The organism is Apibacter mensalis (genome assembly GCF_001418685.1).
GTDB lineage: Bacteria > Bacteroidota > Bacteroidia > Flavobacteriales > Weeksellaceae > Apibacter > Apibacter mensalis.
Window position 1 is genome coordinate 1 of sequence record NZ_LIVM01000009.1, and the last position, 57,671, is coordinate 57,671.

Annotated in this window: 53 protein-coding genes and 1 tRNA gene (1 of these 54 running past the window's edge); 26 read left to right on the forward strand and 28 right to left on the reverse strand. The window is 30.1% G+C overall.

The annotated features are described in order from the left end of the window. The 10 genes from ASC36_RS07095 to ASC36_RS07140 form a co-directional block, all read right to left on the reverse strand. The coding region (locus ASC36_RS07095; protein ID WP_141656225.1) for a hypothetical protein at positions 1–2,667 on the reverse strand (2,667 nt) is incomplete at its 3' end. A gap of 1 nt (position 2,668) precedes the next feature. Beyond that, complete coding sequence (locus tag ASC36_RS07100; RefSeq protein ID WP_055425802.1) at positions 2,669–3,133, reverse strand: PAAR-like protein; 465 nt, start codon at positions 3,131–3,133, stop codon at positions 2,669–2,671. A 36-nt stretch (positions 3,134–3,169) separates the two neighbouring features. Next, positions 3,170–4,183, reverse strand: a complete 1,014-nt coding sequence (locus tag ASC36_RS07105; RefSeq protein ID WP_055425803.1) for a hypothetical protein — start codon at positions 4,181–4,183, stop codon at positions 3,170–3,172. A 5-nt stretch (positions 4,184–4,188) separates the two neighbouring features. Then, the gene (locus ASC36_RS07110; protein WP_055425804.1) at positions 4,189–4,563 is read right to left on the reverse strand and encodes a hypothetical protein; all 375 of its coding nucleotides are present in this window, start codon (positions 4,561–4,563) and stop codon (positions 4,189–4,191) included. A gap of 2 nt (positions 4,564–4,565) precedes the next feature. Beyond that, complete coding sequence (locus ASC36_RS07115; RefSeq protein WP_055425805.1) at positions 4,566–5,471, reverse strand: hypothetical protein; 906 nt, start codon at positions 5,469–5,471, stop codon at positions 4,566–4,568. Positions 5,472–5,481: 10 nt separating this feature from the next. Next, positions 5,482–7,008: a zinc metalloprotease gene (locus ASC36_RS07120; protein WP_055425806.1), complete on the reverse strand. Its 1,527-nt coding sequence runs from the start codon at positions 7,006–7,008 to the stop codon at positions 5,482–5,484. 25 nt (positions 7,009–7,033) lie between these two features. Beyond that, positions 7,034–8,908 (reverse strand): phage baseplate assembly protein V, encoded by a 1,875-nt coding sequence (locus ASC36_RS07125; RefSeq protein ID WP_055425807.1) that lies wholly within the window; start codon positions 8,906–8,908, stop codon positions 7,034–7,036. Positions 8,909–8,942: 34 nt separating this feature from the next. Further along, positions 8,943–9,341 (reverse strand): type VI secretion system tube protein TssD, encoded by a 399-nt coding sequence (gene tssD, locus ASC36_RS07130; protein ID WP_055425904.1) that lies wholly within the window; start codon positions 9,339–9,341, stop codon positions 8,943–8,945. A gap of 934 nt (positions 9,342–10,275) precedes the next feature. Then, positions 10,276–10,349 (reverse strand) — tRNA-Ile (locus tag ASC36_RS07135). Between the two features lie 120 nt (positions 10,350–10,469). Then, the gene (locus ASC36_RS07140; protein ID WP_055425808.1) at positions 10,470–11,336 is read right to left on the reverse strand and encodes a sigma-70 family RNA polymerase sigma factor; all 867 of its coding nucleotides are present in this window, start codon (positions 11,334–11,336) and stop codon (positions 10,470–10,472) included. A 194-nt stretch (positions 11,337–11,530) separates the two neighbouring features. On the opposite strand from ASC36_RS07140, the gene ASC36_RS07145 reads away from it, so the two are divergent. From ASC36_RS07145 to ASC36_RS07160, 4 genes are all read left to right on the forward strand, one after another. Beyond that, entirely contained in the window at positions 11,531–12,475 is a 945-nt protein-coding gene (locus ASC36_RS07145) for a LysR substrate-binding domain-containing protein (protein WP_245630759.1), read from the forward strand. A gap of 112 nt (positions 12,476–12,587) precedes the next feature. After that, the gene (locus ASC36_RS07150) at positions 12,588–13,640 is read left to right on the forward strand and encodes an NAD(P)/FAD-dependent oxidoreductase (RefSeq protein ID WP_055425809.1); all 1,053 of its coding nucleotides are present in this window, start codon (positions 12,588–12,590) and stop codon (positions 13,638–13,640) included. 16 nt (positions 13,641–13,656) lie between these two features. Continuing rightward, positions 13,657–13,989, forward strand: coding sequence for a 2Fe-2S iron-sulfur cluster-binding family protein (locus tag ASC36_RS07155; protein WP_055425810.1), 333 nt, complete (start codon positions 13,657–13,659; stop codon positions 13,987–13,989). A 24-nt stretch (positions 13,990–14,013) separates the two neighbouring features. Next, complete coding sequence (locus ASC36_RS07160) at positions 14,014–14,790, forward strand: TIGR02757 family protein (protein WP_055425811.1); 777 nt, start codon at positions 14,014–14,016, stop codon at positions 14,788–14,790. Here ASC36_RS07160 and ASC36_RS07165 read toward each other — a convergent pair. Continuing rightward, positions 14,787–15,635, reverse strand: a complete 849-nt coding sequence (locus ASC36_RS07165) for an EamA family transporter (protein WP_055425812.1) — start codon at positions 15,633–15,635, stop codon at positions 14,787–14,789. The genes ASC36_RS07160 and ASC36_RS07165 overlap by 4 nt on opposite strands. Before the next feature lie 295 nt (positions 15,636–15,930). Here ASC36_RS07165 and ASC36_RS07170 point away from each other — a divergent pair, with 295 nt between their 5' ends. Together ASC36_RS07170 and rsgA are read left to right on the forward strand one after the other, a co-directional pair. Then, positions 15,931–17,007, forward strand: a complete 1,077-nt coding sequence (locus tag ASC36_RS07170; protein ID WP_055425813.1) for a bifunctional 3-deoxy-7-phosphoheptulonate synthase/chorismate mutase type II — start codon at positions 15,931–15,933, stop codon at positions 17,005–17,007. Positions 17,008–17,084: 77 nt separating this feature from the next. Further along, positions 17,085–17,999 (forward strand): ribosome small subunit-dependent GTPase A, encoded by a 915-nt coding sequence (rsgA, locus tag ASC36_RS07175; RefSeq protein ID WP_055425814.1) that lies wholly within the window; start codon positions 17,085–17,087, stop codon positions 17,997–17,999. 101 nt (positions 18,000–18,100) lie between these two features. Here the strand turns inward: rsgA and ASC36_RS07180 are convergent, their stop codons facing one another. The 5 genes from ASC36_RS07180 to ASC36_RS07200 all read right to left on the reverse strand — a co-directional run bounded on the left by ASC36_RS07180 (position 18,101) and on the right by ASC36_RS07200 (position 25,570). Continuing rightward, on the reverse strand, positions 18,101–19,489 hold the full coding sequence (locus tag ASC36_RS07180; protein ID WP_055425906.1) for an efflux transporter outer membrane subunit: 1,389 nt from the start codon (positions 19,487–19,489) through the stop codon (positions 18,101–18,103). Positions 19,490–19,514: 25 nt separating this feature from the next. Further along, on the reverse strand, positions 19,515–22,667 hold the full coding sequence (locus ASC36_RS07185) for an efflux RND transporter permease subunit (RefSeq protein WP_055425815.1): 3,153 nt from the start codon (positions 22,665–22,667) through the stop codon (positions 19,515–19,517). 59 nt (positions 22,668–22,726) lie between these two features. Beyond that, complete coding sequence (locus ASC36_RS07190; RefSeq protein ID WP_055425816.1) at positions 22,727–23,878, reverse strand: efflux RND transporter periplasmic adaptor subunit; 1,152 nt, start codon at positions 23,876–23,878, stop codon at positions 22,727–22,729. A gap of 63 nt (positions 23,879–23,941) precedes the next feature. Then, positions 23,942–24,418 (reverse strand): MarR family winged helix-turn-helix transcriptional regulator, encoded by a 477-nt coding sequence (locus tag ASC36_RS07195; RefSeq protein WP_055425817.1) that lies wholly within the window; start codon positions 24,416–24,418, stop codon positions 23,942–23,944. Positions 24,419–24,697: 279 nt separating this feature from the next. After that, complete coding sequence (locus ASC36_RS07200; RefSeq protein ID WP_055425818.1) at positions 24,698–25,570, reverse strand: mechanosensitive ion channel family protein; 873 nt, start codon at positions 25,568–25,570, stop codon at positions 24,698–24,700. Positions 25,571–25,970: 400 nt separating this feature from the next. Here ASC36_RS07200 and rbfA point away from each other — a divergent pair, with 400 nt between their 5' ends. The 7 genes from rbfA (at position 25,971) to ASC36_RS07235 (ending at position 33,388) form a co-directional block, all read left to right on the forward strand. Further along, positions 25,971–26,330 (forward strand): 30S ribosome-binding factor RbfA, encoded by a 360-nt coding sequence (gene rbfA, locus ASC36_RS07205; protein WP_055425819.1) that lies wholly within the window; start codon positions 25,971–25,973, stop codon positions 26,328–26,330. A 3-nt stretch (positions 26,331–26,333) separates the two neighbouring features. Then, positions 26,334–27,515, forward strand: coding sequence for an ABC transporter permease (locus ASC36_RS07210; protein ID WP_055425820.1), 1,182 nt, complete (start codon positions 26,334–26,336; stop codon positions 27,513–27,515). Between the two features lie 150 nt (positions 27,516–27,665). Then, positions 27,666–28,589, forward strand: coding sequence for a UTP--glucose-1-phosphate uridylyltransferase GalU (gene galU / locus ASC36_RS07215; RefSeq protein WP_055425821.1), 924 nt, complete (start codon positions 27,666–27,668; stop codon positions 28,587–28,589). 163 nt (positions 28,590–28,752) lie between these two features. Continuing rightward, positions 28,753–28,998, forward strand: coding sequence for a hypothetical protein (locus tag ASC36_RS10965; protein WP_141656226.1), 246 nt, complete (start codon positions 28,753–28,755; stop codon positions 28,996–28,998). 110 nt (positions 28,999–29,108) lie between these two features. Then, the gene (locus ASC36_RS07225) at positions 29,109–31,529 is read left to right on the forward strand and encodes a TonB-dependent receptor (protein ID WP_055425823.1); all 2,421 of its coding nucleotides are present in this window, start codon (positions 29,109–29,111) and stop codon (positions 31,527–31,529) included. 16 nt (positions 31,530–31,545) lie between these two features. Continuing rightward, positions 31,546–32,127: a hypothetical protein gene (locus ASC36_RS07230; RefSeq protein ID WP_055425824.1), complete on the forward strand. Its 582-nt coding sequence runs from the start codon at positions 31,546–31,548 to the stop codon at positions 32,125–32,127. Positions 32,128–32,278: 151 nt separating this feature from the next. Next, the gene (locus tag ASC36_RS07235; RefSeq protein WP_055425825.1) at positions 32,279–33,388 is read left to right on the forward strand and encodes an RCC1 domain-containing protein; all 1,110 of its coding nucleotides are present in this window, start codon (positions 32,279–32,281) and stop codon (positions 33,386–33,388) included. 9 nt (positions 33,389–33,397) lie between these two features. On the opposite strand, the gene ASC36_RS07240 is transcribed toward ASC36_RS07235, so the two are convergent. Next, positions 33,398–34,642, reverse strand: coding sequence for a D-alanyl-D-alanine carboxypeptidase/D-alanyl-D-alanine-endopeptidase (locus ASC36_RS07240; protein WP_055425826.1), 1,245 nt, complete (start codon positions 34,640–34,642; stop codon positions 33,398–33,400). Positions 34,643–35,144: 502 nt separating this feature from the next. Between ASC36_RS07240 and ASC36_RS07245 the strand changes: the two genes are divergently transcribed. From ASC36_RS07245 to ASC36_RS07275, 7 genes are all read left to right on the forward strand, one after another. After that, positions 35,145–35,801 carry a CBS domain-containing protein gene (locus ASC36_RS07245; RefSeq protein WP_055425827.1) on the forward strand — a complete coding sequence of 219 codons (657 nt, stop codon included), beginning with the start codon at positions 35,145–35,147 and terminating at the stop codon, positions 35,799–35,801. Positions 35,802–35,816: 15 nt separating this feature from the next. After that, positions 35,817–36,692 carry an NAD kinase gene (locus tag ASC36_RS07250; RefSeq protein WP_055425828.1) on the forward strand — a complete coding sequence of 292 codons (876 nt, stop codon included), beginning with the start codon at positions 35,817–35,819 and terminating at the stop codon, positions 36,690–36,692. A 303-nt stretch (positions 36,693–36,995) separates the two neighbouring features. Beyond that, complete coding sequence (locus ASC36_RS07255) at positions 36,996–37,970, forward strand: ribonucleotide-diphosphate reductase subunit beta (RefSeq protein WP_055425829.1); 975 nt, start codon at positions 36,996–36,998, stop codon at positions 37,968–37,970. After that, positions 37,971–38,264 carry a hypothetical protein gene (locus tag ASC36_RS07260; protein ID WP_055425830.1) on the forward strand — a complete coding sequence of 98 codons (294 nt, stop codon included), beginning with the start codon at positions 37,971–37,973 and terminating at the stop codon, positions 38,262–38,264. An 8-nt stretch (positions 38,265–38,272) separates the two neighbouring features. Further along, complete coding sequence (locus ASC36_RS07265) at positions 38,273–39,922, forward strand: ribonucleoside-diphosphate reductase subunit alpha (protein WP_055425831.1); 1,650 nt, start codon at positions 38,273–38,275, stop codon at positions 39,920–39,922. Positions 39,923–40,072: 150 nt separating this feature from the next. After that, entirely contained in the window at positions 40,073–40,696 is a 624-nt protein-coding gene (locus tag ASC36_RS07270) for a J domain-containing protein (RefSeq protein WP_055425832.1), read from the forward strand. A gap of 96 nt (positions 40,697–40,792) precedes the next feature. Beyond that, positions 40,793–41,371 carry a hypothetical protein gene (locus ASC36_RS07275; RefSeq protein ID WP_055425833.1) on the forward strand — a complete coding sequence of 193 codons (579 nt, stop codon included), beginning with the start codon at positions 40,793–40,795 and terminating at the stop codon, positions 41,369–41,371. A gap of 84 nt (positions 41,372–41,455) precedes the next feature. Here ASC36_RS07275 and ASC36_RS07280 read toward each other — a convergent pair whose 3' ends face one another. The 3 genes from ASC36_RS07280 to ASC36_RS07290 all read right to left on the reverse strand — a co-directional run bounded on the left by ASC36_RS07280 (position 41,456) and on the right by ASC36_RS07290 (position 44,229). Then, a complete protein-coding gene (locus ASC36_RS07280) occupies positions 41,456–41,887 on the reverse strand; it encodes a copper resistance protein NlpE N-terminal domain-containing protein (RefSeq protein ID WP_055425834.1) in 432 nt (143 codons plus the stop codon). Between the two features lie 33 nt (positions 41,888–41,920). Beyond that, positions 41,921–43,285 carry a dihydrolipoamide acetyltransferase family protein gene (locus tag ASC36_RS07285; protein ID WP_055425835.1) on the reverse strand — a complete coding sequence of 455 codons (1,365 nt, stop codon included), beginning with the start codon at positions 43,283–43,285 and terminating at the stop codon, positions 41,921–41,923. A 152-nt stretch (positions 43,286–43,437) separates the two neighbouring features. After that, positions 43,438–44,229 (reverse strand): DUF2797 domain-containing protein, encoded by a 792-nt coding sequence (locus tag ASC36_RS07290; protein WP_055425836.1) that lies wholly within the window; start codon positions 44,227–44,229, stop codon positions 43,438–43,440. A 305-nt stretch (positions 44,230–44,534) separates the two neighbouring features. On the opposite strand from ASC36_RS07290, the gene ASC36_RS07295 reads away from it, so the two are divergent. After that, positions 44,535–45,119 (forward strand): META domain-containing protein, encoded by a 585-nt coding sequence (locus ASC36_RS07295; RefSeq protein WP_055425837.1) that lies wholly within the window; start codon positions 44,535–44,537, stop codon positions 45,117–45,119. A 64-nt stretch (positions 45,120–45,183) separates the two neighbouring features. On the opposite strand, the gene ASC36_RS07300 is transcribed toward ASC36_RS07295, so the two are convergent. Further along, the gene (locus ASC36_RS07300; protein ID WP_082435423.1) at positions 45,184–45,819 is read right to left on the reverse strand and encodes a VanW family protein; all 636 of its coding nucleotides are present in this window, start codon (positions 45,817–45,819) and stop codon (positions 45,184–45,186) included. Positions 45,820–45,910: 91 nt separating this feature from the next. Between ASC36_RS07300 and ASC36_RS07305 the strand changes: the two genes are divergently transcribed. The 3 genes from ASC36_RS07305 to ASC36_RS07315 are packed head-to-tail and all read left to right on the forward strand — an operon-like array spanning position 45,911 to position 48,756. After that, positions 45,911–46,915: a hypothetical protein gene (locus ASC36_RS07305; protein ID WP_055425839.1), complete on the forward strand. Its 1,005-nt coding sequence runs from the start codon at positions 45,911–45,913 to the stop codon at positions 46,913–46,915. Positions 46,916–46,922: 7 nt separating this feature from the next. Continuing rightward, positions 46,923–47,834 carry a glycosyltransferase family 2 protein gene (locus tag ASC36_RS07310; RefSeq protein WP_055425840.1) on the forward strand — a complete coding sequence of 304 codons (912 nt, stop codon included), beginning with the start codon at positions 46,923–46,925 and terminating at the stop codon, positions 47,832–47,834. 10 nt (positions 47,835–47,844) lie between these two features. Continuing rightward, the gene (locus ASC36_RS07315; protein WP_055425841.1) at positions 47,845–48,756 is read left to right on the forward strand and encodes a glycosyltransferase family A protein; all 912 of its coding nucleotides are present in this window, start codon (positions 47,845–47,847) and stop codon (positions 48,754–48,756) included. Positions 48,757–49,147: 391 nt separating this feature from the next. Here ASC36_RS07315 and ASC36_RS07320 read toward each other — a convergent pair whose 3' ends face one another. Genes ASC36_RS07320 through ASC36_RS07335 form a run of 4 tightly spaced genes read right to left on the reverse strand, consistent with a single transcriptional unit; the run spans position 49,148 to position 54,277 of the window. After that, positions 49,148–50,428, reverse strand: a complete 1,281-nt coding sequence (locus ASC36_RS07320; protein WP_055425842.1) for a glycosyltransferase family protein — start codon at positions 50,426–50,428, stop codon at positions 49,148–49,150. A gap of 8 nt (positions 50,429–50,436) precedes the next feature. Then, a complete protein-coding gene (locus tag ASC36_RS07325) occupies positions 50,437–52,953 on the reverse strand; it encodes a YfhO family protein (protein ID WP_055425843.1) in 2,517 nt (838 codons plus the stop codon). Beyond that, complete coding sequence (locus ASC36_RS07330) at positions 52,940–53,167, reverse strand: hypothetical protein (RefSeq protein WP_055425844.1); 228 nt, start codon at positions 53,165–53,167, stop codon at positions 52,940–52,942. The genes ASC36_RS07325 and ASC36_RS07330 overlap by 14 nt, the downstream gene beginning before the upstream one ends. Positions 53,168–53,197: 30 nt before the next feature. Beyond that, a complete protein-coding gene (locus ASC36_RS07335) occupies positions 53,198–54,277 on the reverse strand; it encodes a DUF6263 family protein (RefSeq protein ID WP_055425845.1) in 1,080 nt (359 codons plus the stop codon). A gap of 182 nt (positions 54,278–54,459) precedes the next feature. Between ASC36_RS07335 and ASC36_RS07340 the strand changes: the two genes are divergently transcribed. Continuing rightward, on the forward strand, positions 54,460–55,026 hold the full coding sequence (locus ASC36_RS07340) for an RNA polymerase sigma factor (protein ID WP_055425846.1): 567 nt from the start codon (positions 54,460–54,462) through the stop codon (positions 55,024–55,026). After that, positions 55,023–56,099, forward strand: a complete 1,077-nt coding sequence (locus tag ASC36_RS07345) for a hypothetical protein (RefSeq protein ID WP_055425847.1) — start codon at positions 55,023–55,025, stop codon at positions 56,097–56,099. The genes ASC36_RS07340 and ASC36_RS07345 overlap by 4 nt, the downstream gene beginning before the upstream one ends. A gap of 5 nt (positions 56,100–56,104) precedes the next feature. Here the strand turns inward: ASC36_RS07345 and ASC36_RS07350 are convergent, their stop codons facing one another. The 3 genes from ASC36_RS07350 to ASC36_RS07360 form a co-directional block, all read right to left on the reverse strand. Then, positions 56,105–56,890 (reverse strand): DUF3108 domain-containing protein, encoded by a 786-nt coding sequence (locus ASC36_RS07350; RefSeq protein ID WP_055425848.1) that lies wholly within the window; start codon positions 56,888–56,890, stop codon positions 56,105–56,107. Positions 56,891–57,021: 131 nt separating this feature from the next. Further along, on the reverse strand, positions 57,022–57,255 hold the full coding sequence (locus ASC36_RS07355; RefSeq protein WP_055425849.1) for a NifU family protein: 234 nt from the start codon (positions 57,253–57,255) through the stop codon (positions 57,022–57,024). Positions 57,256–57,275: 20 nt separating this feature from the next. Next, positions 57,276–57,671, reverse strand: partial view of an Mrp/NBP35 family ATP-binding protein gene (locus ASC36_RS07360; RefSeq protein WP_055425850.1) — the 3' end only. The gene runs 684 nt beyond the window's last position; only the last 396 of its 1,080 coding nucleotides appear in the window; its start codon lies off the right edge, out of view — the gene reads right to left on this strand; its stop codon occupies positions 57,276–57,278.

Below are 57,671 nucleotides of genomic sequence, written 5' to 3' on the forward strand. Positions count from 1 at the left end.
TACTTTAAGATAAAACGTAAGTCCATCACTGTAAGGCTGCGTGGTCATATAGATTCCATCTTTATCCGTACCTATATGCGGTTTAATCCCTATTTTGCCTGTAACACCTATTTGAAATTTACCGCTACTGTTTATTTCTGTAATGATTAAATAAACACCCATCTCAAGGTCAATTTTACCTTCCAATTTTGCTTCTATACTGCCATCAATCTTTATAGGCTCGTCTCTTTGAGGGGAATAACCCCGCGTAAAAATATTTTCACTCACCGAATTATGGTTAAAGGTTGTCTCAAAATCTATTTGACCGGCAACACTAAAGTTAATATTTACGCCATTCTCGGGATTCATTAAATAGAGCTTTAAATCAAAAACTTTTTTAATGATGTAAGCAATTGGGTGCCTGCGTGCAATTAATTCTAGTATATCCCAAGAAACTTTAACACCGATTATTGGGTCAGCTTTTAATTTAATTTCGGTTTGCACACCTACTTTTCCATTAATTTGGGGTTGTTTGTTATCTTCTATCTTTTTATAAAACCAAGTTACAGATGCAGCGACGGAGGGATATAAGATTTCAGTCTTTTTGGATTGTTTATCTAATACTTCAATTGCACCTTGTACCGATCTTCCGCCTTGCATTTTCTCAACTTCTTTTTCAAATTGTTTTTTTCTGGTTTTATCTTCGCTGCTTACTTCGCCGTTACAAAACTCTTTAACCAACTTGTAAATCTCGTATATTTTCATAATAAAACGGTAATATTGTTTTACGGTTTCTTCCGTCATATCACGCTTAATCATTTTGCCATCCTTGCCGCCATATTCAACAGTTAACGAAGCCTCAAAACGCTTAATAATGTCAAGGATTCCATTAAATCCACCTTTTTTTGTTTTGGGTTTTTTGTTCTGTGTTTTAGAGATTTGTGCTATGGTTTTAGACCGGGGTTTTGCAATTCCGGCACTATCAACTTGAATGTAATCGATACGATAGGTGTTTAATTTATATTCTTCTTTTTCAATATAATTTCTAAAATCGTTTTCATTAAAATTAAAGCTGATCAGCAAAGTCCATTTTATATCCGGAAATACATTAATCTTTACAGGTATGCTGTATCGGCAGGTTTCTGCTATGATCACATGTTTTTGAACATCTTTTTCGTTAAACCAAAAATAGTTAAAAGGAAAATCATTAATCACGCCTAAGGTGCTATGGTCTCGTATGTATTTATAGGGGATAAGCAAATCAACGGAACTGTAATCGATTTTTTGAATTTTAATGCCTTGCTTTTCAGAAGAAAGATTAGCGGGGAAATAAAATACGCTGTCTGCACCTTGGGTGTGCTGTTGCGTTTTGCATTCTTCGGTTTTTAAATTTGTGCTTAAAGTTAACAGATAAGGCTTTTCATCTCCTGCAATCAGACTAATTTCAACCGGATTAAGTTTTATACCTTCCTTTTTTTCCTCAAATAGGGTTATTTCTTTATCTTCTTTATGTGCTTTTATCCATGTATAATGGCAAGGATCTCCGTTAGGTTGCAAAAGTATATCCCCAGCTTTTTCCACATATTCATCGACTTCTTTATTTTGTATCTCCAGTAAGCTATACATATCCGTGTACCCAATGGTTAAATACCCATATAGTGTCGGATATAATTTTTTTAAATCTGTATCAGTTGCGGTATATGCTGGATAAATGTGTTTAAGAGTAACAGAGAAGGTACGTTTACTTTTCTCTTTTTGATCCTCAGGTTTGTTATCTAGGGCTAAGGGTATCAAAAGTTCAGCTCTTTTAAAATAATGGGAGAGGTATGAGACTAACTCATAATCAAGATCTTCACTCCAAAAATCATCATTTTCGGGCTTTAATCCATTTACTTTTTTCTCATAGATTGTTTTGTGCCTTTCTATTTTAACCCCTAAAAATCCGCTATCAGATCCAAATTGTTCTTTTTGATCAATTATAACTGTAAATTCAGCATCTTCGGGAATCGACAACGTACAGGTGTGTAGAGCAAAGAGGAGGTTTTCACCATAATAAACCACATGATCATTCTCTTGTGATTCTTTTTCTGTTTTGGGTAAAAACATTTGCCCTGTTCTGTGGAAAGGCGAATTATTGATTATAAGATCCGTTCGATAAATTTTTGGTTCTGCAATGGGAACGATAAAAATACCCTTAGGTGCTTTGCTGAAATGCAGTTCAGGATGGATTAAAAATGCCTCTACCCATGACAGGGTAGGGGTGTCATACGATTCGTTATCGAATTTAATCTGAATGGTATTTTGTATGTTATAGTTGCCTTGGACATTGTGTACATCAATTTTGGATATCTGTTCAATAGAGGTATTAAGTATCCATTCTTCATTCCCATCTTTTTTATTATTCCTGTTGGCATCTCTATACCATCCGTGCCAACTGATTCCCCCTTTTTGCAAGCTGTTTACCTTTCCGTACACCCATTTAATACCGCTGTGTATTTGCTTGTTTTTTACTTTATCTTCAACGTCGGACAATACCTTTTCATCTATTTCTACCGACAAGGTCACCGATTTTCCATTGGCTCTCAGCCCATATACTTCGCAGCCGTTTAAAAGTTTAGGAAATTTTATAAGTTGTCCGCTGCTTATATCTTCTTCAGAAATAATGATTCTTTTAATTCCTTTAGACATCTTATTTGGCTTTTAGTGTTAGTGTTTTATGGGTTAGTTTTAATGTGGAAAAGGGATTGATTTGTTCATGAACTGCTTTATCGGTATTATCAAGGTTTTGTTGTGATATTTCTGCTTGCTGTCCGTGGTGGATAACCGTAATGCAATCTTGACCACCTAGTGGGCAGCTTGCTTTGGATTGTTCAGTCAATAATTTTCCGGCTCCTTCTATTTTTTGTTTGGATTCTTCAGCGCTCCATTGAGTCACTTGTACCGTGCATGGTGCTCGATGCGGCTTTTTTGCACATCCTCCGAAACAATTCTTTTTAAATGTTGCTCCTATATCGGTGGTGGTTGCCGCTAACTTTTTTTCACTATTATGATCATTTAAATAAAGTATGTTCTGAGTTTTAACAACCAGTTCATCAGTACTACTGCCATACTTACAGGCACATATAGCTCCTTGAACTAAATATTTTATTCCCATATTTGTATTGTTTTAGTTTTTGTCTCAAATTTGAATTTATATATTAAATAATCGATCAAACCAGCTTCGTTTTTTTCGCAGATATTTTTGATAATTTTCTTCCTCTTCTATTTCTTTTTCTTTCTGTTTTTGAAGGTATTGAGCATGTTGTAATTCCTTTTCTTGGGGAGCAGGTTCTTCTTCTCTTAATTGGTAGCAAGTCATTTTACAAAGCGTTACTTTGTTTTCTTCTGTAATAGTTTTAACTTCAGCTAATATATCTTTAACCGTGTAATCGATATAATCCATATTATATTCTACAAAAAGTTCATAAACTTGTCCCGAAAGTGAAGTGGCGGTTCCTTGAAAATGGATATAAAATCCTATCATGCTGTTATATGTTTCATCGATTTTCAGCTTACCTGTAAAAGTTAGCGGATAACTGACTTTAGGAACCCGTAATTTTATCTTACTTTTCACTTCTCGGGATTGAGGATACGATCTGTACAGAGTATGAGTATGAAGGGCAAAAAATAAGTCATTATATATCAACTGTTGAATAAATTGACCAGGGTTTGCAAGATCTTGTTGGATTTCTTGAATATATTGAGAAAAAATTTCCCCTTTGTAATTTCGTTGTAATTCAGGCAATCCTTGTTCAAACTTCTGCCTTATTTGTTTATGGTTACTGATTTGCTTTCCCCCGGTGTCGTAATTAACGATAATTTGGATAGGATATAAAATTTCAGCGCACGCAATAGCTAATTGATCAACAGTTCTTTGGGGAGTTTTACCTTCTATAAAAAAATATTTTTTTTGGTACTCTGTATTGATACTTCGGGTTGAAAGCGTTTTACTCCGTACCTTTATTTCATACCCTACTGATTGTTTTTCAACAAGAAATTGTATTGCTACACGATATACTCTTCTTGTCAATGGGTATATAGAAAGTGTATTGTTAGATTTTAAGAGCACTTTGCCTTCAGGTTTTTTAACTGTCAGACGCCTTTTATTGCTTTTTTTTATCGGTGGTATATTTTTTTCTTCGAGAAAAAATCCGTTGGGTTTCATAACGATTAATTAAGATATAATGTATGATTTAAAATTATAATTTCTTTTTTATCCTCTTTCTCCTTTTTCTCAACAATCCGTAGTGGATAAAAGTAACGAAATGCCATATCTTGGATATATTCTTTCGAAATTTCTTTTTGATATATAAATTCATGGTTTTCAAAACGGTAACCTCCGGAAGATATGGTTATTTGGTCGTTTATTTTAAAAGGATTTTCTGAATAGATAAATTGAACTTTATCTATCTTAATTTCTAGAAAAGTTCCATTGCCAAATTCCTTGTAAGATACTTTTTCATGCTCTAACATTTGAAAGTTGGGTATTCTGATAATTTCCACGCTAGGCGGATAATTTAATTCAAATATATTTATGCTTGACATCTTTATTGTTTTTTATTTCTTTTTTTTAAGTAGGCCTGATACATTCTTTCTTCCTCTTCCATCCACTGTTCCCGGGTATAGCTTTTACCTTTATAATGCTTAAAGGCACCTTCTGCTTGCTTGGAGATATCGAATATCACTTTTTCTTCCAAAACTTCGGGAGCAAACTCGTATCGGTTTTCATACCATATTAATTTTTTTTCAATGATCTTTTGAACTTCCAGCTTTTCGTTCATAAAATATTCGCGAGAGGTGGCATGCTCTCCCAGCTTGCTGCTGCTGTCAAATTCTGTATAGTCTTCCACTCTTATAGATCCGTTGCTCCCATCCACATAAAAGATACGGAAGTTAACCAGATGTCCGTCGCGTAGTATCGAATCTTTTTGTATCAGTGGGTAACGCACAGTATATAAGGGCTCTGTATCATCATTGGGGGAAGTATAATGCCTGCTAACATCCATACCTTTCTCTCCTACGCTTAAATCAATCCCGTATAAGGCTTTCATTTTTTGTATCAAATCGTCTACCGTAAAGGTATACAGATAGTCATAATTATTTATCCGTTCTATATTACCGTTCTCATCATACATTTTTAATTGACCTATATCAAAGCTATAAAAAAGTTTTCCCTGGTAATGTAGATTACCATTAGGATAATATCTTCTTTCTACCCTATAAGGACTACCTTCTCGATCAATAACTTCTCTAATAAAATGATCTGGCTCTACGTGTTGATATACGCAAATATTATTATCCAAATAAAAGATATAACTGCCATTAGTATTTTTTTCTTTAAATGTTTTTAAGTCAAAAGTTTTTGTATGAAGGTCAAAATCTTTGAGAGATTGGGAGTAGTTGGGGGTAATCATAAACAGTACTAAGATTAGGGTTATAAGTAATTTTTTCATGGTTTTTTATTTAAATTTCTTGGCGAATTAAATCCCACTGCCATTTATAGAGAAAATAAGCATCTCTGGAATAGTCCATCAAATTACCGGTACTGCCCTGATTTAAGAAAAATTTCGCATATTTTCCGTGATTTTTATAGCTGTCACTATAAAACGTATGTGCCAATCCTAACCCATGCATGGCTTCATGCACCGGAGTATTGGCATGAGCATGAAAAAAAGGTAAATTATCTTTAAAAGTCAGATCTTGATAGATAAAGCACCTTTTTGAATTCAGAACGGAATCGCCAAGAATATCTGTTTCTTCATCTTTTTTACATTTTAGATTAAAGATGTAGATAATTAAATGTCCTTTTTTATCTTCGGGTAAGAAGGATTCTAAATATTTTTCTCCGCTATTTCTGAGTGTATTGTTGTATTTCCATATTATATTTCCTTCCCCATCTATATAAGAAGTATTCTTTTTAAATCGTGGATCTTTAGTGAGGTCTAAAAATTTTTCTCCATCCTTTGTTTTATAAAATTCAAGTTCTGGTTCTATATAAGCCTGATTAAACAAATGATGAAATCGTTGAATTTGATCTTTATAAAACTTCCCTCTTTGTACCTCTTTTCCGTTTGTATCATTAACATCCGTTTGTAATTGTACGGCTAATACGTTAACTTTTTTCCGATAATTGGCTGAATTGGGCAAAACCTTAATAACTCCGGCCAATTCTTTCATGCTTTCTTGTTCCAATTCATGTTTTCCTTTGCTTCCTTTCGGATAGGCATAGACCCGTATTTCTTGTTCACGGTCAAAATCTTTCAGGCAGGTTATTTTTAAGTTGCAACCGTGTTTGGTGGGTTGGCATTTTTTTGTTTCTAAGGGTATTTCAAGAGAATGTTTAAAGAGACTTGTATCGTATTCAAATTTCCATTGATCAATATCTTTTTCAATTTCAACGCTTAGGGATAAATAAGCTTCATAAACGGGTTTATATTCAGACGTGAGACTTTCCACATATTCTTTGGAATACAAAGTAAGATAAGGAATATAATAAAGCCATTCTTCGCTTTCCCATCCGTCTTTTATTTCTTTTTTGGGTCGGTAAGTAATGGGGTGTTTTTTATATTCCTTGCACAAGGCTTCATATTGTTCTTTAGCGGTTTTATATTGTTTAAAAACACCGTTCTCACTAAAGTATCCTGTTTGCGTATCAAGGGGAAGACTGTCAAAGAAAGATTTTTCATCTGTATATACTGAATTTTTTTTTCGAAAAAAATCAAAGCCGAATTGTCCTTGATATTTCATTTTTTTTGCTTCACCGGTAGTAGAAGGACTCAAGGGATTGGGTCCTTCTCCGGGTAAAAATTCTATACAAGCTAAAGACAACGGAATTTCTCTCTCCGGATGAGGAATTGCCTTGCCGAATAGTATGTCACGTGCTTGGGTGATAACTTCTTTGGCTGAATCGATAATATCACCTTTGGCATAATTTCGTATTTCTCCATTGGCTGTACGGCGTAGAGTTCCTCCTACTTTAATTCGCAGCATATCTTTTCTTTTTGGGATTCAATTTTTAATGTAAATTGGATTTATTAATACTGTTATTTCTAACTTCTTTTTGTGAATTATTTAAAATCTTGCCTACGCTTTGATTTTCTATCTTACTGTAGCTGTTAGAAATCATATCCTTATCCGTATGCATGGATAAATCGCCTTGAACATCAATATCAGCCGTTCCGGCAATGGTATATTGAGTTGAACCAAGAACTTTTGTTTTATGGTTACCGCTTACATTTAAATTATTATTTTTACCTATAGTAAAATTAACATTTTCACCCACCATGATATTTAAATTTTTTACCACATTGAGCGTTACATTGCCGTCTCCTTCAAACTTTATAAAGCTTCCTTCCTTGTCTTCTTCCAAAATGCTGCCTTCGGCATCATTGGCTATGCGTTTTGTTCCGCTTCGGGTTTGGAATACTTTCAAGTCATTATTTTTAGTATGAAAACCGCTTTTTTGATTTCCGCTGTACACGCTCCCGATCACTATGGGAGCTTCTGCATTGTGTCCCAGAAAATCTACCCATACGATATGTCCTATTTCGGGTATTATATGCGCTCCTTGTCCTCCTCCCGAATGCACTTGCATCAACGGTACCCATAAGGTGCTTTCATTCTCCTTTTGCCAAAAAAAACGGATTTTTAAGCGGTTCAGTCCTTCCGGATCGTTATTATCGATCACCAGCGCAAATTGACTGTCTATGTGTGGGTAGGCGTTTTCTTCTAAATAGGGTGCGATTTTCTGCTCAAAAGGTATTCCTTTCGCGTGATTTTTATATCCTTCGTCTGTAAAACTATGTTCGATTTCTATGATACGGTAACTTTCTATGGGCTGATGTTTTTGAAGATCTCTATTCCATGCATTCATTTGCATGGTGTCGCCTATCCGAAGATGTGGATTGTCGGTTTGGACTGTTGCCCAAACGGTGGCTTCCTTGCTGATTTTTTGGCGTTCCACCGCTCTTTCCGGTTGTTGTGCATCTCCGTAAAATAAATCGGGCGCAAATGATCCGGTTTGAGGTTGTGTATACAGCTTTTCCGAAGCATGTATAGCTTTGAAATGGTAGGGGTTACGTGCGTCGGGGTAAGAAAGCTGCACGGATTCCTGTTTTTGTATGGAATCTTTTCGTAAATCGTAGCGTTCTCGTACCAAATGTTGAGACTGACAACATACTTCCAAGGAATATTCTTGAAAATCTTTTTTTTCAAATAATTCTGTTCTTTGTTGATTGCCTCTGCCAAAAACAAAATATTGTCCGTTGTGGTACATATATTCGCCGTATTTTTTCGCCAATCGTTTTAAAAATTCAAAATCGGTTTCGTTATATCCTACTGTATAGGGCAAAATCTCCTTAGTTTCAGGGGATATAAGTACTTGTAACCGATTGTCTTTATATTTGTCGGTAACTTCTTTTACTATTTGTTCTAACGTTTTATGGATATAGGTTTGGCAGGTTATGCCCTGGTCCATCAAAATGGTCCCTGAGCTGCCTGTCAGGCGTATATAGGGATACCCGTCTTGAGAGGTATATTCTACTTTGGTTATAATCCCTTCAAATAATGCTGTGGTTTGTTTAAAACGGATCAATTGTATCGTAAAACGATTCGACATCAGTTTTTGGGAATTCGTTAACGGATAGTTGTTTTTTTCGTTAAAGGCTTCGCTCGGACATAAGAGTTCAAAATAATTATGTGAGAGCATAGTTTGCTTTATGGTTACTTGAATATGGTTTTCTCGTGAAATCTCCTTTCCGTCAATACTGACTTTTGCATAGGTCTGAAAAGTATCGCCAAAAGTGCTGCTGTAATATATATTGCCCACTTCTTTTGGTATTTCTCCGCTAACAAATGTAAAGGATTTTCCTTCGTGACTTTTATTTATCATCTTTTGTAGTAATAGTTTGTTAATAAGTCCATTATTAAGATAAATTCCAATTTTTTTTGTATATTGATTTATTATTGAATTTAAGTGTACGTGCCACTAGGGTAAACTCAATTTGCATAGGTGAAGATCCGGAAGAACTAAAGGTTTCATTAAAATTTATACAGTAGGCTTTTTCAAATTTTATTTCATACAACTTACTCATCATATCTCGTCGGTAAAAAATGATTTTTCCATCTTTATTCCGATCTTCCGATAGGATCCAATCTACAAAATCTGTCTTTCCATTACTTTCTATGCTTAATGTTATTTCCCCGCCTGAGGTTTCTCCTGTGGGTTTAGAAGTACTATCGGTCTTTTTTTGAAATCGATAATTACAGCTTAATACTGTATAAATTTCTCCATCCAATTCCAGTTTAGCTAAAAATGATGACATATAAAATTTTACTTTAATTAAGATTATTTTTAAATAATGATCACATAGTTTATATGTAATCATAAAAACACAATCTCAATATAAAAGAACTTTCAATACAGTTTGAGTTATCTATATGATTACACATAAATATTTTGCTAATATATTAAATTATTTGCTAATAAATATAAAATAATGCAATAAATATATTTATTATTTGATTTTATTTGCTAAAAAATTAATTTTAGGGATATATGCTATATATTTTATGTTATATATAATTAATTAAATTAAGCAGAAACTAAGAATAGTGACAGATCTTTTACAAATTTATATTAAATACCGTAATTAATAAATCATATGCGTTTTATTATTAATTTTTGTCTTCAAGCTGTCAAAGATTTACAGACATTTTATTTACCTGTAAAAAAAATTAATTATTTTTTTTATAAATAAAATTCCTTTAAAATATTTTCTAATTTATAAATATCGGCTTCATTTTATACAATTAATTTATTTAAAATCCATATTGATATACTTATAGTTAGGTCTACTTTTATTTAAAATCTGATCTAACTGTTTTTGGGAACCTATACGGTTTGTGATGGGATAATTTTTGATCTATCTTTCTAGTCTATCAATAATTATTTATATATTTTTATTTATAAATAATTGCCCCTTTAAAAGTAATAGTTAGAGCATCAATATCGAAATTTTTAATTATGGGTGATTTGCCAACTCTTACTCAAAAATATTATATAAAGTTTGGAATAATTCGGCTCTTGATATGCAATAGATAGATCTTCTTATCATTTTAAAAATTTAATTACAAAACAATTGGAATAAATAACAAGGATAAAGTAAAAAGATTATTCTTGGTAAGTCGTTTGTAGTTTGTTTAAGCACCTAAAATAAAAAGAGCTACATTTTTAATGTAACTCTTTGATTTTTAATGTGGTCCCACTTGGGCTCGAACCAAGGACCCTCTGATTATGAGTCAGATGCTCTAACCAACTGAGCTATGGGACCATTGCTGTTTTGCGTTTGCAAATATAATTATTTAATTCATTACTGCAAATTTTAAATACAAAAAATAAAGGCTATTTTTAAATAAATAGCCTTTATGCTTTAATATCAGTTAAATAAAAATTATTTTCCTAAGTAAGATTTTAAAATTTTACTTCTACTGGTATGTTTTAATCTACGAATAGCTTTTTCCTTTATTTGTCTTACTCTTTCACGAGTAAGATCAAAAGTTTCTCCAATTTCTTCTAATGTCATCGGATGTTGACCACTTAAACCAAAATATAAGCGGATTAAATCGGCTTCTCTTTGTGTTAAAGTAGAGAGAGATCTTTCAATTTCAATTTGAAGAGATTCCAACATTAATTCTTTATCAGGACTTGGCGATTCTCCGGAACGCAAAACGTCGTATAGATTAGAATCTTCTCCTTCCACCAAAGGTGCATCCATGGATAGATGACGGCCTGAGTTTTTCATGGATTCTTTAATATCATCCTCACTCATATCCAACACCTCACTTAGTTCAGCTGCAGAGGGAGCCCTTTCATGCTCTTGCTCAAGATGGGCATAAGCTTTGTTAATTTTGTTTATAGAACCAATTTTGTTTAAGGGCAGACGTACAATTCTTGATTGTTCTGCTAATGCTTGAAGTATAGATTGACGAATCCACCAAACAGCATAAGAAATGAATTTAAAACCTCGGGTCTCATCAAAGCGTTTAGCAGCTTTAATTAATCCTAAATTTCCTTCATTAATCAAGTCAGGTAAACTAAGTCCTTGATTTTGGTATTGCTTTGCTACAGAAACAACAAACCTTAAGTTTGCTTTAGTTAATTTTTCTAAAGCCACCCGATCACCTGCTTTTATACGTTGTGCCAAGTCAACTTCTTCATCAGCAGTAATTAGATCCACCTTTCCAATTTCTTGTAAATACTTGTCAAGAGAGGCTGTTTCTCTGTTTGTTACCTGCTTAGTTATCTTTAATTGTCTCATTTAATAGTAACTCTTTTTATCTTAAACAAAAGTAGATGAATCAGTACTTTCATCTACGCATTATACTACTCACTAAACAATATACGAAAATTATCGATAAAAGGTTACAACACTTGCATTAATTTGTTATTATTTGAAATAATCTTGTTAAATTGCAAAGAATAATTAAATATGAAATCAAAAATTTATCTTAAATGATAACCTTAATTCAACTGCAATATGTATTAACTGTTGCCGAATATAAAAATTTTACGATAGCAGCAGAAAAAGCCTTCGTAAGTCAGCCTACATTGAGTATGCAGATACAAAAGCTTGAAAAAACGTTACGAGTTGAACTTTTCGATAGGACTACCAATCCTATAAAAATAACTCCTATAGGTAAGAAAATTGTAGAACAGGCTAAAATAATTTTATCTGAAGCAAATAAATTGTCTCAAATCGTTGAGGAAGATAAAAAAAGTATGAATGGTACGGTTGTTATAGGAATTATACCGACCATAACCCCTACATTAGTTCCTTTTTTCTATAAAACTTTTAGAAGCAAATATCCAGAATCCGACTTGATGATTAAAGAGTTGAAAACTGAAGACATATTAAAAGGTATTAAAGAAGGCTATTTGGATTTTGGAATTGCAAGTACTCCTTTGCATGACAATCAAATTATTGAAAAACCTATTTATAAAGAACCTTTAGTAGCTTATGTATCCCCTCATGATGCAAAAATGTATAAAGAAACTGTCCTGGATATAGACAAATTAGATTTTAATTATCTTTTAATGTTGGAAGAAGGCCACTGCTTTAGAGATGTAGTATTGGATCTTTGTAAGCATAGAGAAGCTATTAATTCAAATATTAAGTTAGAAGGAGGAAGTTTTACAACATTGATAAATTTGGTTAACGAAGGTTTCGGATTTACAATTTTACCCTTATTAGAGTCTGAAAATTTATCGGAAGAAGAAAAAAATAATATCAGATATTTTTCCTCTTCACCCTCCAGAGAAATTTCATTAATTTATTCAACCAATCAGATTAGAACGACTTTTGCAGATAAATTTGTGGATTTGATAAAAAGCATTTTAAGAGGAAAATTGTTTTTAGAAGATAAAATTGAACATAAACCCCAATTGAAAGTAATGTAAAATTTTTTTGAAACTTATTAAGATAAAGAGTTTTTGCATTATGGCTAATATTTTTTAAGTATGGTACACTTAATTATAATGTAATTATTTTTAATATTTAGTAAATAAGATTATGATTGAAACAGATATTTTGATAATAGGAGCAGGTCCCACAGGACTTTTTGCTGTGTTTGAAGCAGGATTATTAAAATTAAGATGTCATATTATCGATGCCCTTCCAAGTATTGGAGGACAATTAACAGAACTGTATCCTAAAAAACCAATATTTGATATCCCCGGATATCCATCCGTACAGGCAGGAGATTTAATCAAAAATTTATATGAGCAAATCAAGCAGTTTCAACCCGGATTTACTATGAATGAAATTGCTAAAACCATTGACAAACAACCCGATGGAACTTTTATTGTTACTACGGACAAAGGAACACAACACCACGCTAAAGCAATTGCCATTGCAGCCGGGTTGGGGAGCTTCGAACCTAGAAAGCCTTTAATTGATAATATTACAGACTATGAAGAAAAGGGAGTTGAATATTTTGTTAAAGATCCTGAAAAATATAAGGATAAAAAAATAGTAATTGCCGGAGGAGGAGACTCCGCTCTGGATTGGACTATTTTTTTAGCAGATATTGCTAAAGAAGTTACTTTAGTGCATCGAAGAAATGAATTCAGAGGAGCATTAGATTCCGTTGAAAAAGTTCAATCTTTAAAAAATCAAGGTAAAGTCAATTTAATAACTCCTGCAGAAATTGTAGGAATCCAAGGTTCCGGTAAGGTAGAATCTTTAGTAATTGAAAAAGAAGAACAAACCTTTGAAAAAGAAGTAGATTATTTCATTCCTTTATTCGGACTTACACCTAAATTAGGACCGATTGCCGATTGGGGGTTGGAAATTGAAAAAAATGCAATTAAAGTAAATAATGCTTTGGATTATCAAACCAATATAGAGGGCATTTATGCCATAGGAGATATAAATACATATCCGGGAAAATTGAAATTAATTCTTTGTGGTTTTCATGAGGCAACCTTAATGTGTCAAAGCATTTATAATAAAATATTTCCGGACAGGAAGTATGTTTTAAAATATACAACCGTTGGAGGAATACAAGGGTTTGACGGAACAGTAAAAGAAGCAGAAAAACCGGTTGTAAAATCAATTCAGTAATATTCAACTATTTATAATGTCAGAAGTAACCATCAATATCACCGATAGGGAAGGAAACAAGCATGCAGTATCTGCGCCTACGGATATGTCCATGAATATAATGGAATTAATACGAGCGTATGAATTAGTACCCGAAGGAACTATAGGTATTTGTGGAGGAATGGCCATGTGTGCATCCTGCCAAATATATATTTTGAGTAAAGATATATCCTTACCGAAAAAAGGAGATGAGGAAGAGGCAATGCTGTCAGAAGCGTTTCATGTAAAAGAAAACAGTCGTTTAGGTTGTCAAATTCCTATAACTAATGATCTTAACGGGTTAGAAATTCAAATTGCTCCTTTTAGCTAACTTATTTTATCCGGATAATTGTAAATGATTGATGAAGTACTTGAATTAAAACCTTTTTTAGATCAAAAGGTTGAACAATACAATACTATAAATTTTATAGAAACTGATCCAATTCAAATTCCCCATCAATTTAATAAAAAAGAGGATATTGAAATTTCAGGTTTTCTTACTGCAAGCATTGCATGGGGAAATAGAAAGTCTATTATTAAAAATGCGGGTAGAATTATGCAGTTTTTAGACTACTCTCCTTATGATTTCATCCTAAACCATACTACTCAAGACCTAAAAAGAATGGAAGGGAGCGTCCATAGGACATTTAATTCTTTAGATTTATTCTTTTTTATCAAATCCTTACAAAATATTTATAAAAATCATCAGGGATTAGAACAAGTTTTTTCAGCTAAAAAAGAAGAAAAAGATACCTATTTTTTGATTGAACGGTTTAGAGAAAGATTCTTTGAAATTGAACATTTGCAGAGAACTCAAAAACATATAAGCAGCCCGGCAAAAAATTCATCTGCTAAAAGAATAAATATGTTTCTTAGATGGATGGTACGTAAAGATTCGAAACAAGTTGATTTTGGATTGTGGAATTCTATTTCTCCTGCTCAGTTGGTATGCCCTTTAGATGTACATTCAGGAAATGTGGCAAGAACTTTAAAATTGTTAACCAGAAATCAAAATGATTGGAAATCAGCTTCTTATCTTATGAAAAATTTAAAAGCTCTGGATGCCGAAGATCCCGTTAAATATGATTTTGCACTTTTCGGATTAGGAGTTTTCGAAGGGTTCGCTCTTTAAGTCGAAAGTGAAATTATAGTTATGGCTACCAAGGCAAGTATTAATCCTAAATAATTTAGTTTATTCATTTTTTCTTTAAAAACTACAATTCCGACTAAGCTTCCCAGTATGATCACTCCTAAATTCATGGAAGCAAAAACTATGGAGGGATTGTCTTTAAAAGTTTGATGGGCTTTTAAATAAAAATAAACATTTCCAAAATTAAATATACTTAAAGCGATTCCCCATAAAATTTCCTTGAATGAAAATATAATTTTTTGCACAAATGTAATAAGGCATCCCACTATAAAAGAGCCTATAAATATAAAAAATGTTGAGGTCGTAAAATCAAAGGTTTTATTTACCGCTATTAATTTATACAAGATATTAATAATACCCAATCCAAAAAATATGAGTATAAGAAGATACAATTTGTTATAAGGAAATGTTTGATCTCCTTTTTTTGAATAAAAAATAAAAACAATTGAAAGAAATCCTACCAGTAAACCAATGACTTTAATAGAGTTAAATGATTCTTTAAAAAATATAAAAGACGCGCTTACTGTTAATAATAACGACATTCTTTGAGCTATATCCGTACGTGCGATTCCGGTATGTTTAATGGATTCGGCAATTAATAAGAAAACTACGGGCATTAAGATACTCATCAGAATATAAATAAGCCAAGGAGCCGAAGAATAATTTAATGAGGGTAAATCGGGTTTGAAAAGTATATAGCACAATATGGCTGAAAATAAATAATTATACGTAATTACCAAAGAAATACCTTTTGAATGCTTATTATATAACTTTAATAAAATAGAAACAACTATATTGAAAAAAATACTAACAACAATTTCCTTCATAATTTTTTAAATATTTAACAAAAATACAATTCCGGATTTTAATTTTTTTGAAAAATATAATACAAATTGTAAATTTTAGTATTAATCGTTTAAATTGATCTGGTCTAATAAGCGTTCCAATATAAAACATTGTTCTTTGAAGATGGAGAGTTGAATTTTTTACGGTTTGGCATCACAGTATAGTTTTTTTATAAGATACATACAATAAAAACATAAAAATAAAATTAAAATACAAAATACTTTATGACAAGTAATAAAAAAATTTTAGATTTACATTATTTTAGAAAACATATTTATGAATTTACAAGATTTAGACCAGAATTGGATTGAACAATTTGAAAAGCCTTTGGTAATAGCGGGGCCTTGCAGTGCTGAAAGTGAAAAGCAAGTAATGGAAATTGCAGAACGAATGGATCGGAATTATATGCAGGTGTTTCGTGCAGGTATCTGGAAACCGCGAACTAAACCCGGAAGTTTTGAAGGGGTAGGAGCCATCGGCCTTAATTGGCTAAAAAAGGTAAAGGATGAATTTAATATGCCTATAGCTACAGAAGTAGCAAATGCATCTCATGCAAAATTAGCTTTAGAATTTGATGTGGATTACCTTTGGATCGGAGCTCGTTCAACTGTAAATCCTTTTACCATTCAAGAAATAGCAGAATCTTTAAGAGATACAGATAAAGTAATTTTGGTTAAAAATCCTGTAAATCCGGATTTGGATTTGTGGATAGGCGCATTGGAAAGATTAGTAGCTCAAGGAATTAAAAAGTTAGGAGTAATTCATAGAGGCTTCTCTTCCTATAACCAATCTAAATATAGAAATAATCCACAATGGCAAATAGCCTTAGAACTTAAAGATAGATTTCCAAATATTCCTATCCTTGGAGATCCGTCTCATATAACCGGAAGAAGAGATTTAATAGCAGAAGTAGCTCAACAAGCCTTTAATTTAGAATATAACGGGCTAATGGTTGAAGTGCATAATAATCCTGATGGAGCATGGAGTGATTCCAAACAACAAATTACTCCCGAAGCCTTAAAAGATATATTGGTTGATATTATATTAAGAAAAAAGAATGATAATTCTGATGATTTTTCAGCCCAATTAAACAGGTATAGAGGAGAAATAGATGAGCTGGATAATCAGTTATTAGGATTATTAGCAGCTAGAATGGATGTTGCTAAGAAAATCGGAACTCTCAAAAAAGAACATAATGTAGCTATTTTCCAACCGGATCGATGGAATGTTTTAAAAAAATTAGCAATACGTAATGGAGAAAGAATGGGATTATCTGAAGATTTTTTAGAACATCTGTTAGTTTCCATTCATAAAGAATCTGTTGAACTGCAGAATAAAATTATGGAAAAATAATTATAAGTTTAGTGTATTATTTAGTATATTAGTAGAAATGCATCATCGTTACGATGCATTTTTTATATTTATGAGCTATGAATGAGGCAATTGTATTAAAATCAACAGGAAGTTGGTATCTGGTAAAAGACATAAATTCAGGAAAAGTTTATGATGCTCGTATTCGTGGTAAATTTAAAAAGGAAAAAATTAGAAGCACTAATCCGCTGGCAGTAGGAGATCGGGTACATTTCGAATTGGAGGATAATGATGTAGCTTGGATTACAAAAATAAACCTAAGAAAAAATTATATCATACGTAAATCGGTTAATTTGTCCAAAGAAACTCATATAATAGCATCTAATATAGACCTGGCATGTATCATCTTTACCCTAAAATATCCCCAAACATCTCTGGGTTTTTTGAACAGATGTTTAATTACTTGTGAAGCCTATCAAATTCCTGCTTTGATTGTATTTAATAAAATCGATTTGTTATCCGAAGCGGAGCTTACCGAATTGCAGGAAATTGAAGAAATATATTTAAATATCGGATATAATACGTTACGAATTTCAGCATTAACTAAAGCTAGTATAGAAGAGCTGAAAAATAGGGTTAAGGATAAAACATCCGTATTTTTAGGACATTCTGGAAGTGGTAAATCATCTACCATAAATGCTCTACAAGAAGATTTGAATTTAAAAACTGCAACTATATCCAATTATAATGAAAAGGGTAAGCATACTACGACTTTTGCACAAATGTATGAATGGGATTTCGGAGGTAATATAATTGATATTCCCGGAATTAAAGAATTTGAATTAGTAGATATTCACAAAGAAGAATTACAAGATTATTTTCCAGAAATCTTACGATATAAACCCTATTGTAAATATAATAATTGCTTACATATTAATGAGCCTCAATGCGCTATAATTGAGTCAGTTAAAAACGGTAAAATATCCGAAAAAAGATACTCTCATTATTTAAAATTAATTCAGGAGTTGAATTAATTAATATGAATCTATTTTGTATTGTATAAAGAATTTTTACTAAAATAAAAAAGTCGGATTTCGTAGAAATCCGACTTTTTATGTAATTTACAATCTTTTGCTTAGTTTACACCTCCACCTAATGCTTTATATAGGTCAATTGAGGCTTGTAATTGTTGAAGTTTATCATTTACTTGACTTAGCCTGGCGTTTAATAAGTCTCTTTCAGCATTTAAAACTTCAGTATAATTAGCATCGCTATATATTAACAATTGTTTAGTATAGTCTACAGATTTAACCAAAGAATTAATCTGTAAATTTCTGTCATAATCTTTACTTTTAGCTTTTTCATAAGCAAATAAAGCATTAGAAACTTCAACACTTGAATTTAATACCGAATTCTTAAAATTAAGCAGTGCTTCTTCTTGTTGAGCTTGTCTTATTCTAAGTTGGCTTCTTAATTTTCCTTGATTGAAAATAGGTTGTGTTAAACCTCCAACTACGCTTGCAAAAAGGCTTGAGTGGTCAAAGAAGTTATCTAAATTCTTTAAGGTAGAATAACCGGCATTACCGGTAATAGTTAAAGAAGGATATAAAGATGCTTTTGCAACATTTGTATCTTCAAATGCAGCACGGTAAGCATACTCATACATCATTACATCCGGCCTTTTAGATAATAACTGAGCCGGTACTCCATAGTAAAATTGAGTAGGGACGGTTTGTTGATCCATTGAAGATCTTTGAATAGGTCCCGGAGTTCTACCAAGTAGGTAACAAATACTGTTTTCTAAAGCTTTGATATTTTTTTCCAAATCAGGAACACTAACTTGTGTAGAATATAATAAGGCTTTACTTTGTTCAACAGCTGCACCGGTAACTATGTTAGCTTCTTTTAAATCTTCCATAGTTCTAACATTATCTTCTAATAATTTAATGGTACCTAGTGTTATTTTCAATTGTTCATCTAGAGCAATTAAAGAATAATAATTATTCGCAATATTTGCCACTAAAGAAGTTTGAACTAAACGCCTATATGCATCACTTTGAAGATAAGAAGCTAGAGCTGATCTTTTAGCACTGGATATTTTTCCCCAAATATCAAGCTCCCAACTTGCAGATGTTCCTAATTGGAAAACTTCTGAATGAGTTTTAACTCCGTTACCTTGAACTGTATTTAATTTACTGTTAGAATAAGAAGCATCTGCAGACAAACTAGGTAAATAACCTAATTTAGCAGAACGAAGCGCAGCCTCGGTTTGTTTTATTCTTGCTACAGCAATTTGTAAGTCGTAACTATTTTGAATTCCCTCATTAATCAAACTTTGCAAATTTTGATCTTTAAAATAATCTCTCCAAGGGATGTCTGCAATAGTAGTGCTATCTTTGACAGGCATATCCCTATATAATTTGTTATCAGTTATCTGAGGTTTTTCATATTTAGCGGTAATACATGAACTAAGTACTACTGTAAATAATAGTAAGGTTGTATATTGAATTGGTCGAATTTTCATTCTTAATTCTTTTATTTTATTATATTTATTCATCATCATCATCATCACTGTTTTGTTCTCTTAATAGTACGGAAGGCTTATGTGTTGCTTTTTCCTGTAATGATTGGAATACAGCAAATAGCATGGGAGTAACTACTAAACCAATTACAGTACCAATTAACATACCACCAATAGCGGCTGTACCTATTGAACGGTTACCAACAGCCCCTGCACCGGTAGCAACCATTAACGGGAATAACCCGAAAATAAACGCAAATGAGGTCATTAATATAGGTCTTAAACGAGCGACGGCACCTTCAACAGCAGCATCAATTATACTCATACCATGTTCTCTTCTTTGTACTGCATACTCTACAATCAAAATGGAGTTTTTCGCTAGCAAACCGATAAGCATAATTAAACTGATTTGTAAATATATATTGTTTGTTATTCCAAATAATTTAGCAAATAAGAAAGCTCCTGCTAAACCTATAGGTAAAGATATGATGATAGCTAAAGGTAAGATGTAGCTTTCATATAGTGCTGATAATAAGAAATATACGAAAATTAAACACAATAAGAATATATAAATGGTTTGAGAACCACTATTGTTAACTTGCTCTCTGGTCATTCCTGAATATTCAAAAGAATATCCTTGAGGAAGAGTTTGTTTAGCAACTTCTTCAATAGCTCTAACCGCATCACCGGCACTGTATCCTGCATTTGGTTGTCCATTTACAGGTATGGATTGGTAAAGGTTAAATCTTTGTAGAGATTGTGGACCGTAAACTCTTTTTAAGGTAATAAATCCGGCAATGGGTGCCATTTCCCCACTATTGGTTCTTACATACATACCATTAAGATCTTCTACATTTTTTCTGTATTTCGGATCTGCTTGGATCATAACCTTATATTGTTTACCAAATTCGTTATAATTAGAGGCATATAGCCCACCGATATATCCTTGTAAAGCACCTAAAATATCCGTTACGGCTAAACCTGCTTGTTTAACTTTTGCAACATTTACATTAATTTGGTATTGAGGATAGTTCGGGTTAAATGAAGTAGTTGCATACATTATTTCCGGACGTTGGTTTAAGGCTCCTAAGAATTTACCGCTGATTTCATAAAACTTACGAATGTCTCCACCGGTTTTATCTTGAATTTGAAATTCAAAACCATTACTGATACCGAAACCTTGTAGGGTAGGGGTTCCGAAAAAGATAATTCTTCCTCCTTGAATACCTGCTGTTCTTATGAAGAGTTGCTTAACTACATCGTTTATTTGAGTTTTAGGACGTTCCTTCCATGGTTTTAATTTTACAAGAATTACAGAGTAATTTCCTCCTGCACCACTAATGAAGCTCATACCGTTAATTTGGGCAACATTGGATACTCCTTCAATACCCTTAGCTATTTCAAATACTTGTTTGGCAATAGCAGTTGATTGTTCTAATGTTGAAGACGGAGGAAGACTTATATCACCGATGATAAATCCACTATCTTCCTGAGGCACAAAGTCAGTCGGAGTAGTTTTCATCAGATAATATAAAATTCCACAGAAAACCATAATAATTGCAAAAGCGGACCATTTGGCTTTAGAAGTCCAAATCAACACTTTTTTATATTTATTGGTTAAACTTTCAAATGCACCATTAAATCCATCTTTTAATTTTTTAACCACTGTATTGTGTTTTTTGTCATCATGAGGCTTTAATAATAATGCACATAAAGCCGGACTTAAAGTAAGCGCATTAATTGCGGAAAGAACAATGGAAACAGCTAAAGTTAATCCAAACTGTTTGTAGAAAACTCCTGATGTTCCGCCAATAAAACTTACCGGAATAAATACGGCAGACATTACTAGAGTGATGGCCACAATTGCTCCCGCTATTTCATCCATAGCATGTAGGGAAGCCTTTTTGGCATCTTTCATTCCCTCCTCCAATTTAGCATGGACGGCTTCAACGACCACAATGGCGTCGTCCACCACAATACCAATTGCTAAAATTAAAGCGAATAAAGTTAAAATATTAATGGTAAATCCAAATATTAACAGGAAGAAGAATGTACCAACAATAGCCACGATAACTGAAATTGCAGGAATCAAAGTTGATCGTAAATCTTGTAAGAATATTAATACCACGATAAATACTAATACGAATGCTTCAAATAGTGTGTGAATAACTTTTTCTATAGATGCATTAAGAAAATCGTTGGCATTCATCATATATACAGTTTCTACTCCAGGAGGATAAGAACTTTTTGCACTATCTAATACTTTTTCAACTTCGTTAATAATTTGTTGTGCATTGGAACCTGCAGTTTGGGCAATACTGATAATTACCGACGGATTTCCGTCAATAGTTGAAGTAATTTGATAGTTTTCAGAACCTACTTCTACTCTTGCAATATCTTTTAATCTTAAAACATCTCCTGAAGGAAGAGATTTTAAAATCATATTACCGAATTGTTCAGAGCTTACTAAACGACCGGTATATTTTAAAGTATAAGTAAATGTTTGAGCACTGTTTTCCCCTAATGCACCGGGAGCTGCTTCTAAGTTTTGCTCGGCTAATAAAGCATTTATGTCAGCAGGAGTAACTCCATAAGTTGCCATTACGTCGGGTTTCAACCAAATACGCATGGAATAAGTGTTAGCACCCCTTGCTTGAGCATCACCAACTCCGGAGATTCTCTTTATCTGAGGTAATATATTGATGTTCGCATAGTTTTGTAAAAATTTTTGATCATAATTTTTACTTTTACTGACTAAACCGATATACAAGATATTACTACTTTGTGATTTTTGGACAATAACCCCATTTTTAGTTACTTCTGATGGAAGTAAACTGTTGGCACGTGCAGCCAAGTTCTGAACGTTTACGGCTGCAATATCAGGATTAGCATCTTGTTTAAAATAAACGGTAATAGTAGCACTACCGTCATTAGTTGCACTCGATGTTATATAAGTCATGTTTTCAACTCCATTGATTTGTTCTTCTAATGGAATAATAACACTCTTCATGACCACGTCTGCATTTGCGCCCGGATAGTTGGCAGTCACCTGCACCGTTGGTGGGGCAATTTCGGGATATTGGGCAACCGGTAGTGAAACTACCCCTAAAATACCCAGAATCACAATTATAATGGATATAACTGTGGAAAGAACGGGTCTTTCTATAAATGTTTTAAGCATTGTTTTATTTCTTTTTTATATTATTTAAAGTTATAATATGTTTTTTTATGTTAAGAAATTTAAAGTTGAGGTTTTATTTCCATACCCTCTTTTAAATTCTGAATTCCGTTAATAACTATTTTATCGTTTTCATTTAATCCGGAATTAACAATATAGGATTGTCCATCAGGTGTTGGAGTAACTTTAATGGTTACTTGTTTTACTTTATTATCTTTTTGAACAACGAAAACAAAGGTTTGACCTTGTATTTCAAATGTTGCTTTTTGTGGAATAACTAAAGCATTTTCGACAGTAGTACTGATTCGTAAGGATCCGGTAGAACCACTTCTTAAAATACCTTGAGGATTAGGAAAATTAGACCTAAAATTAGCAGAGCCTGTTGACGTGTTAACAATACCGTTTATGGTTTCGATTTTACCTTTTTCATTATATTCTGTACCATCAGCTAAAATTAAAGTAACCGGTTCAGATTTTTTGATTTTTTCTGCTTGTGTTGCCCCCGGTGTATTTTTTAGAAAATCTAATAATTGTTTTTCATTTAAAGAAAAATATACATACACATTGGAAGTATTCGCAACGGTAGTTAATGTAGTTGTGCTATTAACTAAACTACCTAAACGATAAGGTATGGAACCTACAACACCATCAACGGGACTGGTAATAACAGTATAAGATAAATTTGTGTTAGCAATAGCTAAAGAAGTTTGAGCCTGATTCAATGCTGCACGTTTAGTTTGTAAGGCATATTGTGCAGATTCTAATTGATATTTACTCACAATTCCTTTTTCTACAAGGGGGGTGATTTTATTAACATCCATAACCGCGTTATCAACCTGTGCTTTTGCTGTTTTAATAGCAGCTTCGGCATTCAATACATTTTGTTTGTATTGAGGTGCATCTAAAGTAAATAAAACTTGACCTTTTTTAACTACAGAACCTTCATCTACATTAATAGTTTTGATGAATCCTTCCACCATTGGTCTAATTTCAATATCTTCTTCACCTTTAATAGTTGCAGGATAATCTTTTTCCAAAACAGCAGTTTGAGAAGTAACTACTTTTATCGGGTAGGGAAGCACTTGGTTTACTTGTCCTCCACCCATGGCAGCCATTCCTGCAGCGTTTTTTTTGTCACCGCCACAAGATACATATAATGTGGAAGTTGCAGCTGTGAATAGCAATGCTATAATTTGTATTTTTCTGAGTTTCATATTTATGATTTTTCTATATTATTGTTATTTATTATTAAGTTCATATTTTTTATAAGAGGTTTATTAAATTTCATCTACATACGTGTCGTCATCTAAAAGAGTTACTAAATTTTGTTGAAATTGGTTTTGTTGATCTTTTAAAGGACTAAAAAATGAGGTATTAAATTTTTTTATAATCTTAGTTGCATTTTTAATAATTGTTTTTCCATTTTCTGTTAATGAAATTAGTTTTGTTCTTGAATCCTTTTTATTAAATTTTCTTTTTATCCAACCTTTCTTTTGTAAAGTTCGTAAGACAGTAGAGGTAGTCATGGGATCAATACCCGCCTTATCAGAAAGGCTTTTTTGAGATACTTCTGTTTGGTTGGTTTCCCCCCATAATATAGTGAAAAGCAATACTAATTGGCTATGGGTTAAATCTAAGTGTTCAAAATTTTTTTTAAATTCTCTTTGCCAGAGGTTATTTACTTTCCATAATAGGAATCCTGTTTTTTCACTATCCGTAATATTTAGAAGAAATACCTTATAATTAGTTTGCATATTCTTTAATTAACAAAAATTGAAAGTACAAATATAATATGTATACTTACTAAAATGCAAATTATTGTTCGAAGAATTTATAAGTTTCCATATAATATGTGTGCTTATTAAGTGTAATTAACATCATCAAATACCGAGCCGAGATATATTTGACCAGAATATCTGACTATATAATTATCTATTTATTTTAACAATATAAATAAATTTTAACTTAACGTTAATAAATATTTATTTACTAAATGAAGGATTAATTCAGAATTAAGCAATTTTTTTTAAAATTTATTTATTGTCATCAGCCATATGCACGGTAAGTTGAGGAAATGGAATATTAATCTTGGCATGGGTAAATTTCTCATAAATATTTTCATTTAAAAAGAAATACACAGGCCAATAGTCGGCTGACTCAGCCCAAACCCTAACAACAAAATCAATGGAACTATCGTTTAATTTTAATAAGCCAATGAAAGGTTCCGGACTTTTAAGAATGGATGAATTTGAACTAATAATTTCTTCGAGAATGTCTTTGACTTCTTGAAGTGAAGTACCATAATCGACACCAATTGTGATATCTATTCTTCTTTGGGGTTGGGTTGAGAAATTTAATATGGATCCGGTGGAAAGAGGTCCGTTAGGAATATATATAGTTTTATTATCTGAGGTGGTTAAAACAGTATATAAGATACCAATAGATTGAACTACCCCTTCTTGATTTTGAGCTAATATGTGATCTCCAATTTTTATAGGTTTATTAAAAAGGATCATAACTCCCCCTGCAAAATTTCCAAGATTATCTTTCATTGCCATACCTACGGCTAAACCGGCAGAGGCTATTAATGCTGCAAAGGAAGTGGTTTGTATACCTAGAATCCCTATAATAGACATTATCAACAATATATTTAGGGTAATATTGCATAAACTCCCAAGAAATGATTTTACGGAGGGGTCAATTTTTCTCCTTTCTAAAAATTTATGAAATAATTTCTCAATCCATTTTATTAAAAACCATCCTAGGTAATAAACTACTAAACAGGTAACAATTTTTATTCCCAGTTCATAAGCTAAATCTATTAATTTATTAAGCAATTTTTCAATAGCAGTGGGATTAATAATTTCATTAGAAACTGATTGATGATTTACTTGATATAAATTCATTTTTAATTTATTTATTATCTATTAATTTAATGATGGATTCCAAAATATATACCTGGACAAAAATAATACTATTTTGTAATTAAATACTTCTATGATTCAGATATTATTAAAAAAATAGTTTTGTATTTAATTTTTTTATTTTATTATCATTAATACAACTATATTATGAGTTTTTATTTTGATTGCATATTAAATCAAGGGTTTTAATTAATTTTCTATAAATAATTTATATAATAAATTTATACTGTCATAGATCAATATAAAGAAAATATTATTTCAGAATTCTTGGTTAAAAAAAGATAATGGTGAAGATAAAATAAGTTTAATGTAAAATTGAATTTAAGATTATTAAATTAAAATTTTTGAAGTACTTAAAATTATCTAAATTTGTGAAATATTTATGGAAAGCAATAGACAAAAGAAAATAAATCAATTATTACAAAAAGAGTTAGCTGAAATTTTTAGAAAACAATCAGCGGAAATGAATATTAAAATACTTATTTCTGTTACAGAAGTAAAAGTTTCTTCAGATTTAGGTGTAGCAAAAGTATATTTGAGTATTTATCCGCAAGAGTACAGAAAAGCTTTAATGAAGGAGATACAAATTCTTAATCCGAGAATCAGAAAAGCTTTGGGTAATAGAATAGCTAAACAGGTTAGGCAAATTCCTGAATTGATATTTTATCTGGATACAACATTAGATAATGTTGAAAAGATAGAGAAAGCTCTAAAAGGTAAAGATGAAAATCCTATTTTGTAATTTGTGAAAAATTTATCCTGGTACATAGCATTCAGGTATTTTATATCCAAAAAAAGCACACAAGCTGTAAGTATTATTATGTATACTTCACTAACAGCAATAGCGATTGCTACCTGTGCCATGTTTGTTATATTATCGGTATTTAGTGGGTTAGAAAGTTTTAATATAAAACTTTTCAGTGATGTTAATCCGGATTTAAGAATTTTACCGGCAACGGGTAAAACCCTTCCTGATATCGATAAGGTAGTGAAAAAAGTATCTTCTCATTCTGAAGTTAAAGCATTTACGAAAGTCATTGAAGAGAAAGTATATGTATTGTTTTATGAAAAGGATGAAATTGCTTATTTAAAAGGTGTAGATGAAAATTTTTTGAAAGTTGTTAAAATTGATACCTGCTTTCAGGCAGGTAAATTTCCCAATATATCTTCTGATAATGAGGCGGCTTTTGGCAATGCATTAGCCTATAGGTTGGGAGTTCCTATAGATAAAGAATATTATGCTTCCCTTTATATGCCTAAACCGGGAAAGAAATTGATTTCAAATACGGATGATGCATTTGAAAAAGCTTATGTGCATATGACGGGAGTTTTTGCATTAAATGATCAATACGAAAATTATATTTTTGTTCCTATACAAGTATCGCAAAAACTGTTGAATCTACCTTCCAATAGTGCTTTTTCAATAGAACTGAAAGTCAAAAATAATGTAAAATCTTTGCAAAAGCAATTAAAAAAAGAATTAGGGAATCAATATATAATTTTAAATAGACAAGAACAGGATGCATCTTTTTTAAAGATGATGAAAGTGGAACAATTGTTTATATATTTAATGTTCATTTTAGTTATAATAATTGCTTCTTTTAATTTAGCGGGAGCAATTATCATCATAATTTTAGATAAAAAATATCAATCAAAGTCGCTATTAGCATTAGGATATAGTATTTCAGGATTAAAAAAATTATTTTTTAACATCGGAATTATTATTACCATATTTGGTGTTGTAATAGGTATAATTTTAGGAACCATTTTAACATGGTTACAATCAAAATTTGGTTTAGTTATGGCTAATCCTTTTATGCCTTTTCCGGTTAAATTTGATCTTGATAATTATCTTATAGTATTATTTACTGTACTTTTTATTGGATTTTTTGTATCATTTTTCTCTTCGAGAAAATTAAATTTTTAAAAAGTTTTTTTATTTAAATAATTATTATAATATTGCTCATAAAAACAAATCGAAGCTCATTTTTTCTATATTTGTATAACTTAAGAAACATTAATAAATCATTTTAATTGTTTAGTGAACTAGCTATTTTTAACCGTTATTTATAAAATTATGAAAAAAGTAAAAAAGGCCGTTATTCCGGCTGCTGGCTTAGGTACCAGATTTTTACCAGCTACAAAAGCATTAGCTAAAGAAATGCTTCCCATTGTAGATAAACCTACAATACAATTTATAGTAGAAGAGGCAATAAACTCAGGTATAGAAGATATCTTAATTGTTACCGGCAAAGGAAAACGACCTATAGAAGATCATTTTGATTCCAATCCTGAATTAGAGGCTAATCTCAGGGAAAAGCATAAAACGGAACTATTAAAACTTGTTGAAGAAACGACTGATATAAATTTGCATTTTATAAGACAGTCTCACCCCAGAGGATTAGGTCATGCAGTATTACAAGCGAAAGCTTTTGTAGGAAATGAACCATTCGTAGTTATGCTTGGAGATGATATAATGGAAGATAAGGTTCCATTAACAAAACAATTAATATTAGACTATGAGAAGACGTATGCTTCTACTATAGCAGTAATGAAAGTGCCTCATGAAGAAACTTCAAAATACGGAATTATCGCTCCTGAAAGAGAAATAGAAAAAGGATTATATAATGTGCTTAATTTTGTTGAAAAACCTAAGCCTGAAGATGCTCCTAGTGATTTGGCAATTATTGGAAGATATTTATTAACACCGGAAATATTTAGTATTTTGGAAAACCAAGCACCCGGAGCAGGGGGGGAAATCCAATTAACCGATGCTATTGATACGCTGAATAAAATTCAAAGAGTATTCGCCCGTAATTTTTGTGGTATCCGTTATGATGTAGGTGATAAATTTGGATTTTTAAAAACCAATATACAATACGGGTTAGTTCATCCACAAATAAAAGATAATTTACATGATTACATTATTGAGTTAGGTAAAGAATTAGAAAAAAAACAAAACTCAAATAAAGAAAAAATGGCTGTAGTTAGCAAAAAATAATATAATAATAAAATAAAAAAATCTTTCAATCCGTTGAAAGATTTTTTTATTTAAATTTGTTACTGATTAATTTATATTATTTAAGGTGAAATTCCTCCATACCAATAAAATACGGATAATATTCCTTTTTTTTTCAATACTTTTCGTATTTAAAATATTTTCTTTGCAGGAATATATTCACTTAGAACAACACAAGGAAAACAAAATTAGTCATGAACAGTGTCAGCAATGTCATACTATCTTTAATTTTGGAAAATTTCAATTATTTGACGTACCAGAAAGCTATGATTATGTAATACAGCAAAACTTTCTAATAGTAGATTTACCTGACGACATTTATAATTTTATATTTTACAAAAATATAAACCAATCTGATCATTTCAATAGACCTCCTCCTATATTTGCATAATAAGAAATAATATATTTATTTTTTTAATAAATTGAAATAAATATCCGAATGCGTATCTTTTAAAGGATATAAAATTTTTCAATTAGTCATACCTTAGTATTATATAATTTATGAAAAAGACAATACGAGTTTTTTTTACATTTCTCATTTTATTAAGTCTTAATTCCTATGCTCAATGTACTTTCCATATTTTTGGTAAAATAACAGATTTACATACCGGACAAGGAATCAAAAATATTACGATTCAACTTCTCTCTTCTAAAGGAAATGAACTCACAAGTATAACTGATTCGTTTGGAGAATATGCTATTTCAAATTTATGTCAAGATAAGTATCTTGTTAAAATTTCACATCGTGAATATATTACAAAAACTCTTGAAATAATAATAAAGAGTAATTTAAACCAAGATTTTTCATTGGAGCATAATGAAAAAGAATTACAACAAATAATAACTATAGGAAAGTCTTTGGAAAAAACCAAAACATCAATAGAAAATAAATTATCTAAAAATCAAATTAATGAACTTTCCGGCACCAATTTAGGAATTGCGTTATCTACGATAGCCGGAGTAAGTATATTAAGAACCGGAAATAATATAGCAAAACCCATAATTCACGGATTGCATAGCAGCCGAGTACCTATATTCAATAATGCTATAAGACAAGAAGATCAGCAATGGGGAGTAGAACATGCTCCGGATATTGACCTCAATCTGGCAAATTCCATTTCAATAATTAAAGGAGCAGGAGCCTTACAATACGCCGGGGATGCAACCGGAGGTATTGTTTTAGTGGAACCTAAAAAATTATATGCTAAGGATACACTGACAGGAAGCTTGTTAACCTCATATGTTTCTAATGGTAAGGGGGAAAATATAACTGCCCAATTAGATAAAGGATGGAAAAAAGGTTGGGCCTTACGCTTACAAGGCACTTATAAAAGATCCGGTGATTTAATGGCGCCTGATTATGTTATGTCCAATACTGGTCTTAAAGAAAATGATTTTTCAATTCAAGTTGGACGTAATCACAGCAAATATGGAGTAGAATTATTTTATAGTTATTTTGGTTCAGAAATAGGAATTTTAAAGGCCGCGCTTATCGGTAACTTAGAAAATCTTTTGAATGCTATCAATAATAAGCAACCGTTGGTTATTGATGATTTTACAATGAAAATAAATTCACCCAAGCAGAAAATCCAACATAATCTATTTAAATTTAATACTCATTATAATTTTAGTTTAGGTAAATTAAGTTTAGTATACGGATATCAATTCAATAATCGAAAAGAATATGATATCAGAAGGAGCGAATTCGCCAATAAAGCATCACTCAATTTAGATCTAACCACACATACGGTTAATTTAGATTTTGAATCTTCAAACGGGACTAAGCTTAGAACAAAGTTAGGAAGCAGTTATTCATATCAAGAAAATTTTCCTAATGCCGGAACCGGTGTAAGTCCATTGATTCCTTTTTATGAAAAAAACAATTATTCTTTTTATTGGATTGAATATTTTAATATTAATAAAGAATTAGTAATTGAAGGAGGAATACGATTTGATCATCAAAAAATTGATGCTTTAAAATTTTATAAAAAAAGTAGATGGGCCTCCTTAGGTTATGATAAAAAATATTCAAAAAAAATAATTAAAGACACCGGATTAAATTATCTGGTAAATCCAGTTCTTACATACGAAGGTTTTGCATCTACATTAGGAGCAAAATTAAAGTTGGGAAATTCAGATAATATTACGTTTAATTATTCCTTGAGTAGCCGGGCACCTAATCCGAGTGAGTTGTTTAGCGATGGATTACATCACTCAGCGGCTTCCATAGATTTAGGCGACTTAGAATTGAAAAATGAAAAATCAAGTAAGATAATGACAACCTATAGAGGTAATTGGCTTAATAATAAGCTTAATTTTGAATTAACGGTTTATTATAATTATATAAACGATTTTATAAATTCGATTCCCATAGGTGCAGAATATACTATAAGAGGAGCTTTTCCAGTATGGCAATATCAACAAACCAATGCCAAAATTTATGGTACAGATCTTATGGCTGATTATCAGTTAGCAGCTCAATTTAAATTTTCAACCAATTTTTCTTATTTAAGAGGAAAAGATATAAAAAATAATTCTTCTTTAATTTCGATGCCACCTTTGCAATGGGTTAATTCAATTGAATATAGAAATAGCAAATGGAAAAACTATTTTGCAAAATTTACATCCACTTCTGTTTTAAAGCAAGCGCATTATCCAAATTATAATTTAGAAATTGATATAGTAAAAAATGGAGTAATGACCTCAGAAACTTTAGATATTAGTTCACCTCCAGCTGCGTATCAGCTTTTTGATTTTGTCACAGGTTTTTCACTCAATATTTCCACTATAAATTTGATGAATATATCCTTAGGAATAAGAAATATTTTTAATACTACATACAGAGATTATATGAATCGATTGCGTTATTATACGGACGAAACTGGAAGAAGCTTTTTATTAAAAATACAATATAACTTTTAACGAATATAAAATAGATATGAAAATTAAAAATTTAACTTTTTTGATAACATTTACTTTACTTTTATCCACCCTTTTGTCCTGTTCTTCCAATGACAGAGATGACATTTTAAATTCATTACCGGAGCATGATCATGATGAAATGACAAAAGTGATATTACAATTTAGAAATAATTTGGATCCGACTTTAATTCGAGAATTCGTTTATGAAGTACCGGAAGGGACCACTGATGTGCCGGTTACGAATATTAATCTACCATCAGGGACTTATAATGTAGAAATAAAATTTTATGCTCAACATGATAATCATTTACATGATGTAACTGATGAAATTTTTATTGAGGATGCCGATGATCATTTTGTTTTATATCAGAAGCTGAATTCCAACGGTTTAAACATATCCTATGCAGAGAATGATAACATAGATACTTTAGGGCGAAAGCTAGGGCATCATACCGTATGGACAGTTGAAGATCAAGCCCTGTCAACTGTTTATATTTATTTGCTACATCAACCGGCAAAGAAAGATCCTAATATATCTTCAGCAGCTCTTTTAGGTGGAGAAATTGATCTAGAAGCTCATTTTAATGTAGGTATCTAAGATTTAAAATAAAAAAATTGATTATACTACAATAAATATCATACAGCTTTTGTTTATAATGTAAATTAATTTTGATAAGTTAATCTCATTTACTTATTAAGAAATTTATATTTACTGGTAAATATAAGTAAAATTGGGTAGCAAAAGTTGTATGAAATTTAATTGTTTATTATTGGCAATTACATGTTTATTTATAAGTAAAGTCAATGCACAAATTAATGTATGTTGGAAGTTAATTTCTGTAAAAAATTATTACAGTCTTGGTATACAGTATAACGGATCTTTATGGGGATGGGGGAAAAATGATAAAAGACAGTTAGGTGATGGTTCAGATCAAAATAAATCTCTTCCCACAGAAGTAGATGTCTCAAAAAAATGGAAGTTGGTTTATTCCGGTTACAATCATACGTTAGGAATAAAAAATGATGGATCCATATGGGGCTGGGGATTGAACGATAACGGACAATTAGGTAATGGTACAAATTTTACAAAAATTTATCCTGTTCAGATAGATAATTCCAAATGGAAAAGTGTTTCTACAGGAGAATTTCATTCTTTGGCTATAAAGGAAAACGGGACCTTATGGGCATGGGGAAGTAATGAAGAAGGTCAGCTGGGAGATGGAACTACTGAGGATAAAAATAGACCGGTTAAAATAGGAAATGCAAAATGGAAATTTATTACGGCAGGATTCAATTATAGTATGGGAATACAGGAAGATGGAACTTTATGGGGTTGGGGTAATAATGAAGATGGTCAATTAGGGACTGATAAATTTAAATATTCGACTATTCCTGTACGAATAGGTTATAGTAAATGGAAATACATCACTTCCGGATTTGATTTTACTTTAGGAATACAGGCCGATGGGAGCCTTTGGGCTTGGGGATATAATGAATTTGGTCAATTAGGTGATAAGTCCAATAGGGATAAGGATTTTCCTGTCCGTATCGGTAATTCCAAATGGAAAATGGTTTCTGCCGGAGAATATCATTCTTTAGGTATACAAGAAGACGGTACACTTTGGGGATGGGGTAAGAATACTAACGGTCAAGTAGGAGATGGGACACAAATTAATAAAAATGCCCCCGTTTTATTGGATAATTCCAAGTGGAAAACTGTATCTGCCGGTTTTGAGCATAGCATAGGTATACATGAAGATGGAAGTTTATGGGGATGGGGTAGAAATGACTATGGAGAACTAGGATTCGGAATAGAATTCAGCAGAAATATTCCAACTCAAATTTCAACTTGTCAATAAAAAAAATGATCAATAGTAATCTCTAACATATTCAAGTACTTTTTGCATGTTTTCTCTAATTTGTTTGGATGAATACTGAAAATTATTATTCATAAAGCTGAATATTAATACTTTTCCTGATTTAGTTTCTAAATATCCACTAAGGTTAGACACCCCTTTCATTCCTCCGGTTTTTGCAAATATATAAGGTGGATTACCTTGGAAATTATTTTTTAAGGTTCCGCTAACTCCTCCTATTGGAAATAAAGAAATTAATCTTTTATAGGGTATATCTTCATATAATTTAGTTAAAATATATACCATATCCTTAGGGGTAAAATTATTATATCTTGAAAGCCCTGAGCCATCTACCCATCTGGGTTGCTGAGGTATATCTTTCAAATATGATGATAACATAAGGCGTATAGTGGCATTGCTGTTTAGTTTATCTGAGATAGAGAGGCTTCCCATCAGTAAAATTTGTTCTGCTAAAAAATTATCGCTGACTAGCATCATTCTCCTGTATAAGCTGTCGCTCGGAATACTATACAAGTATGAAAATTTTTCTTTTGGAAATTTTCCAGTTAGATAAACGAATTTATTTAGTTCTTTTTCCAAGAGTACTTTAGTTAAAGAATCAGAAGTAATAAATGGAATTTGCAATTTTTTATTACCATAAAAATAAAATTTATTTTTTTTAAATTCTCTCGGAAATTCCTTATGGTCAAACTTTACATCATTTATAAAATAAGAAGGATATATTTTAGTAGGTGAAAAGATAGTTACTACGTTACCATAGATAGGAAAAGAGGCACGTTCGGGTGAAAAATATTCTGCATAATCCTCCCAAGACCATCCGGGACCATAACAAGTATCATCAAAATTTCCTGTAAATAAGGCTATAGTTTCCTTTCTGTTTTTTAAAAAATCAATAACTTTTTTTTGGTTAAAATAAGGTTCCAATAAAGTAGGATCGCCGGTTCCGCAAATATAAAGCGTATCATTTTTAGAAATATACTTTAAGGAGGGTAGGGAATCGGGAATTAATTTCATTCCGGTATACAGGGTAAAAATTTTTACATTAGATGCCGGAATGAAATACTTTTCACCTTGGTAATTATAAACTTCTTTTTTTTCTAAAGGATCATATAAATAGAATCCGGACCAATGATTGGAATAAAAATCTGAACTAAAATGTTTATCCAGAAATATATTTTGTGAATAAAGAGAAAAACTGATAAATAGGTAAAGAACTATAGAAAAAATTTTTTTCATACGCTAGATAATTTATAACGTTTTATTCAAAATTACTAATATATGATTTTATAATCTAATTTTTTATCTTAAATTTAAAGTTTATAAAATTAAATTTCATCAATCAATGAATATAGAATAAATAATTCAGAGATTATGGTTTACCATTTTTTGATGCTGAAAAAATGTTTTCTTTTTAATAGAAGAATCAGTTTTTAGAATAAAAGGTAAGATGTTTGCATTAACCTGTTTATATATGATCCATAATTTTAAGAAAATTTTAAAATATAATGCAGAATAATCGTCGAAACTAAGAAAAATTTTATCCTGGAATTTTTCTTTTTATTCTATGAATAAAAAGTATGGGATTAAGACGGTTATTGTGTACGTGAATTTATCGAGTATGATTATAAAAGTCTTATTTTAAACTATCTTATACAGAGTTGCTTATAAAAATAAATAAAAAGGATGAGCCGAATGGTAAAATTTTGGTAACTCAAAAATCTTATTATATCTTAGCATAATGATAATTACAAATTATATTTCAAATGATGTTTTAACTCTCTATGAAAGTGATACCGTTGCCAAAGCAGAGCAATTGATGATCGATTTGGGGGTTAGTCACTATCCTGTTATAAGTAAAGGAAAGGTCAAGGGAAATATTGGTTGGAATATCATTAGAGATTTAGGAAAATCAGAATCATTAAAAGACCATTTATTAGATTTAGAACCGTTTTATTTACATGATAATTCTATACTTTTTGATTCTTTACATGTATTTAGCGAAAACGAAACTAACATAATACCGATAATTTCCTTCAAAGAAAAATTTTTAGGAGTCGTATTAGAAGAAACTGTTATTGAAGAGTTGGCTTCTTTTCAATTTATTACTGAATTCGGGGTTTATATGATTATAACGACTCCCATAAAAAAATATTCAACCAGTGAAATAGCAAATATCGTCGAAAGTAATAACGGAAGAATATTAGGGATGTTGTTGGCCAATACAGATGAAGATTCAACACAAATAATACTTAAAATTAGCGCAGAAAATATAAACTCCATTGGAGATACCTTTGAGAGATTTGGATACCAAATTTCAAACAAATACTTTGAGGATTCCAAGCAAGAGCTTTTAAAAGAGAGGTACGATCAACTGCAAAAATTTATGGAAGTGTAAATTAATTTTAATTCAATGATAGTAGGTGTATATGGAAAAGTAGTTCACAAAGAAGATAGCGAACTTTATTTGGCTTTTTTTCAACAATTGGAAAAAAAGGGCATAAATATTTATGTCTATGAATCCTATTTAAAAGAATTAGAAGAAATATTAGACTTAAAAAATTCGAACTTTATTCCTTTTACTAAAAAGAAAGGCCTACCCAAAGACACAAAATTATTATTTACCTTTGGAGGAGATGGAACTATACTCTCTACTGTAGCTTATATTAAAGGTTCAAATATTCCTATTGTGGGAATAAATACAGGAAGATTAGGATTTTTAGCTACATTTCAGAAAAATGAGTTTTTAAAAGAATTATCTGAAATATTAGATGGAAATTGCAGTATAAGCGAACGTTCTGTATTAGAAGTAAAAAGTAATTTTCATAAATTCTTACCCTATGCCATAAACGAAGCTGCAGTAATGCGAAAAGATACGACCTCAATGATCACTATTGAGGCTTATGTAGATAATCTATTTCTTAATACGTTTTGGGCAGATGGTTTAATTATATCTACCCCTACAGGTTCAACGGGATATTCTTTAAGTTGTGGGGGACCAATTATTTATCCTAAGGCTGATATAGTTGTAATAACGCCCATTTGTCCTCACAACTTAAATGTAAGACCTTTGATTTTAAAGGATGATGTTGAGATAAGATTGAAAGTACATAGCAGATCAGAAAAATATTCACTCTGTTTGGATTCACGTTATAATACGATAGGGATTGATGATGAAATAATTATAAAAAAAGCTCCATTTAAAATAAAAATTGTTAAGTATAACAATTATTCTTACTTTAAAAATCTTCGAGAAAAGCTAAAATGGGGAACAGATTCCAGAAACTAAATTTTAAACATTCTTTAAATATTAGATAAAGTATTTTGTTTATAACTTCTTAATATCTTTTAAGAACCACTATAGTCGAATAAGTTAAATATTTATAATTTTAATTACTTGATAAAGAGTCTAACATAAAAGAATTAATCAGTTGAAAAAAAGTTAATTAGAAAAATCATAAGAGTATAAAATTTGAATATAAGAGTTAGTATTCGTAAAAAATTAAATGTGAGACTAACACTTATAAATGATTCTCTGTCTTTTTAAAAATAAAGTAAAAATTATTAAAAAAAGAATAATAAATTAAGGATTATGTCAATATTTGATAGAAGAATAAATTACAAACCTTTTGAATACCCTGAAATTTTACAATTTACAGAAGCAATAAATCATGCTTATTGGGTACATTCAGAAGTAGATTTTACTGCCGATATTCAAGATTTTCATTCACATTTAGAAGACAGAGAGCGAAATTCTATTAAAAACAGTTTATTAGCTATTGCCCAAATCGAAGTAGCGGTAAAAAGTTTTTGGGGAAATATTTATCAGCATTTTCCTAAACCGGAATTCAATGGATTAGGAAGCACCTTTGCGGAATGTGAATTTAGACATTCTGAAGCTTATTCAAGATTATTGGAAGTTTTAGGATATAATAATGAGTTCGAAAAGTTATTGGAAATACCTGTTATTAGAGAAAGAATCGAATATTTAGATAAGGTATTAAAATATACTAAATCCGATGACCGAAAAAAATACGTAGTATCGCTTATTTTATTTACCATTCTTATTGAAAATGTTTCTTTATTCAGTCAATTCGCAATAATTTTATCATTTACAAGATTTAAAGGTCTAATGAAAAACGTAAGCAATATTATTGGTTGGACCTCGGTGGATGAACAAATTCATGCCAATGCCGGAATATATTTAGTTAATAAAATTAAAGAAGAATTTCCTGATTTTTTTGATGATGATACTGTCAATCATATCAAAGATACAGTAAAAAAATCAATAGTCATTGAAGGCAATATTTTAGACTGGATATTTGAAAAAGGAGAAGTAAATTCCATCGAAAAGGAGAATCTCCTAAATTTTATGAAATTCAGAGTTGATGAAAGTTTACAACAGATAGGGATGGATCGGTTGTATAATATTACTCCGGAGCAATACAGACCTATGGCTTGGTTTGAAGAAGAGGTATTCGCAAATAGCTTAGATGACTTTTTTGCTAAAAGACCCACAGAATATACCAAATATGATAAAAGTATAACTGAAAATGATTTATTTTAAATGGGGGATTTTTATTTAATTAAAGCAAGTTTTATATACTTAAATTTTAACGCAACTATTGAAAAAGAAATAGCAACAAGTTTACGGGATAGAGACCGTCATAGGTTGGTATTGGAGCAATTGGAAAAAATAATTTCCGTATATCTTACTAATTTTTCTTTATCTGAAATATATGAAATACCTTTTATTGATGAAGAAGGTAAAGATAATGGGTATTTTTTAAGAAGATTGGCAGTAAATAACGAAACCGGTTTGAAAGGAAAATTAGAATTAATGGTTAAAAGATTAGATTAATATTTATTATGAGTGAAAAACTTTGGTGGAAAAATTCGGAAAGCGAGCAAATATTAAATAGGGGGTATCTTCTTAAGGGTGAAACGGTGGAAGGAGCTATTGATCGGATCACTACCGCTGCAGCTCAAAGATTGTATAAACCTGAGCTAAAAGAAGCTTTTCAGGAAATGATTGAAAGGGGGTGGATGAGCCTAAGCTCTCCCATATGGGCAAATATGGGTACAGAAAGAGGATTGCCTATATCATGTTTCAATGTTCATATTCCAGATAGTATAGAGGGAATAACTCATAAGTTGGGGGAAGTCATCATGCAAACTAAAATTGGTGGGGGGACTTCCGGATATTTTGGTGCTTTAAGAGAAAGAGGATCAGCAGTTTCGGATAATGGTAAAAGCAGTGGAGCGGTAAGTTTCATGAAATTATTCGATACAGCCATGGATACTATATCTCAAGGTGGAGTGAGAAGAGGAGCTTTTGCTGCTTATTTGGATATTGATCATCCGGATATTGAGGAATTTTTATCTATCCGGGATATAGGAAATCCGATACAAAATTTATTTTTTGGGATTTGTGTTCCGGATTATTGGATGCAGGAGATGATCGACGGTGATATAGATAAAAGAAAAATTTGGGCAAAAGTTTTAGAAAGTCGTCAACAAAAAGGACTACCGTATATATTCTTCACTGATAATATTAATAAAAATAAACCTCAGGTTTATAAAGATAAAGGAATGGTTATTCATGCCTCCAATCTATGTTCTGAAATCATGCTTCCTTCCACTGAAGAAGAATCTTTTATTTGCTGCTTGTCTTCGATGAATTTGGAATTATATGATGAGTGGAAAGATACAGAAGCAGTCAAATTAGCTGTGTTCTTTTTAGATGCAGTTCTACAAGAATTTATTGTAAAAACTGAAGGTAATTATTATTTGTCACCAGCCAATAAATTTGCTAAAAAACATAGAGCTTTAGGATTAGGAGTCTTAGGATGGCATTCCTATTTACAGAAAAATATGATTCCTTTTGAAGGAATGATCGCTAAACAAAAGACCGTTGAAATTTTTAATTATCTGCAGGATAAATCCAACAAAGCAACTGAAGATTTAGCCAGGATTTATGGAGAACCTGAATTATTAAAAGGTTATGGACGAAGAAATTCCACTTTACTGGCAATTGCGCCTACTACTTCATCGTCAGCAATCTTAGGACAAACATCTCCGGGTATAGAGCCGTTTAGCTCCAACTACTACAAAGCAGGTCTTTCTAAAGGTAACTTTATGCGTAAGAATAAGTATTTAGATATGCTGCTTACTGAAAAAGATATCAATAATGAAGATACTTGGAGAAGTATTATGCTTAATGGAGGAAGTGTACAACATTTAAAAGATTTATCGTACGAAGAGAAACAAGTTTTTAAAACTTTTAAAGAGATTAGTCAATTGGAAATTGTACAACAGGCATCAATCAGACAAAAATATGTAGATCAATCACAGTCATTAAACTTAAATATACCTGCAGAACTCCCGATAAAAGAGGTAAATCGTTTATTAATTGAGGCTTGGAAATTAGGAATTAAAACGTTATATTACCAAAGAAGCCAAAGTGTAGCTAAGGAATTAGTGGTAAATCTGGTTAATTGCAGCAGTTGTGAATCATAGTAATAATAACTGTCAAATAATTTATAAAAAAGACTATTTTTTAAGTAGTCTTTTTTCTTTTAAATATTTACGGCTATAAATATATATATTTTAAATGACTTATATTTGTGAAAAATGTTCTTACTTTAAGTAAAGATTTAACGAATAGTAATGAAAGATTTTTATAATATATTAGGAGTTAGTTCTTCCGCTTCATTTGATGAAATTAAAAAATCATATAGAAAATTAGCCTTACAATATCATCCGGACAGAAATTCAGGAAATAAAAGATATGAAGAAATTTTTATAAATATAAGCGAAGCCTATCATACTTTGTCTAATGAAGAATCTCGTAAAAATTATGATTTAATTTATAAGAAAAAATTATCTACCTTTTCACAACCTGTAACGCCCTATCTATTTTTAAAAAAGTTTCAGGATATACGTAAATTTATTTATAAGAAAGGAAAAAATAAGATAAGTAAGAATGCTTTATATAAAGGATTGGAAAAATTACTGTCTGATGAAAATATTAAATACTTACTTTTAAAAAGTAATAAGCAGATTCTTGAGTTAATTATAATTGAGAATTTAAAATGCATAAAGTTTTTACAATCCTCAGATAAAGAAAAAATTATACATAGGCTTTTAATACTTGCCAATAATGATAATTTTCTAACAACTCTTATTGGTGTCAATAGTAAGCATACTGAAACTAAATATAATTTTACGACTATTTTTTATAAGTTCACCAATAAAATAAAGCATTATTTAATTAATAAAACAAATTTATAAATGTGATAGGTTACAAACAAGTGTTTCTATTTAAAATTATAATTCCAAAGGATTTAAAATAAGTTAGATAAATTTTAAGATAATAACATAACTAAAATGAAAAAAATTATATTCATTTCTACTTTATTAATAGTTTTGAGCACCGGAAAACTGTTTTCTCAAAATAAATATAGCAGAGAGATTACAGCTAATAAACATAAGAAAAAAAATCTTACTTTCGGCCCAAAATCTGCTGCTAAAATTAAAGATTTATTTTTTTCAAATAAGGAGTTTAAGTTACCGCAAAAAATAAGATCTATAAATAGTATTGCAAATTATACCGGTGTAAAGCCTATAGATGGATCGGGAAGTACTTATATATGGGATTTTACTAACGGTTTTCAATTAAGTGCTATATCAGAAGGAGGGGGAATTACTGGTAGCAATGATAAAATTTCTTTGGTGAGTTTCAATTATGGAGGTGTAAATTCACTTGAACTGTCAAATTCAATTATTTTGCATAAATCTACTATTAGTTCCCTCGAAAAAGTATACACAAAGCGTTTAATTAAGTTTAAAAACACAAAATTACCCACTTATAAAATTATTTCTGATAAATTTTATGCCACTTTTTATTTTAATGAAAAAAATATTTTAATCAGTCTTACCATTTCTAATTACGATTTAGAATTTTAATGCGCATTCCAAGTAATAAGTTAAATAATCCAGTTTATAACTATAAAATAATTGATTTAGTTTTTATAAGATTATTTAAATAATTTATTTTTTAATTAAATATTCTTGATCATAATATTGTTCTGAATTTTGAAGAAAGTATAGTTTTTTTTTGGAAATTTTAAATTTGAAACCAAACTTATCTAATGACAAAGTTGAATTATTTTTATCCCAATTAAATTTTCCCTGTTCATGAATTATTGATGCTTTAGAATCTTCGTCAGTATAAAGTTGAATCTTCAAATGGTAAGTATGATTTTGATCTAACGTCAATTCGACAAATTCACAATCGTCACATGATATTCTGCCTGTATAAGTACCTGTCAAATCTTTAGGTAAATTTGTTAAATTTTGAGTTGATACGGATAAAGTATCAGTAATGTAATTAGAATTTGAACTTAGTTTTTTATCGCAACCTATATATAAACAACTAAAAATGAAAACTATTAGATATTTATTGATAGAATATTGATTCACAGATAACAAAAAGTTTTAAAATAGAATTTAAATCTAGAATTTTGTATTTGGGTCAAATTTTTCTAAATAATCAGAAACTTTTTTAGCAAAAGCTCCACCAAGAGCTCCATCAATAACCCTGTGATCATAGGTATGAGATATAAACATCATATGTCGAATACCTATCATATCTCCCTGTGGAGTTTCAATGACTGCGGGTTTTTTAACGATTGATCCAACGGCCATAATTGCTGCTTGAGGTTGGTTAATAATTGGTGTTCCTGCAAGGTTTCCAAAACTACCAATATTACTTAAAGTATAAGTTCCTCCTTTCGTATCTTCCGGTTTTAGCTGATTGGTTCTTGCACAATTTGCTAAATAGTTGATCGATTTTGCCAGTCCTGATAAACTAAGTTGATCAGCATTTTTAATAACCGGAACTATTAAATTGCCATTAGGAACAGCAGTTGCTATTCCAATATTAATATTTTTCCTTTTAATAATAGTATCACCATCCACAGAGATATTAATCATAGGAAAATCTTTTATTGCTTTTACGATTGCCTGAATAAATATAGGCATAAATGTAAGCTTAACTCCTTCGTTTTTAAAGAATAAATCTTTGTTTTTATTTCTCCATAACACTATATTGGTAACATCTGCCTCAACAAAAGAAGTAACATGAGCCGAAATTTGTTTACTCTGCAGCATATTCTTTGAAATAAGCTTACGCATTCTATCCATCTCGATAATTTCGTCACAATCCGAGATTGGCGGAGGTATGTTTAAAATACAAGATTCAATTATATCTTCAGATATTTTACTTTTATGAATAATCTGCTCTTCAATAGGTGAAACCTTTTTCTCAAATATTGTATTTCTATTTTTTAAATAAGAAAATAGGTCTTCTTTGGTAATTCTTCCATTTAATCCGGTGCCTTGTATTAAATCTATTTCCGATTGAGATATATTTTCTTTTTTACAAATAGACTTGATTAAAGGTGAGTAATAGGTATTTTTAGTTGAATTATTATTTGGTAATTCTGAGGTAGAAAGTAAAGGCTTTTTTATTTCATCGGCAATAATGGGCACGTTTATTGACGTATTGATAGTTAAAAAATCATCATTATTTAAAGATATTTCCGTTTTAGTGGCTGCAGATGAATTTTCATCAATATTTTCAATTTCTAATACCGCAAATGCTTCTCCTATTTTGCAAATATCATTTACTTCTTTAAGCTTTTTTAGGAGTTTTCCTGAAATGGAGGAGGGGACGTCTGAATCGACCTTATCTGTAGCAATTTCAATAATAGTTTCATCCTCTTCTATATAATCCCCTTCATTTTTTACCCATCCGGTAATAGTAGCTTCCATTATACCTTCTCCCATAGGAGGTAATATAAGTTTATATTCAGCCATAGTTAATAATTAGAAAGACAAAACTAGGAAAAAAATATGGAATGAGTTTAAATTTTTTATATTATACCAACAAATAGTATTAAATTATAAAAAAAAATTATATAATAAAATTGATAAAAAAATAACTTTGTTACTGACTATTATTATTTGAATTATAGGATCAAATCGATTACAAACCCCTCATGATTTCTAACATTAAATACCATATTATTATCAAACATTAAGTATTGACCTTTAACACCCTTTAAAACACCATCGAATTCAAAAATCTTTTTAAGATTTATCGATTTTACTTTATGCGGGTATGTGATAACGGGATATTGGATATCAATAACTTCATTATCATCTAAAACAAAATTTATTAAACATTCAGGTATATATGTAATAAGTTCATTTTTTACAGCTGTCAAATCTATATCCGGAACTTGTTCACTTAACATTTTTCTATAATTTGTTTTATCTGAAATATGCTTTTTTAAAATCGATTCTATTAATCCGGCTTCATATCTGTTTTCTGTTTCCGCTAATTTTATAGCATGTTCTGCACCTTGGTCAATCCATCGAAAAAGTAATTGTGATTTTCTAGTAACTCCAACTTTAACACCACCGGAGTTGGCTAAGTAAACTACGTGAGGCTGAAGCTGAGCTTGTGACTCAATAGTTAAATTTCTATCTTCTTTACCCAAATGAGCTCTAGATAATTCAGGTCTAATGATCCACTCTCCGGTATAAGGAGATGTAAAATAACATTCTTTACAATATCCCATACTGAATATTTCTTTATCAAGACTACACCCTTTACATTTATAATGATCGAAACGTATCTTAATTTTTTTATCTAAAAGTTGATTTATCATGATAATTTCATCATTAAAATTTAGATAATATTGAATGGGGGAACTATATTCGGTAATCATTTTAGTTAGTTGTCCTGTAAGATGCATAAAGAATAATTTAATTAATCTGAATCTACAATGTATTATTGAAGAATACAAATATATTAATACGAAATTATTTAACAGTTTATGATTCAATATGCTTAAAATTAAAATTTTTAAATTTTACATGGCTTAACTTATTTTATAATAGCAGATTTGATTAAACTAAATTTATCTTGAATGTATAAACTCATTTTTATTTGAAAAAAAAAATCTAAAAAAATAGTTGTTGTTATAGGTTTTTTATATCTTTACCTAATATTTATTATGCTCAAAAAGTTAGTTAATCGTACAATACATACTTAAATATTATGAAAAAAAGTTTATTAGATTTTCATTTAATTTTCTTAGGGTTATTTCCATTATTTCTCATTACAAGCTGTGGAACTTCAAAAAAAGCAATAGCAAATAATTACGAAGTTGGGATAGAAAAACATGAAGATGAAATTAATAACATAAGTACAATAGATAATGATACAGATGAAGCAGTTAAAATTGTAGAGATTCAAGAGACAATTAATCTTAGAAAACCTAAAGGTAAGGTAGATAAAATAATGGTTTATCTAGGTGATGAGAGTGTTGAAAAATGGAAATTAGTCAGATTGAATTCCCAAAATGCTATAGATTTGTATGAAAATTTACCTATGATGAGATTTGATAAGCCTTGGAAACAAATTTATGGAACGACAGGTTGCAATAAATTTACCGCTTACTACACTTGGGATAACAGCATTTTCAATTTGTCGAGATTATCTTCAACCGAATTACCTTGTGATTATGATGAATCTCAATTCCTTAATGCTATGCAGAATATAGATGAAATTAGAGAAAATGAATCCATTTTATCTTTCTATAATGATGGACAAGAAATTATGGTATTTGAAAGGTTTCATTAATAAAATATTAATTCTTTATTATATATAGCTTCATGTCAAAAACACATGAAGCTTATTTTATTAATCATAATTTCTTTTTATATACGGAAACTTCCGTTGTCCTACAATTAATACGAGTTAAAACTTCTTTAAAATTTTTATAATCTCTACATGTGAAAACAACTTCATTAAGTATTATTTCCTTTGTACTTAAAATATAACCCTTTAGAAATTGATTTTTAACTTCAAATTGTAATTTTATCGGAAATGTAAAATTGTTTTTAATTTTTAAATCTTTGCATTTATATAATACCAAAGCATCAGCTCCTAAAGGATATATTCGTTGATGTTCTGCAAGAAGATCAATATCAGTATGATGCCTCTCAATAATAGATAATCCGCTTACTAATGATAGATGATAAATAATACTACTGTAAAGTTTATAAATATAATATGAATTTTGGTTTACTAATGTATGATTAGTTTTTTCTAAAGCTTTCCAAAAAGAAAATACTTGCTTGGGTTTTATAACTATATCATTAAGTGCATTTTGTATCCATGTAAGTTGATTTACTGATTGATCTACAGAAAATATACGGTTGTTAACCATCTTATATTGTAAAAAAACTTGATGTGGATAAATATTCAAATCTTTTTTTAGTTGTTTAGCATAATCAGTAAATGTAAAATTGTTTTTAAACTTTTTAATTATGTTCATCATAACAAAATTAGTAATGTAAATATAATAAAAAGAGTTTGCGAAATTCGATTAAAAGTAATAATTGATTAAATTTGCCCTGCTAAAAAAATGTATGATAATAACTTATTTATTAAGAATATATATAATTTGCCCTGCAAATATTTCTACCGGAGGACCGGAGGCATTACATCAATTAAGTCATAAATTAAGAACTATTTGTAAATTGGATGCCAGGATGTATTATGTACATAAACAACCTAATTTAAACCCTAAGCCGGAAATTTATAATATCTATGAGACATCAGAGATTACAACTATTGAAGATAGTCCCAATAATGTTATCATAATTCCCGAATCTTTAACTAATTATATTTTTAAGTTTAAAGAAAGTAAGAAAATTGTATGGTGGTTAAGTGTCGATTTCTATTCGATTTGTATGAAAAATAGACATAGAGGATTAAAATTTTATTATTCAAAATATTTCAAAGGTAAAAGAGAGGATCAAGAATACCATTTTGAAAATATTCCCAATGTGTATCACTGGGCTCAATCCTATAGATCTTATTTATATCTTGTTAAAAACCATATACCGGAAAATAAGATTTCTTATGTATGTGATTATGTTAATCCAATATTTCTGGAAAAAAGTAATCAAATTACAGATTCAAATAAAAAAGAGGATACAATAGTCTATAATCCTAAAAAGAATAATAAAAAATTAATATCAATAATAAAAAATAATTCAAAATTTAATTGGATAGCCATTAAAAATATGACCCCAGACCAAGTGGTTGAAACTATGAAAAAAGCAAAAATATATGTTGATTTTGGATACAATCCGGGCAGGGACAAAATGCTAAGAGAATCTTCAATAATGAAATGTGTTATCATATCAGGTATGGGAGGTTCTTCTAAATACCAACAGGATTTGAATATTCCGAAGGAATACAAATTCAATTTTACCAACAATGAACTTCCTAAAATTATTGATAAAATTGAACATTCTATCACTGATTATGATAATGCTATTTTAAATTTTAGTAATTACAGAAACGAAATTTTAAATGAAGAATCAAAATTTGAAAATCAATTACAATTATTTTTTGAAGTAAACTAATACATAAATGATATCAGTAATAATTCCCATATATAATGTCGCAACATATTTGGGTAGATGTTTAGATTCTGTCATTAATCAAACGTATCCGGACTTGGAAATTATATTGGTAAATGATGGATCCACAGATTCAAGTGGATTGATTTGCGATGAATATTCAAAAAAGGATCCTAGGATTATTGTTATTCATCAGGTTAATAAAGGACCTTCAGAAGCCAGAAATAAAGGATTAGATATAGCAAAAGGCGAGTATATTGGATTTATAGATCCAGATGATGTTATATCTATCAAGTATTTTGAAATACTTTATAAAACATTGGTGAAATCTGATAGTGACATGATTTTATGTAATTTTAAGCATTTTTCATTTATCCATGAAATTAATAAAGATACTATTTCATTGAATAACAGTAAACAATATAATGGGTATAATTTTATAAAAGATTTTACTTATCAAAAAGATACGGTTCGCTATGTAGTATTATGGAATAAGCTTTACAAAAAATATTTATGGAATAATTTAAGGTTTCCGGTAGATGTTAAAATATGTGAAGATGAATACGTTTGGTATAAATGTATGTATAGGGCAAACAGAATCTGTGAAATTGATCAAATTCTATATTTTTATTTTAAAAGAGCAAATAGTACAACTAATAAAGTTTATGAACCATTTTCTTATAAGAAGGAAATTGCATTTATAGAAGCATTGAAAGATCGAATTGATTTTTGTAAGAAAAATAATTTAAATAAATTATTAAGAAAAACTCAAGAATACAGAAATAAATTATTAAGAAAAATATACATTACAACACCTAAGGATAAAATTCCAGAATATATTACTGCTGAGCTATATAAAAATATAACATATATTCCTTACCCCAAACGAATAAAAATTTATTTAAAGAAAGTTTTTAAATAAAGTCTTTATAATGTACACTTATACTATAATTATACCGCATAAAAATACTCCAGAATTATTACGTAGATGTTTGAATTCAATACCTTTTAGAGAAGATATACAAATTGTAGTAGTGGATGATCACAGTGATTGTAATATGGTAGATTTTAAAAAGTTTCCCGGATACGATAGAAAAAATGTAGAAATTTATTTCACCAAAGAGGGAAGAGGGGCGGGCTATGTGCGTAATATAGGATTAAATAAAGCAAAAGGGAAATGGATATTATTCGCTGATTCTGATGATTTTTTTAACAGTAATTTTTTAAATGCAATAGATAAATATAAAGATAATGATGATGAAATAATTTATTTTCTGGCTACCAGTGTTGAGAGCAAGTCTTTAATGAAATCTACCAGACATCTCTACTTAGTTAAAACTAGAGAAAAATACTATAAAAAGCTACGTTATAACAAAATAAGAGCAAAAGATCAATTAGTTTACAAAAATTGGGAAGTATGGGCTAAAATGTTTAATAGAAGTTTTATAGAAAAAAATAACTTAGCTTTTAATGAAGAAAAAATGGGTGAAGACGCTTTATTTGTTATTAGATCAGGAGAGTTATCTAAAAACTATTCGGTGGATAATTTTACAATATATTGTATAACCTATAGAGAAGATAGCTTATGTTTTAAACTTGATACTGTAAATGATTTTGACGATATGTTTATGGCTAAAATTAGGATAAATAATTATTTAAAACAGGTGAATAAAGAAAAATTTACTCTTGATTTAGATAAAGATTTGTTATTATCCTATAAATACGGCGGAGTAGATAAAATGAATGAAATTTTTAAAATTGTCAAAAAAAATGGAAATAAACTATCTTTTAAAACTTATATCAAATATTATTTAAAAATCCTATATAATTCGAAAATTAAATAATGATTATTTTATAATTAAATTATGCATAAAAATACACGTTTATAAACAAAACATCCATTAATATTTAAATGATAACAGATATTTTCGGTTATAAAAATACTTGCCTGCTTATTTTTATTTCCTCCCTTTTATGGAAAAAATTTTTAATATTCTTCAAAAGACCAAACAGCTTTCCCATATTTATACTAAATTTCCCTCATCTTGCTTATAAAGGATATATTAATGACTTATGTTAGTATTGGGTTGTCCTAAGTTATTATTATTACGATCATATACAATAAAATTAGCATATTATAGCAGCACCGCACGGCAGCCGTTATTCCAAGTAGCTAAATCCATTGACTGGACAGGGCTATAATCTTTGATATATATTCTTAAGTTGATCTAATATTTATAGATTTTCAATTAAATTTTTAGTCAGAAATTTTCTATGAAAATTGGAAATTTTTAATGAAGGAGTATGAATGATATTATTTTTCCATTTTTCAAATTCATCTAAAATGAACTTTTTTAAAAGATCATGACTGTTATAAGTAAAATGTTTGCCAGAATTAGTTTCATTTAAAATTTTCTCAACATCTGCATGTTGAGGACCAATAGATAAAATTGTTTTACCTGTGGCTAAATATTCAAAAAATTTACCTGGAATGATACCTTTGGATTTCTCATTGTCAAAATTGGTTAATACTAATAAATTAGAAAAATTCATTTCATTAATTGACTCTATGTGGGGTAAATAGCCTATATTGACAAGGTTATTTTTTAAAACCGTGAAATTTAAGTTATTTAAAATTGAGTCTGATATTTTTCCGACGAATTTTAAACGGAATAGAGAGGCAAATTCCGAACACTCTTCAACCAATTCTATTAAGACTTTCCATAAATTAATTGGATTTCTTAAGCTCTCCAACATACCCACATAGGAAATCGTAAATGTAGAGGTTCGTTCATTCAGTGTATTTACTTCAGAATCAAAACCATTGGTAATACATACAACATTTTTAGCACCTAATTTCTCAAAATTTTCTTTATCTGTAAAGCTGGTCGAAAGAACTAAATCGGCAGTCAGTAAAACCTTTTTTTCCATTTCCTTATGTCTTCGATCAGACCTTGAGGTAAGTTTCAATTGAGAGTAATACGAAATTTGAGTCCAAGGATCTCTAAAATCGGCAATCCACCTAATTTTATCTTTTTTTATTTGCTTTAATCCTAATCCAATTAAATGCATACTATGAGGCGGGCCTGTTGTTACAAAAGTATCAATCCGGTGTTCATCTATATATTTTTCAAGAAATTTAATTGAAGGTTTAATCCAAAACTTACGCGCATCGGGAATAAAAAAATTTCCTCTTACAAATACTGATAACCTAGATAATATTCCTAGTTTTTTTGATGTTTCAAATTGTCCGGCTTTAAAATCTTTATTCTTTTTAGTAATTTTTTCTGCTATATGGTAAGGTTCCCAAATAGGCTTTTTTACAATTATTATTTTTGGATTTATTTCTTCAATTAAGCTAGGGTCTAAGATGGGATAGGAAGGATTTTCAGGTATATAAACATGCGGTTCATAACCAAATTCAGGGAGATATTTTGTAAATTTTAGCCATCGCTGTACACCGGGTCCTCCGGAAGGAGGCCAATAATATGAGATGATCAAAACCTTCTTATTCATGTTTATTTTTACAAAACAGGAGTTGAAATATCAGCTGATTTATTTCTTTTTTTATAGTCGTAAATTAGTAAAAAACTACTTATAATTACGAAAAAAATAAAAGTTGCCAAGGTTATATATTTTCCTTTTTGAATCACGGGTGGATTAAAGCAGAAATTAATTGTATGTTTTCCCGCAGGTATTTTTAAAGCACGTAATATATAATCAGCTCGATAAATGGGAACTTCTTTTCCGTCGATAGTAGCTTTCCAACCATGAGGGTAATAAATTTCTGAAAAAACACCTAATTTTTCCACTTTACTATGGGAGACATAGGTTAAGTTGTTCGGTAAATACTCTTTTAATTCGATGGAGGACAAACTGTCAACGGACGGTTTTATGGTAAGGTCCTTCTTAAATTTTGAATTAACAATTGCTTTTCTTTTGTTATCAATCTTACCTAATGTAAGTAATTCCTCATCAGCATTTTTAGCAAAAACTATTTCATTTACAAACCAAGCATTGCCATTGTTATTAGGATTAGGAATTGGCCTAATGATTGAATCGGCAGTGATGATATATTTGGTATTTAGCATATCCAATATAGGTAAATTTAAGCTATCCGATAAATAGAAATCTATTAAATCTTGATATCTCCTTAATTTTGCACCATGATATCCGCCTATAGATTGATGAAAATAGGACGTATTCGTTTCATTAAAAGGGCTTAATAATAAATTGAAGACTCTGTAATGAGCTTGATCATTTTGTTTAATCAATTCTAATGCTTTGTTTACAGGTGCAGCATTGACAATACGGGCTAGGGTCGGATCGGTTTCTGCCTTTTGTATTTGTGTTTCTGTTACCTGGGTAGGAAAAGGATTTTTATATAATTGTTTATCTACAAAATTATCATTATTCAAATAGCGTTTATCTACTCCCCATAAATCAACCAAAGATAATGCTGCAATGGCTAAAACAACATAACTAGATTTGAAAGGTTTTATTTCGCCTGCCCAAAGAAAAACAGCACAAACTAAAACGAAAAAGAAAGTTCGTAAGATGTCTGATTGAAACAGGACAAATCGATCTTTTCTAATTGCTTCTAATATTTCATATTTTAAAAATTGACCTTCTAAAGAAGTGTGAAAACTAAATATTTGTAATCCTGCTACATATAGCAGTAATAAGATAACTGATATAAAACCGAAACTTATATATAAAATTTTAGTTTTGTAAAATTTGGTAAGAGAAGAGTCCATAAAATAGGAATAAGTACCCAATAAAGCCAATAAAGGAAGAGTAAATTCGGCAATCACAAGAGCAGAGGATACTGCGCGGAATTTATTGTATAGTGGAAAATACTGAATCATAAAATTCGTAAAAAATCCAACATTTTTGCCCCAAGCTAAAAAGAAACTTAAAAAAGTTGCTGCTACTAACCACCATTTATATCTACCCTTATAAAAAAATAAAGCTAAGAAGGCTAAAAAGATAACTACAGCTCCTTGATATGCCGGACCTACTGTACCCGGTTGTTCCCCCCAATAAGAGCCATTAAATGCACGTTTAAATTGGATATATTCTTCCTGTGATCTAATATTTTCTTGTAATGCAGGTTCTAAATGATTGGTTTTAAATCCCTTTTCATTGTTACCACCTCCCATAAAGTTGGGAATAAATAAATTAGCAGTTTCTAATATCCCATAACTCCAATGGGTAATATAATCATTATCTAATCCCTGATTAGGTAAAACATTATTTTTACTTAGGGTTAATTCAGATTTCCCGCGTGTGGTTTCTTTAGAATATTCATAGGTTGAAAGTAATCGTGTAGAATTCATTCCAATGGACAATACAATGGCCAAAAAAAATAGTCCGGATGAAATAATAAAAGTTTTTAATGTTTTTGTTTTTAGACTATGAATTAGTTCAACCAATCCAAAAATACCTAAAGCTAAAAACAAATAATAGGTCATTTGAGGGTGATTGGCAGCAATTTGTAGTGATAGGAATAGAGTGGTAACAATAAATCCTCCAATATATTTTTTTTGATATAATAAATAAATTCCGGCTATAAATGGTGCGAAATAGGCTATCGTGTGGACTTTAGCATTATGACCGGCACCTATTATTATAAAAAAATACGTTGAAAAAGAAAACATAACGCTTCCTAATAAAGCATATTTCCAATTTTTTAACCATACCATACCTAATAAATAAAAACCTGCTAACAATAAAAATAAATAACTGGCAGGTGTAGGAAATATTCTTAGTACTCGATCAATACCTTTGATTATGTCTGAAGGATAATTAGCTCCCATTTGGTAGGTAGGCATACCTCCAAACATGGAATTGCTCCAATAGGTATCTTCTTTATGGATAGAGCGATAATCTTCTAACTCATGTGCTCCGCCTTTATAATGGATGATATCAGGTTGAGAAATATATTTTCCTGATAATATGGGACTAAAATATAAAAAGGAGAGGATGATAAAAAAAAGTAAACATCCTACAACCGGCAAGAAATAATTATTTTTTTTCATTGTCTTTAGTTTCTACTTCTTCATAATCAACTGTTTCAGCATCCCATTTAATACCCTTTTTTATAGAAGAATTTTTTCTTTGGTTATTAAATTGATGGGGCTTGGGCTTGGAATATTTCTTTTTTGCATGCGTACCGGTAAAAATCTTATTTAAATAATTAAAAACAAAATAAGTAACAATTGCAAAAAATATAAATTCAATTAATCTTCCCATAGATAAATATATAAATTAATTAATAGTCTATCAATTAATATAAGTGCTATTTTGTGTTTTTTGGACAACTTTTTCAGTTTCATTACCTTTACTTGCAGATTTGGTTTCTGTAAGATTCATGGAAAAATTAGCTTTGGATATCCATCCGGATTTATTATCTATCATAACTTTCCCACTCTGAGTTCCATTAACAGATAATTTATAGGTTACACCTTCAACCACTTTAGAATCTTTTTTAGATGGTAAAATTCCCTGTAAACGAATTTCAGTTATATTTTTACCTACTTTTACCAGTTGGTTATAACCTCTGTCTTTCATTTCAGGATGTGTATTCCATTTTTCACCTATTTTTAATCCTTTTGAAGGAAACTTCATAATCGATCCTTCAAATTGAGCTTTAAAAGTATTAGGATTTAAACCCAATTTAAAAGCATTAATAAAATCATCTAACTCTTTTCCTTTTAATTCAGATTGTAAAGTTGTTTTTGCTTTTTCATAAATAGCATCCATACCTTTTATATTAGAAGCATTTCCATATATGTCCATGTTTAAAGTAAAAGTAACATTACTGATTGCTCGATATATTTTCCACATTTTGGCTTGATCAGGATCTTCCGGCTTTTTACCATTGGTGTCAAAAACCACTTCTTTTCCATCAGCTCTTGTAATAACCTTTTTACCGCCCATATTTACTTGTAAGGTATAAATATCATTTTTTACATCTAATACGGTAAAGCTCATAGGGTCTATGGATTCTTGTGAAACAGACTGACTTTTATCTCTAAAAGTAATGGTTTGTTTATTAATTTCTCTGGAATTAAAAGAATAAGTTTTCCCTTTTTCAAGAATGTATCTAAGATGATAAAGACTATCCGCATCTTGATAAATTCCGGATATGATTTCAGGAGTACTTTTTTGTTCTTTATTCGGATTAGTATCCGATAAAGAAGATTCGGTTAACAAGTTTTTTCCGTGGCTGCTCGTACTATTATTTTTGGAAATAGAAGAATCTATTAATTGTTTGGATTTTTCTTCATTTTTACAGGATAATAGGCAACTACCCAATAAAATAGATATAAATAAACAAGATACGACTGACAATTTTTTCATTACGTCAAAATTTTCTGCAATTTACTAAAGATAATTAGTAAATGAATGATAAAGCTGGAAAAAACCTAAGATTTTTAATTGGTTTTTTTAATAAATTTAATAATAATACATTTTCTAAATTTAGTTAAGCTAAATAATATTTGTATTTTAGCCACCTCATGTTTTTACTTATTTAAAGATTTTTGAAAAAACGATTATTGCTTCAGACATATAAAGACCAAGAGCTTTTAAATAAATATAAAGAAACGTTAGATTCTGAATATTTTGGTATTTTATATAGTAGATATATTCCCTTACTATATGGTCTCTGCTTAAAATATCTTAAGGATGAGTATAAAGCACAAGATGCAGTGATGCAAATTTTTGAAAATTTACATACTAAAATTTTAAATTTTAATGTAGACAACTTTAAATCATGGTTATATAAAGTATCAAAAAATCATTGTCTACAGCAATTAAGAGCAGTAAATAAAGAAATTAAGGTAGATTTTAACTTGGATATTATGGAATCTGAGGATGTTTTACATCTATTAGACGAAAAAGATGATAATAAAAAATATTTAATTCTAGAAGAATGTATTTCTAAGCTGCCCGAACCTCAAAAAGTATCTATTGTATTGTTTTTTTTCAATGAAAAATCATATATGGATATTTGCGATGCTACCCAATATAGTTTGAAAAGCGTTAAAAGTTATATTCAAAATGGTAAAAGAAATTTAAAGCTTTGTTTAGAAAAAAAACTTAAATGAATAAATTATTAGAATATTTAAGCGGTAAGAAAAGAGGTAAAGATGCCAGGTATTTAGAAAGACTATCTATGCAGGACGATTTTTTAAAGGAAGCGTTAGATGGATATGATGAGATTCAAGGAGATCATATTAGAAATATTAAATCGCTTGAAAGTAAAATTTTAGAAAATACTGTTTCTCAAAAGAATAAATTTCCAATTTTAGCAGTGGCTTCAAGTATAATTATTTTAATATTTATAGGCATAATTTATCTATTAATAATTGATCAAAAAAAGGAAGAAAAATTCATCGCTTACGAAAAATCAGATAAGAATGTAAATGATAAAAATCTTCTTTATTCAATAAATAATAGTAGTAGTAATAATAATGAGGGAAAACAAACTTTTAAATCCGCTAAAGGAAAATTAAAAAATAAAATACATACATCCACCCAAGCAAATAATATCATAAAAAAAAAATTGGGGCCTAAAGATTTTTTTCAAAACACACAATCAGAAGCAATCGGAGAAGGAACCGATACGGTAGCCAATAAACTTATTGTACACCAGGATTTTTTCAAAGAGCTTAATCATGAAAATTCTGTTGAACCTATCGTATCTTTAAAATCTATGAATAGAAGTTTTGATCTTGAAAATGTAAAAAATAACAATGCATCTATCTCCGAAGAAGATCACACAACTTTGATTGATTCTTTAATCGTTCAATCATTAAGTTATACTATTAATTTAAAAAAAACAGAAGAACGAGATACTACATGGTTTGTTTATAAAAATAAAAATGGTAGGGATGATGATTTAGAATTAAATTCAAAAACACAATTTAAATCTCAACCAATTATAGGGTGGGATAAATTCTATGATTATATATATGAGAATTTATTGGTAAATTATCAAACTTGCAAATCAATTGGGGTACAAATAGCTGTTGGTTTTTCAGTAGGTAAAGAAGGAAGACCTGAAAATATACATATTCTTCAATCCACCTGCAATAGATTAACTAATAAAATTATAAAATTAATTAAAGACGGTTGCGATTGGACGGAAGGGGAGGGAATTTTTACACTTGTTAGATAATTTCTTTATTTAGTAAAATTAATAGGAGTTTCTAAATTTTTAAAACTGCTTAAATCTGCTTTTAAAGATCCAACTGCCAACTCAGCTTTAACTTGAATTGGGACATGATTAGAATCGTCGGTAACCCACATAGTAACACTTTCTTTTTCTTTGAACACTCTTCCAGCAAGAACATAAGGCCTGATTTTTAAACATCTGACTTTACCAAAACTTGAATTTATATCTTCTCTATTTAAAATTTTAAGTTTAAAATTTAATGTTTCTCCATCCATAAATATATTAAGGTTAATATAGTCACCGGTATTATAGTTATCCGTGTTCATATTTCTTAAATAATAAAAAGCCGACAGCATATCATGCATTTCTCCGGTATAATTATACGTTTTTGTAGTATTGGATTTATTGTTGGTATAAGTAATTTTTTTATCCGTGTGATTAATTCTCATCGTTTGGTCTCTCACATAAGATCCCTCACGAATGTTACGTATGAATTTAGAAGAGAGCATAGTAGATTTATCTATATAGGTTTCATAAAGATCTTCAACTTTAAAAAACAACTTTACAGCGCCTGTAGAATATCCTTTGCCCACTACATGATAATGAGGCTTATCATTAAAAGTAACAACATGGGTAGTAAATGTAGCATATCCGGCATTTAAAAATCCGTAATGAATTCTGTACTTTAAATATTCACCATCTTTAAATTGAGTAGAGGAGGGGATTGAATAATCCGCTGATATAAATATAAAAAAGAACAAGAAAATAGCTATTATTGTAAATAATTTTTTCATTCCAAATTTTTGGTTATTAGTTATAGCTCATAATTTTTACAAAATTAATTAATATAAAAAATGATTAAAATACCATAATTCTATCAAACTTACTGCCAAAAATTAAACAACAAAAGAACAGGATTAAATTTTTATTCGCTTATGCTTATTACTTCTTCAATTTCGGGTACATGTTTCTTTATGGTCGTTTCAATCCCTAATTTTAAGGTACTCTGATTAATTGAACAATCAGAACATGCGCCGGTAAAGCTTACAAAAACCTTATTATCTTTGATATCTATGAGTTTAACATCTCCACCATCGGATACTAAAAAAGGACGAATTTCTTCTAATGCTTGATTTATTCTGTCTGTTAATGTATTCATTTGGATGTAAAATAATAAAATTAATTGTTTGAACAACCTGCCATGGTAGTAATCCTTACAGCTTCTGAGGGGGGTAGATTTTCATTTCTTTTAACTAGGCTGCTTATCACATTTTTAGCCAAGTTCATATATATCCCGGATACGAGTTCTTCCTCTTGCAACACAGCAGGTCTCCCATAATCTGAAGCCTCTCTGATAGACTGTATTATAGGAATTTCTCCTAAGAAAGGTAGCTCCATAGACTCTGCTAATTTTTGAACACCTTTTTTTCCGAAAATATAATATTTATTATTTGGTAATTCTTTAGGAGTAAAATAAGCCATATTCTCAATTAGACCAAGTACAGGAACATTTATTTCCGGCATTTGGAACATAGCTACACCCTTCTTAACATCTGCTAGAGCTACATGTTGCGG

Excerpts from the sequence above, each read along its gene's own strand:
- ASC36_RS07100 (WP_055425802.1), bottom strand. The coding sequence starts at position 3,133 with ATGGGAATAAAATATTTAGTTCAAGGAGCTATATGTGCCTGTAAGTAT.
- ASC36_RS07105 (WP_055425803.1), bottom strand. The coding sequence starts at position 4,183 with ATGAAACCCAACGGATTTTTTCTCGAAGAAAAAAATATACCACCGATA.
- ASC36_RS07110 (WP_055425804.1), bottom strand. The coding sequence starts at position 4,563 with ATGTCAAGCATAAATATATTTGAATTAAATTATCCGCCTAGCGTGGAA.
- ASC36_RS07115 (WP_055425805.1), bottom strand. The coding sequence starts at position 5,471 with ATGAAAAAATTACTTATAACCCTAATCTTAGTACTGTTTATGATTACC.
- ASC36_RS07120 (WP_055425806.1), bottom strand. The coding sequence starts at position 7,008 with ATGCTGCGAATTAAAGTAGGAGGAACTCTACGCCGTACAGCCAATGGA.
- ASC36_RS07125 (WP_055425807.1), bottom strand. The coding sequence starts at position 8,908 with ATGATAAATAAAAGTCACGAAGGAAAATCCTTTACATTTGTTAGCGGA.
- tssD (WP_055425904.1), bottom strand. The coding sequence starts at position 9,341 with ATGTCATCATTTTTAGCTAAACTGGAATTGGATGGAGAAATTTATACA.
- ASC36_RS07140 (WP_055425808.1), bottom strand. The coding sequence starts at position 11,336 with ATGAGACAATTAAAGATAACTAAGCAGGTAACAAACAGAGAAACAGCC.
- ASC36_RS07145 (WP_245630759.1), top strand. The coding sequence starts at position 11,531 with ATGATAACCTTAATTCAACTGCAATATGTATTAACTGTTGCCGAATAT.
- ASC36_RS07150 (WP_055425809.1), top strand. The coding sequence starts at position 12,588 with ATGATTGAAACAGATATTTTGATAATAGGAGCAGGTCCCACAGGACTT.
- ASC36_RS07155 (WP_055425810.1), top strand. The coding sequence starts at position 13,657 with ATGTCAGAAGTAACCATCAATATCACCGATAGGGAAGGAAACAAGCAT.
- ASC36_RS07160 (WP_055425811.1), top strand. The coding sequence starts at position 14,014 with ATGATTGATGAAGTACTTGAATTAAAACCTTTTTTAGATCAAAAGGTT.
- ASC36_RS07165 (WP_055425812.1), bottom strand. The coding sequence starts at position 15,635 with ATGAAGGAAATTGTTGTTAGTATTTTTTTCAATATAGTTGTTTCTATT.
- ASC36_RS07170 (WP_055425813.1), top strand. The coding sequence starts at position 15,931 with ATGAATTTACAAGATTTAGACCAGAATTGGATTGAACAATTTGAAAAG.
- rsgA (WP_055425814.1), top strand. The coding sequence starts at position 17,085 with ATGAATGAGGCAATTGTATTAAAATCAACAGGAAGTTGGTATCTGGTA.
- ASC36_RS07180 (WP_055425906.1), bottom strand. The coding sequence starts at position 19,489 with ATGAAAATTCGACCAATTCAATATACAACCTTACTATTATTTACAGTA.
- ASC36_RS07185 (WP_055425815.1), bottom strand. The coding sequence starts at position 22,667 with ATGCTTAAAACATTTATAGAAAGACCCGTTCTTTCCACAGTTATATCC.
- ASC36_RS07190 (WP_055425816.1), bottom strand. The coding sequence starts at position 23,878 with ATGAAACTCAGAAAAATACAAATTATAGCATTGCTATTCACAGCTGCA.
- ASC36_RS07195 (WP_055425817.1), bottom strand. The coding sequence starts at position 24,418 with ATGCAAACTAATTATAAGGTATTTCTTCTAAATATTACGGATAGTGAA.
- ASC36_RS07200 (WP_055425818.1), bottom strand. The coding sequence starts at position 25,570 with ATGAATTTATATCAAGTAAATCATCAATCAGTTTCTAATGAAATTATT.
- rbfA (WP_055425819.1), top strand. The coding sequence starts at position 25,971 with ATGGAAAGCAATAGACAAAAGAAAATAAATCAATTATTACAAAAAGAG.
- galU (WP_055425821.1), top strand. The coding sequence starts at position 27,666 with ATGAAAAAAGTAAAAAAGGCCGTTATTCCGGCTGCTGGCTTAGGTACC.
- ASC36_RS07225 (WP_055425823.1), top strand. The coding sequence starts at position 29,109 with ATGAAAAAGACAATACGAGTTTTTTTTACATTTCTCATTTTATTAAGT.
- ASC36_RS07230 (WP_055425824.1), top strand. The coding sequence starts at position 31,546 with ATGAAAATTAAAAATTTAACTTTTTTGATAACATTTACTTTACTTTTA.
- ASC36_RS07235 (WP_055425825.1), top strand. The coding sequence starts at position 32,279 with ATGAAATTTAATTGTTTATTATTGGCAATTACATGTTTATTTATAAGT.
- ASC36_RS07240 (WP_055425826.1), bottom strand. The coding sequence starts at position 34,642 with ATGAAAAAAATTTTTTCTATAGTTCTTTACCTATTTATCAGTTTTTCT.
- ASC36_RS07245 (WP_055425827.1), top strand. The coding sequence starts at position 35,145 with ATGATAATTACAAATTATATTTCAAATGATGTTTTAACTCTCTATGAA.
- ASC36_RS07250 (WP_055425828.1), top strand. The coding sequence starts at position 35,817 with ATGATAGTAGGTGTATATGGAAAAGTAGTTCACAAAGAAGATAGCGAA.
- ASC36_RS07255 (WP_055425829.1), top strand. The coding sequence starts at position 36,996 with ATGTCAATATTTGATAGAAGAATAAATTACAAACCTTTTGAATACCCT.
- ASC36_RS07260 (WP_055425830.1), top strand. The coding sequence starts at position 37,971 with ATGGGGGATTTTTATTTAATTAAAGCAAGTTTTATATACTTAAATTTT.
- ASC36_RS07265 (WP_055425831.1), top strand. The coding sequence starts at position 38,273 with ATGAGTGAAAAACTTTGGTGGAAAAATTCGGAAAGCGAGCAAATATTA.
- ASC36_RS07270 (WP_055425832.1), top strand. The coding sequence starts at position 40,073 with ATGAAAGATTTTTATAATATATTAGGAGTTAGTTCTTCCGCTTCATTT.
- ASC36_RS07275 (WP_055425833.1), top strand. The coding sequence starts at position 40,793 with ATGAAAAAAATTATATTCATTTCTACTTTATTAATAGTTTTGAGCACC.
- ASC36_RS07285 (WP_055425835.1), bottom strand. The coding sequence starts at position 43,285 with ATGGCTGAATATAAACTTATATTACCTCCTATGGGAGAAGGTATAATG.
- ASC36_RS07290 (WP_055425836.1), bottom strand. The coding sequence starts at position 44,229 with ATGCATCTTACAGGACAACTAACTAAAATGATTACCGAATATAGTTCC.
- ASC36_RS07295 (WP_055425837.1), top strand. The coding sequence starts at position 44,535 with ATGAAAAAAAGTTTATTAGATTTTCATTTAATTTTCTTAGGGTTATTT.
- ASC36_RS07300 (WP_082435423.1), bottom strand. The coding sequence starts at position 45,819 with ATGATGAACATAATTAAAAAGTTTAAAAACAATTTTACATTTACTGAT.
- ASC36_RS07305 (WP_055425839.1), top strand. The coding sequence starts at position 45,911 with ATGATAATAACTTATTTATTAAGAATATATATAATTTGCCCTGCAAAT.
- ASC36_RS07310 (WP_055425840.1), top strand. The coding sequence starts at position 46,923 with ATGATATCAGTAATAATTCCCATATATAATGTCGCAACATATTTGGGT.
- ASC36_RS07315 (WP_055425841.1), top strand. The coding sequence starts at position 47,845 with ATGTACACTTATACTATAATTATACCGCATAAAAATACTCCAGAATTA.
- ASC36_RS07320 (WP_055425842.1), bottom strand. The coding sequence starts at position 50,428 with ATGAATAAGAAGGTTTTGATCATCTCATATTATTGGCCTCCTTCCGGA.
- ASC36_RS07325 (WP_055425843.1), bottom strand. The coding sequence starts at position 52,953 with ATGAAAAAAAATAATTATTTCTTGCCGGTTGTAGGATGTTTACTTTTT.
- ASC36_RS07330 (WP_055425844.1), bottom strand. The coding sequence starts at position 53,167 with ATGGGAAGATTAATTGAATTTATATTTTTTGCAATTGTTACTTATTTT.
- ASC36_RS07335 (WP_055425845.1), bottom strand. The coding sequence starts at position 54,277 with ATGAAAAAATTGTCAGTCGTATCTTGTTTATTTATATCTATTTTATTG.
- ASC36_RS07345 (WP_055425847.1), top strand. The coding sequence starts at position 55,023 with ATGAATAAATTATTAGAATATTTAAGCGGTAAGAAAAGAGGTAAAGAT.
- ASC36_RS07350 (WP_055425848.1), bottom strand. The coding sequence starts at position 56,890 with ATGAAAAAATTATTTACAATAATAGCTATTTTCTTGTTCTTTTTTATA.
- ASC36_RS07355 (WP_055425849.1), bottom strand. The coding sequence starts at position 57,255 with ATGAATACATTAACAGACAGAATAAATCAAGCATTAGAAGAAATTCGT.